This is a genomic window from Lysinibacillus sp. DFXJR4, assembly GCF_057196045.1.
Genome location: NZ_JBXUNW010000001.1, coordinates 1358001 through 1415671, shown reverse-complemented (window position 1 = coordinate 1415671; position 57671 = coordinate 1358001). Strand labels below are relative to the sequence as shown.

The window sequence follows — 57671 nt, the reverse complement described above, 5'->3', positions numbered from 1 at the left end:
GTCCACCAGCTAAGCCCAGCCTGTGCCCCCTCTAGGCATAGCATCTCGAATAAATGCTGGTCATCATAGACGGGAACACCCCATTCCTTGTCATGATAATCTACGTATAGTGGCTCCTCTAGCTTTACCCATTCACATCTTTTCATTTATAGTACCCCCATTTTCCTATGTATCATTTCATGCCTATTATACAAAGACATCCTTTGCGCGCATTTTGGATAATTTGAATCTTTTGAAACCCTACACTTTCGAATAGCTGCTCAATTTCTGATGTTGTTTTATAGGCTTTCATATGATAATTAATTTTATAGAGCTCTGACATAATAATAAATTTTCCACCATGCTTCAATACTCTAAATACTTCTTTCACGTCATTTGCTAGATCTGGCCAAAAATAATGTGTTTGGAAGGCTGTAATTGTATCGAAAAACTGATCTGTGTACGGAATGTTTGAAACACTCGCTTGCTTGACAATGACCTTACCATTTGCCACATCCATTTTATTTGTTTTTATGGAATCCTTGATAGCCTGCTCAGAAAAATCTATACCGTAGATTTTACCACCTGGATTCATCTTCGATAAAGTTTGAAGTGTTTTTCCACCACCACAGCCAATATCTAATACAATATCACCATCACATACTTCACTATGTTTAATAAGCCATGTATTCATACCACTATGTGCAACATTCATAATGCGTAACATTACTGACCCTACAAATCCGTTTGGCTTCTTAGCTTGTTCAATTAAACGCTGTAAAAGTGCCATTTTCAATCTCCTCTCCCTCTAAAATTTGATGTGATGTGCAGATTAAGACCTCTTTTTTTGCTAACTTCATTAAGGCTGCTGCTTTGCTTTTATCGCTTACTCCCCCAACTGCATCATTAACAACTATCACTTTAAAACTCCTTGTTAAAGCTCCATAAACCGTTGCACTCACACAGCCTTCAACAAACACACCCGTGACGATTAATTCATTAATATTTTGCTGGGAGAGAAAAGTTGCTAAATCTGGATTACTAAATGCATCCGCTTTATTTTTTGAAAAATATTTTCCTTTCACTATGACTAATCGTTCATCAAATTCAGCCCCTTTCGTTCCTTTAATCGCAGTGAATTTTCGGAAAAGGTTCGAGATTTGTGTTCGTTCAAATTCATTTCTAATATAGACAATTGGAACCTCTTGCTCTTTTGCTTTTCCGATGAGATTATTGATACTTTTTATGGTAGATTCCATTTGCTGCTTTGCTATAGGCAGTCTAGCTTGATCACTCATGTAATCGTTTTGAATATCTAATATAAGTAAGGCTTTTCTCAAATTCTATCCCCCTATCGTTTTAAAACGCTTACTATCTTTACGTTTTATGAAAATAATTAGTTTCATTATTTACCATTTCAATATCACGGCAAATGAGCGGTATCAGGTCTTACAAAGGGTAATTTGCATTATTTTGCTTTACAAAAAAATAAGGTCACCTACTAAAGAAATGACCTTATTTTTGAGGTTAATATTTATCTGTGATTACTCCAATTAAGGATGCCTTTATAAAATCAAGGTCTTTCAGACTCGCTAATGTCTTCGTATTACCAGTGACAACTGCCCCATAGATAACAAGGTCATTCACAGACAGCCCATCTTCACCACCAATTTCTTTTTCCAATCGTTTATATTCATCTTTTAAACTTGATGATTGTCTTGCCCCGCTTGATATAGCTTGGACAAATAGCTCTGCTGGATTCTCTGCTACATCACCGTTCGCGTTTAAAAGAGAGAAACCATATACATCTTGTTCTGAACGAAACACATTGTAGCTATCTATAACCTTTCCATTTTGTTTAATGTTGCCAGTATGGTCGTCTGCTTCATTCACATCTTTAACCCATAGCCAAGTAGTATTCACCTCTTTCGGCAGTTTCGTAAGGGCTTCCTGCATTGAATAACCTTTATCAAAAGATAAAGCGATTTCCATTACTTTATGATCATCAATTTCGGGCAACAACGCTAAATCATTTGGCGTCTTTTGATAATTTATAAATGGATAGAAAAACAACATTTCACGCTGTCCAAATTCATTATAACGTTGAGAATTTAAATCTTGTTCACTGTTACTCATTCCAAATGTTAGATTAGAAATAGCGCCTTCATATAACTCCTCGTTTCGTAAAAAACCATAGCCCAATGCATCATCTCCAGTGAGAACAACCTTTCCTTCAATGTATTTAATTGTTTTATAATGCATTTCACCGCCTAAAATCCCAGGGTAATTTCTGATTGATCCAATAAATTCATTTGCACCTTTTACTTGATGTAAGGTATAAAAGGTATTTTGAGCGTGACTTTGTAAAAATCTAGTAATTGCGTCATTAGCTATTTTTCCACCAAACAATGTCACAACCATTACGACAAACGTGATGATAATCGTTTTCCAGGTTGCGCAGCGCTGGGCTTTTTTCATTGTTTTTTTCATCTGTTCTGTATCAAAAAGGTTGTCCATCTTCTAACATCTCCCACTGTTTTTTAAATGCTTTACGTGCTCGCTGTAAATAAGTTTTTACATGCGATTCACTCACCGCTAGAATCGCAGCAATTTCTTTATAGGACAATTCCATATCGTATTTCATTAGAAGTAATTGCTGAAATGCTGGCTGTAGCCCCTGCAAGGCTTCATTAATCTTTGCATGTTGCTCTTTTTGTAAATAATGTTGCTCTGCATCATCCAATGCAATTTTTAATTTTTCGATTTCATTGTCACCGATTAATGTTGCGCGCTTTTGCTTGTTATACAACGTATAGTAGCGATTAAGGGCGACCTTGAATAACCAAGCTCGTAAATTATCATGTCGAATTGTAGACAAACACTCAATTGTTTTAATAATTGCCTCTTGTACAACGTCCTCTGCATCTTCTTTTGTAGCCCCTATTTTTATCAAATATTTGAAAACGACTTCTGCATGCGCAAGCAATAGACGCTCCCACTCTTTATTCATACTTCACCAACTTTTTGGATATCCATTTCGTAGTTAACTCATCTATATAACCATTCAACCCCTAAAATGTATACAGCTAATTGGAAACAAAAGAAAAAAATCACAAGTGCTTGTCAAAAACACTTGTGATTGTTTAAGTTGAAAGACTATTTAAATTCAATATGTTAATTCCAATCAATAAATCAAGCCGAAGTCAAATTTCTCGTACCTTCGACATTTTTTAATTTAGATATGTATTGTTTGAAATATTTCGTTCACGCTCATCTATGACTAGATGGATAATAAATGCTAGTTGTTGCTCAATTCGCATATTGTTAAGCTGTAGAATTTCAGCAATTGCACTTTTTTGATTCTCTTCTAATTCTGCCTTCTCTAGCATTAACATAATTTCTTCCTTCGAAAGCCCAAACATGCTCTTTCACCCCTAATTTACACATAAATTTATTATTCCAAAATCATTTTTATCTCTGTAAATACAATGTTTAATGAACCGTTTTTACTAATTATAGGCTAAAACATGGAAATTAATCAATCCAAAATCTACATTTTCTTAATAATATTATTACTTTCTTCAAAAAATATTATTATTTTTTAAAAAAACTTTCCCTTCAGGAATTGTAATGATTCTTTGCCTCGATTAATTCTCTTACACTACTAATTATAAAAATAATAAACCTTTTTGTCGAATTTTGTGAATTTGCGTCAATTGAATACCTAAGAAACCGTTTACAAGACTATCTTTTTTATCCCTATTAATTATTTATATTTAAACGGGCTGCCGACAATTTTTTAAATAACAGGAAAGATACTTAATTTTACCCTCTTTATTACTCGTCAAAACCAAACAGTGATTTTCAAGTTCACCTCTGTATTTTTACCATTTTGTTTCGTGTCATAAAAAAAGTAATTTCAACAAAAGTGAAACTACTTATCCTACTCATTTATTCGGTTATTACATTGTTTTTTTAATATTACTTTTCTGAAGAATTGCAGTTACTTGTTGCAATACATCAATTGGTATTTGTAGCTTTTCATTAAGAATATGCAAATTTATTGATTCAGCTTGATTGATTTGGTTCACCATATGCTTCATTTGATCATTAACATTTGGAGATATAGCAATAATTTTGGATGTGGCATCACTTTTCCACATAGTTCCATTAGTCGTCCCTTGAATAAATAATTGACTCTTCTCCTGCACAATTGCTGGTATCTTTACTGCTGTCAGATCAATATTTTCCATCTCCAGCATTGATTGATTAGACAACGCTAAAAAAGCACGATCCATTTCATCAATCGAACAATGCTTAATGCGCCCCATCGAGTTATCTGACCAAATAAGTGCATAGGGACTTTGCTTCCCGTTGTTTTTAAATGCACTATTGGCAACCTCGAAAATAGCCTTCATACAAGTGATAGCGTGACCAATAATAGCGTCAAATGTACATTTATCTACGAATAAACGAGCATTATTTATATAAAGATGATGTCCCTCAAGCTCACGAATGGTCGTATGATGAAGCATTATTTTCGCATGATCATTACCAAAAATACCACCTGCCTGCCCATCTTGAAGAACAGACCGATTCAGCTTTAGAAAACTAGCATCGACGATAAAATGAAATTGCTGATGGTCTTGAATCATACATTCTGACATAGAGACATTTGCTTCATTTACAATCGTGATACCGGTCGACTGTCCCTTCATCACACTACATTTACAAATCTCTACCTTACTATTTTCAATGATTAGCTGGGATTTATAATGTCCATGGACCTTACAATCATACAATTTTGCGGTAGCGTGTTCTGCAATATAAATACCATGACCCTGTCCATCAGAAAAGATAGAATCTGTAAGCCAAACCTCACTGCCATGAACAACCAAATTTGTATCCAGATGCCGCTTAATTTCACAGCCATCCATTGTTAATGTCGATTGATCAAGGAGCTGAATCCCTAAACCCTGCCCCTGATGAATAAGTGTATTAGTCATCGTCATGGAACTAGCGGCTGCAACAATTTGTGTTTGCTGATGACCATGAATTTCACAATCCACAATATCAATTTTTACATTGCGAATCGCAAAAATACCATTTGTTTGACCCTCCAATAGCATACAATTGGTTAAAGCAATTTCACTATTTTGCACCATAATTTGAGCCTTTGTATGGTGCTGGATTGTCGTGTCCACAAGAATAACACTTGAGCCATTATCAATTTGCAAACCAGACTGATTAACAGGGCTAGCTAGAATATCAACATTTTTCATCATTAGACTTCCAAAGCTAACCGTCACCTGTGTTTGTACCAATTGCTGTTCAATCACACAGTTTTCCAGCTGTAAATCCCCTTTGACATAAATACCCTGCCCTTGTGTAAAGCGTAAATTACGCATATTGGCATGTGTATTATAGCGGATAAATACACCACCTTTAATCGTCACATTTCCAACTCCATAAAGAGTCAGCCTTTTGGAAATTTCAAAGCTTTCCTCATAGATACCATCCCGAATTTCAATTAAATCCCCTGGTGCAGCATCTCGAATCGCATCTTCAATACGCTGGTAACGATGCATAATACTCCTCTTTACAACAAGTGTCGCCATCTCCACACTCCTCTGCCTCAAATCAAACCACGATACTTATTTGCCAGACCAAATCGTTCTCATGTTTTATTATATTTATATACCCATTGAACTTCCTATTATTCAATTTTGTGCAAATAAATTAGAAGTAATTTTTCTGAGGCAGGTGATTGCTAATAATTTTGAGAGTATTAAAGCAATATGGTGGTTAAAAAACCCACTATTAATTTTTAAGGCGCAGAGAAAACTCTTGACATGTTTTTAAAGTGGAGATGATGATGTATTTCAATCTATACTCTTCATGTAGAAAGTTAGTGACCGATAGTGAAGGTAGAGCTTAAAGGATTTCAATCCCAGGTAGAGAGTGAACCAAGCAGGGTGTTTCTGTCTAATTACTGTGATTTCAATCCACATTCTCATACAAAGAGTGACATATGCCAAAGCTTCTGTTTGAGGATGTTCACCATTTCAATCCATCACTCTCCATACAGAGAGTGACAACTCGCTATTTACTTGTACTGCACCCAGCGTTTATTTCAATCCACACTCTCCATACAGAGAGTGACACGAACAACCAGGTGGGCATTATTTTTGGTACTGATTTCAATCCACACTCTCCATACAGAGAGTGACAGAAGCTTCAAAGTGGGACCATCTAAAGTTATTAAATTTCAATCCACACTCTCCATACAGAGAGTGACTGCAAAAAATGATTAAAAACCAGATATTTTAATCGAATTTTGATAAAAATTATTTTTTTCTACTTCTTATATATCAAATGAAACCTTTTTTTCTTAATTAAATACGCAAAATTTTGGTGCGGATCTCTTAAGGATTTTATGATTGCTTCGCATCCGCACCAAAATGATTATAAAATAATTGTGTCCTCCACATCCAAAGTTTCTTTTGCACCAATATGGATGACCTTAGATTTGTAGTTATTGCCAAGTTGATAGAATCGTAGGCTATCCTCTTCCATGTCAATAATTTCTTGAAGTGCAAGTTGAAGTTGTTTGAACTGAGTGGCGTCGACTATACATTCGAAGACGGAATTTTGTACGCGCATTCCATAGTTTTCGCAAACTTTAGCCACTTTGCGTAACCGTTTTTGACCCAGAGTTGTTTTTGTAACAACATCATATGTGACTAGTACTAACATGAAAAATCCTCACTTCCATAAGAATGGTGGGTATTCTTCTAAATCACCTCGTATATGACGTCTAGCAGCATAGCTTGTGCGTGAGGTACAAGACCCCAATTAATTTTTTCATTCAAATATGGATGTGTTAGACTTTCTTGTTTTCTTTCCTGCCATGATTTGATAAATTTCCTTCGTCCATCTTCTGTTAATAGAACTGCACCATTTTCCTTTTGAACAAAGTCTGAAGTTTGCATTATTTTTTTATTTATCATTTTCAGAACAAAGCGATCTGCCATGACCCCACGAAGCTCCTCCATCACATCCAGTGCTAGTGAAGCTCGTCCAGGTCGATCACGATGCAAAAAACCAACATAGGCATCTAATCCTACTGTTTCCAATGCAGCTGTGACATCTGAAGCAAGTAATGTATAGGCTAGTGACAATAATGCATTTACTTTATCTGTTGGTGGACGACGATTTCTGTTTGTTCTAGAAGAATACATAATGTATTCTATAAAAATCCTGATTATATACATTATCTTTTACTAAGTTTAAAATAAGCATTCTCTCCGTTTAAAGATAGACCCAATCATGTAATCTGTGATTAGTTTTGTACGTCATACCAGCCCTTTTATTTCAATCCACACTCTCTATACAGAGAGAGACCAAGACTGTTTTTACATCACGAGAACTAGATGTTGATTTCAATCTACTCTCTCTATACAGAGAGACATGGCATCTGATTCGAGGTCTTCCCATTTTACGCCATTTCAATCCACTCTCCCTATACAGAGAGAGGCCTAACTCTACCTTCTTGAGCGCACCATACACATTCATTTCAATCCACTCTCTCTATACAGAGAGAGACAACAAAAGAGGAGTTAATGCAGCAGACTTGGAGAATTTCAATCCACTCTCTCTATACAGAGAGAGACTTTTCTTTAGAGTGATTGAGGTACCATCCACTAAATTTCAATCCACTCTCTATACAGAGAGAGACCGCTAGTAAATACTGCTCTTGATTGGGCTATCAAATTTCAATCCACTCTCTCTATACAGAGAGAGACACAATGAGGAAATGCAGCAATGGGCAAAGGATGATTTCAATCCACTCTCTATACAGAGAGAGACGTCAATTATACATGTAAATGTAGGTATACATGGATTTCAATCCACTCTCTCTATACAGAGAGAGACTAAGTGCAGTCGCAGGGTTATTGTCAAGCTTCAAAATTTCAATCCACTCTCTCTATACAGAGAGAGACTTTTAGTTGACATCTTTTACACCTCCTCAAATTAAATTTCAATCCACTCTCTATACAGAGAGAGACCGTCGAGCGAGCATCCTCTTGCATGTTGTTATTATTTCAATCCACTCTCTCTATACAAAGAGAGACTAGCGTAGATAACAAACTTCTTAAAATCCTTTTATTTCAATCCACTCTCTCTATACAGAGAGAGACAAGACCGAGCTAATTCAGCGACTCGTATTACATACATTTCAATCCACTCTCTCTATACAGAGAGAGACTGGTTTGTCAGATACTCTAAAATTCAGTGGAGATATTTTAATCCACTCTCTCTATACAGAGAGAGACGATTATGTGTTACTACACTGGAAAGACCGTATATGATTTCAATCCACTCTCTCTATACAGAGAGAGACGCAAATACTAGGTGCATTCATTGCTAATATTAACGATTTCAATCCACTCTCTCTATACAGAGAGAGACGTGGTCCAATCGCAATTTCCGGTTGTGTCGTAAAGATTTCAATCCACACTCTCTATACAGAGAGAGACTATGAGCCGAAAAATGTCGCCATTGCTTTTCCTATTTCAATCCACTCTCTCTATACAGAGAGAGACAATGACAAATTGTTAACTAAGATTAAGTCAGATATTATTTCAATCCACTCTCTCTATACAGAGAGAGACTAGCAGGTGTAAATTTTGATTCAGTTAAAGGGATATTTCAATCCACTCTCTCTATACAGAGAGAGACAATTTCTGGTCTTCTGTCAAGAAAGTGGACATGAAAAAGTGAGAGCTTTAAAGCTACCGCACTACGTTTGGTGGGCAATGGAAACGGTTTTGAGATTAACTTGCGTGTTTCTGTAACGTCAAGCGTTCAAATTGGTTCGGTGAACGATAGCCAAGGGTTGAATGTCTTCTACGTTCATTATAAAAATTTGAAATATAGCCATTTGTCGCTTTGAAGGCTGCTTTCTTTGTTTGGAATTTTTGGCGATAAATCATTTCTTTTTTTATGGTCGCATGAAACGATTCAATGCAGGCATTGTCATACGGGTCACCTTTTTTACTCATACTAATTTGGCAACCATGCTTTTTTAAAAGTTCGATATATTCCGTTGAACAGTATTGCGCCCCACGGTCTGAATGATGAATGAGTCCTTTTTTTGGTCGGCGTATGAAGAACGCTTTTTTCAAAGCTATTAACACTAAATCTACTTTCATATGATCGGCCATTTCCCACGCTACAATTTTACGAGAATACAAATCCATAATACTCGCTAAATACACCCATCCCTCCAGCGTTCGGATATAGGTAATATCAGCGACCCATACTTGATCTGGTTCTTCCACATAAAACATGCGTTTCAGTATATTCGGATACACCAGTGCATCATGATTTGAATCTGTTGTCGTCACATAGCTTCTCGGCTGTGTTGCGCACAGTTCCAGTCCTCGCATGATATTTGCCACTGTTTTTTGTGAAAGCGGATAACCCCATTCCAACAGATCTTTATGTACTCGCGGGCTGCCATACGTACCATAGCTTTCATGAAACGATTGTTTAATTTTTTGTGTGACTTTCATTTTATATTCTTCTTTTTCTGTTATCGGTGCTGCCTGTTTTGCCAACCATTTATAATAGCCACTCGTTGATACTTTTAGAACACGGCACATCTTTACAATCGAAAACTCCCGTTTATGCGCTTCAATAAATTCAAACACTACTGCGGGTTTTTGGCAAAGATGTGCATCGCCTTTTTTAGAATGGCATTCTCCTCTTCTAAGTCACGAAGTTTCTTTTCATAAGTCGCTTCTAACTTCTTTAGCTCCGAAGGGGTTATATATTTCACGTCGCCATTTTCTTGCTTTTTTCCATCACGATATTTTTTTACCCAGCGATGAATGGAAGATTCCCCAATCCCTAATTCATACGATAATTCTGTTACTTTTCGATTTTCTTCTACTACTAATTTCACAACATAATCACGATATTCTTGGGTTATTTTTTTAGTCATTCGGTACACGTCCTTTAAAATAGTTATTTCTATCATAGCTACTCTCAGTTTTCCGTGTCCACTTTTTATACTAACCTCATTTTTGTGTTCCAAGCAACTTTTACGAGGTTTATTTCAATCCACTCTCTCTATACAGAGAGAGACTGGAAGCCAGCCATTTCACTAGAAAAGTTATTTTGATTTCAATCCACTCTCTCTATACAGAGAGAGACCCTACTTTTCCTTTGTAGTCAGCTCGGTTACCGCCATTTCAATCCACTCTCTCTATACAGAGAGAGACATCTTCAATGCGAGTAATTCACAAATAAACGAAGTATTTCAATCCACTCTCTCTATACAGAGAGAGACGGCAAAGGTCGATACTACTTAATTTGTCCATCTATTTCAATCCACTCTCTCTATACAGAGAGAGACTCGGAGATAAATTTTTATGTTCCGGACTCGTCAATTTCAATCCACTCTCTCTATACAGAGAGAGACACGATTTTAAAGTATTGGGATGTGGACCAAGCAATTTCAATCCACTCTCTCTATACAGAGAGAGACAATGCTGTAAAGCACTTTGTAAGATTGGTGAATAATTTCAATCCACTCTCTCTATACAGAGAGAGACAAGCCATTAGATTTTTCAAAGCTACAACTAACTAATTTCAATCCACTCTCTCTATACAGAGAGAGACGCTAAACCAAAGTGGTGGTGGCGATTTTTAAGAATTTCAATCCACTCTCTCTATACAGAGAGAGACGTGCAACACAGACTCAAGGTGGCGTTCAATCAGATTTCAATCCACTCTCTCTATACAGAGAGAGACGTTATCTTGCATATGGTACAACTATTGATTCAGATTTCAATCCACCCTCTCTATACAGAGAGAGACCTTTTCAACGACTCCTTCAAAACGTTGCTTACTAATTTCAATCCACTCTCTCTATACAGAGAGAGACTATTTTAGTAAGCTTTAATTCTCTATCATGTGGCTATTTCAATCCACTCTCTCTATACAGAGAGAGACCTGCACACCATGATGGAGACGAATGGACTGAAGAAATTTCAATCCACTCTCTCTATACAGAGAGAGACGAAGAAAGTAAATGGTTTTTATTTATTCTGTTAATTTCAATCCACTCTCTCTATACAGAGAGAGACGTTTAAAGTGACATCTATTAACTTCTCTTTGTTATTTCAATCCACTCTCTCTATACAGAGAGAGACTAAATCGCGCTTTTCTTTTGGTAGCTGCAAGTTATTTCAATCCACTCTCTCTATACAGAGAGAGACTGAAATGTGGGGCCTTAAACCAGGTACGGTAAAATTTCAATCCACTCTCTCTATACAGAGAGAGACATTTATAGATGTTTCAAGATCATCTTCTGTCACTATTTCAATCCACTCTCTCTATACAGAGAGAGACTGAAATGTGGGGCCTTAAACCAGGTACGGTAAAATTTCAATCCACTCTCTCTATACAGAGAGAGACATTTATAGATGTTTCAAGATCATCTTCTGTCACTATTTCAATCCACTCTCTCTATACAGAGAGAGACGGTTACATTGCAATCCCTGCTAATGTTAAAGTTATTTCAATCCACTCTCTCTATACAGAGAGAGACTCTTACAGTGCAAAAAAGACACTACTATATCAAATTTCAATCCACTCTCTCTATACAGAGAGAGACTTTATTGATTGGAGAGCTAAAAATAGGTTAGGTATTTCAATCCACTCTCTCTATACAGAGAGAGACCCTGGAGTTGACCCCGGAAAAGACCCGGGAAAAATTTCAATCCACTCTCTCTATACAGAGAGAGACTTCTACTTTAATTAAATTTTCTCGATCCATTTTAATTTCAATCCACTCTCTCTATACAGAGAGAGACGTAAACAAGATAGAGCGTCCTTTAAATACAAGTATTTCAATCCACTCTCTCTATACAGAGAGAGACCCATCTGAAAGTACATTAAACGCTTTAACTGATATTTCAATCCACTCTCTCTATACAGAGAGAGACATTTCCATTTGATGGAGTATTTATTGATTCCCCTGATTTCAATCCACTCTCTCTATACAGAGAGAGACGATAATATCAGTGTCAGTACTAGCACCCTGGAACGATTTCAATCCACTCTCTCTATACAGAGAGAGACACACACCGACATGGGTTGACTATAGCGGTATTTATATTTCAATCCACTCTCTCTATACAGAGAGAGACGGTTACAAATTATTTAGTTCGGACGCCACACAATGATTTCAATCCACTCTCTCTATACAGAGAGAGACATGGGCATTGGAAAGGGCAACAAGAGGATGTAAAATTTCAATCCACTCTCTCTATACAGAGAGAGACATTTGTCCTATTTCATTGTCTTTAAAAACTCTAAATTTCAATCCACTCTCTCTATACAGAGAGAGACTTTATTTTTTTCAAACGATTAATTACTCTTAAAATTTCAATCCACTCTCTCTATACAGAGAGAGACACACAGAACAAATGGTTCAATCCAACAGTCATTATTTCAATCCACTCTCTCTATACAGAGAGAGACATTTGTTGTTGAAAAGTTGCTGCTGTATTCAGTATTTCAATCCACTCTCTCTATACAGAGAGAGACTATCATTGATACTCATATATTCACCTCACTTACTATTTCAATCCACTCTCTCTATACAGAGAGAGACAAGTCACAATGATGACTTGGCCATCATCATCAATTTCAATCCACTCTCTCTATACAGAGAGAGACTATATCGAAATGTTTATGACAGTAGATGGATGTATTTCAATCCACTCTCTCTATACAGAGAGAGACTCAGTGACATTATATATCACCAAACTTTTTCTCATTTCAATCCACTCTCTCTATACAGAGAGAGACGTTGGATGAGCTTAAAGCACAAGTGTTGGAGTTATTTCAATCCACTCTCTCTATACAGAGAGAGACAGGGGATGTAGGAAAAAAAGGGTTAGAAATAGGATTTCAATCCACTCTCTCTATACAGAGAGAGACCGCAATATATAGACAAAAATAATCAGTAACGATCTATATATAGCTGGTAATAAAATTACAAACATCAACCTAAGGAAATAATTCCCTTAAATCAAACTAGATTTATAAATTTCTTGCGCGAACCTCCTAGTATTTTTATGGGCACTTATGGTTCGCTAAATTAAAAAATAAGCGGAGCCTCTACATCAAGCGCTTCTTTAGCACCTATATGAATAACCTTAGAATGGTGTTTATTTCCTAAATTATAAAATCTAAGACTGTCATACTTTGGGTCTATAATTTCTTCAAGTGCGAGTTGAAGTTGTTTATATTGTGTTGCATCTACTCGACATTCAAACACAGAGTTTTGTACTCGAACACCGTATTCTTGACATTTTTTAGCGACTTTACGCAAACGTTTTGCTCCACTGCTTTTTGTTGTCTGTACATCATAAGTTACTAAAACGAGCAAATTAATCACCTACCTTATTAAAAAAGGTGGATACGCATCTAAATCACCACGTAAAAAACGCGCTAATAATAATGCTTGTGCATGAGGCACTAATCCCCATTGTATTTTTTCCTTTAAATAAGGATGTGTCACAATATCCTGCTTTGCTAACTGCCATAGCTTAAAGAAATTTTTTCTAGCATTGTCCTTCAAGAAAACCGCTCCATCTTCCTTAATAACAAAGTCATTTGCCTGTATTTGTTTACGATTAATAATCTTTAATACAAAACGCTCTGCTATAACAGGTCGTAATTCTTCCATAACATCGAGTGCAAGAGATGTTCTACCTGGACGGTCACGATGCAAAAAGCCGACATACGCATCTAACCCAACACCCTCTAATGCCGCTGCAGTTTCAGTAGCTAGAAGTGAATAAGCTAACGATAATAAAGCATTCACACGATCTAATGGTGGTCGTTTACTCCGCCCTTTATAAAAGAAATCTTCTTTTTGTTGCAAAATGCATTCATCAAATACACTAAAATAGGCACTTGCTGCATTTCCTTCTATACCACGCAATTCATCCAAATTGATTGTCGCAATTGCTAATTTTCTTGATTTCTTTAACCGTTCCACTATTTGTTCTAATCGTTCTACATCTACACGGAGATAATGATCACGTAAGAAGCGCTTTATATTTTGCTCTGCATTATATATTTTACCTACAATCATATGGCGCGAAATGAGTGCACTTTCATCTTCACTTGTCGATATTTCATACTGCTTTTTACGTAATATTACATTGCCATTGATGGCGCCTGTTAATCGTCCTCTAAAGCGCCCACTGCTAGAGAAAAATGTCAAATTAATATTCTTTTCCAAACATGTAGCCATGAGTGCTGGACTTACTCCTTTATAGCCAAAAGTACAAATGCTTTCAATATTTAACATTGGCACTTTTCCTAATTCTTCTCCATCTCTCATTAAAACGATATTATTCCCATTTAATGAGAGATAGATATCTGGATCAGACACATATATTACATTTAATAGACGCTTCATTCTCGCATCATCCTATCCATATAAGCTGACACTGTCTCTTTATTTAATAACTCTGGCAAACATTTATGACGTAAAGAACAACTATTACAATGCTTCCCTGTTTTGACTCGTGGTGTATGACTACGTGAATAGTAATGATGCATTTCCTTTGCCATCGCTATCACTTTTCCACGCCATTCGTTTGTAATTTCAATCGTTTCACGACGTTTAACTTCATTATAATATAGGGCTGCTTTTTCAATCCTTGTTTGTAACATCTCTTCTAAACAAATAACCTGAGCTACTAATTGAACAATATCTGCATCATGTTTTTTCGGTTTTCCTCTTTTATATTCAATCGGTTTGACAATAAATTGTCCATCTTCATTTGGGAGTGTAATCCCATTTTCCGCTTTTGTAAATTCTACCATATCACAAATTCCATTAATGCCCAATTCGAATGAATGAACAGGTAAAGCACGTACATAAATGATATTACCACGCTTTTCACGCACAAATGGATTGTCTGCTTTTTGATGTAAAGCATTACCCTCAACAGTTAGCACATTTTCCTCCCATTGTTGCTCAATATGAATTAACGCCCACTGTCTACGACAAAAAACAAAATGCTGCAAGCCTGATAACATTAAGAATTGCTCTTCATTATAGTCCATCATATTCATCTACAACTAAGTTTTCTAAGGGCTCAATTGTAATTTTATAATCGCCTATCGAAGGCTTTGCTGTATGTTGTATGTGCTCTATATTCACAGTTCGGTGCACACGAGCAGAAGAATATTGACCTAATTTTGAATGATGCTCCCACCAAAATAACTTATGAACTTCCATACTCCCCTCTGGACGAGCAGAAGATGCATCATTAACGAATAAAGTGCGTAATGCCTCTTTTAGCTTTTGTGCATCCTCATATGTAAAGCCTGTACGCTCTGCTAATTGTGGATTAATGCTGCCATAAAATACATATAAACCAAAATCAACACGGTGCTTCATTCCCATAGTATCAGACGTTTTTACATTTGGGTTTTTTTCATTTGTAACAGAATTGACGCTTTTGGTAATTTGCATGCTTGTAATATCTATAGGGTCAACGCTTGTTGCTGTATGAATAGATACAGGTCCACGAATCCCTAACGAAATTTTGTCCTTTTTACTTTTAAAGGCAAATACTTGTCCAAATGCACGCACATCGTACCATTGTTCACACGCCAGTTCTTCAGCCGATGCTTCTTCTTCACCCGTTCCCTTACCTTTTGTTAAAATTGTATCCAGTTCTTTTACACTTCCTACACGGTCACGAATACTACGAAATTCGTCTGTTCGGCGTTCATCTGACTGCACTAATATAGATTCTCCTTCATCCTGCAAACGATTACGTAATTTTCGTTTAATCGCAACATCTGATACCTCGCCATAGCCATTAAAATCTAATCGAGGATGATTTCCATTTAAAGGATCACCATTCGGATTCGCTTTATGAACTGTAAAAATCACCGCAAAATCAATTTTCTTGTCAAGCGTTGTCATGTACTGTTTCCTCCTTTTTTTTATACATATCTTGAATTTGACTACTATAGCCAATTAGAAACACAGGGTCCAAGGGTTCATTATTCATTTTCTCTAATGTAATTTGTTGCTCAATTGTTTGCATTAATTCCGCGTAGACATTCCCATTTGCACCCAGACGCATAAAATACGGCTGTAATTGACGACGGATCACTAACCAAGTGCGTGCTGGTCGCTGAGAAAAAGCATTAAAATAACGTGTTGCATTAGTTGCTCGCTTTTCTTCACGCTCGTTTAACATTCTACGCTCCATTACCTCTGCTACCCCTAACAATCGACCGAATAAGTAATCACGTTTTTGCTTATCCTCTTGTAATGCCACCTTGTATCCCTCCTTTGTATATTGTTTCAAAACTAAAGCACATGCTATATTAAGGGTCCCTTCCCACGACTCCATTAACCCTTTAAAACTTTCTGGATTTTTCACACGATTAAAAATAAGCCTTACTATATCTTTAGGAATTGGTTTTCGTTCAACAATACAAGGTAATAGTCTTGTATAAAGTTGCTTTTTTATTTTTGCATCTGCCTTACTACCATAAACTGCTTCAACAATACGATAAGTAGACGGTGTACCGATAAAACGTTTCATCTTATAAGAACTTTCATCTTTTTCAAATTGCCACCAACGACAAGTTTGAAACCAATGGCTAATATTCTCTAAAAATAAATCTACGTGAAAGGATTGATAATAAACAATTGCTAGCCTTCCACCTATACCAGTTGTTGTTGAGTCTAGGGCCATCACAATTATATTTTTTACTTCTTTTTCATTTAAATAAATTTTATAGCCCTGAACTGCATTCCTAATTTCAGCGGCCCTAAACTCCTCTGTATTAGCTTTTTTCACCTCATCATCCACATCTTCGGGGAATAATTCATTTGAACTATTAATTAGATTCAACAATTCAGTGTTTTCTACACCGAAAGCAACGAAATAACGAGAACCTATATTAGTACCTTGTCTTTGAATGAGCCAGCTGAGTGCATGATGTGCCTTTTGGGAAGTCTTGTAGCCAATTTGTACAGCCTCAGTAGATGTGGCAAAACGCCCACGGAATGTATAACCATCTTTATCATTTGCTGAAATCAATTTTGCCATATCCCCTGCATTTCTAATACGTGAACCATGCTGCATTGTTAACGACTGTGATTGCCCACTTACATAACACATACCTATATTCCCATCATATTGCTGTCCAAAATAAGCAATAAAGGCTTCAAAAAGAGATTTATCTTCCCATACAACTGGCTCCTTTGGTGTTGTGTGAAGGACGTCAAATCGCACAAAAGCATCTAGTACATCTCCTGTTACTACTTGATAAATCAAAGGCTTATCCTTATCATTCCATTTATTTATCACCCGCTGTTGCTCATCGATATACAATACGCTCTCTTTTACTAAATCCGAAATCAAAGTTCCCTTACTAACATATTGATAGATAGCTTGAACACGTTGAGGAACTTCTTTATCTTCCATCCATTTTTCCATTTGCTTTATATAATCTACATAATATGAAGCACGTTTTTCATTGCCACCAAAAGGAATATAGTCACCTGCTACATAACATAACTTATCATGTAAATAATGAGGAGCACTTGCACTTGTACGGTTTGCCGAGGCAAGTGTTACAGGAACAATAGTTCGTGCATACTCCTTTTCAACAGCTTTTGCTGTTATAAATTCTCCCTCAGGGCTAATTAGTACTTCAATTTGGGCACTTTGCATGACATGTGAAATAGGAAGTAATGTAGTACGCTGATTGTTCTTTTCTTCAAAATCACCAACCAAATTACTATTATTGTTATATACTTTCTCCAATTGTTGCATCCAACTCACCTGTCCACCTCCTTAAATATGATTTCATATTCATCCTCAACACTTTTAAAATTGATGCCTTCTTTAAATGTTTTCATTGTTCCCTTTTTTATTGTACGAATAATCTCACATTCTTCTGGTTTTTTAAACTTGATGATTCCATTTTTCATCGTAGGTGTCCAAATTCGTGCCTGCAATTCACCTGATGCATTTTCATCTGGATAAGTGAAACCATGAAACATTGGACCAAAGCTAATTTCATCGTAACGATTATAAAAGCTGTGTCCACTTCCAAACTCACATGCTTCAACATAGCCTTGACACTCACGCGTACCCAAATAAATATCACGTCTACCACCCCGCTCAACAGCCCTTTTCGCGATGTTATGATGCTTAAAATCATTGTAATCTGGCAATAAATCTGGACGTTGTGGATTCGCAATAAAATGTGCCCGTACTTGATACTCTGGCTTTCGTAAGTAAGTATAGTAAGCTAAATCATTAGAAGAATCTTGATATTTAATGGGGCGCATGCCTTTAACTTCTGTTTGAATCGGGTTTATCACACGAATTTCATCTATTATCCACAGAATCGTCGGCTTCCAATAAATTGACTCTACAATCCCCTTAAGCGCTTGGTAAGTTGGAATTTGATAGGTAAATTTTTCACCGCCAATACGTGTGACTGGGTCTGTAAATAATGCATATTTTCCGTATACCTTAAACTCTATTTGATTGCGCATTTTCTCACCTCCTTAGTATCCTGAATAATCTGGGAGCGCCTCTTCTCCTTGCAAAGATACGCCATATTGTTTACTGTAAGCACTATTCTGTAAATAGACAAGCTCGCCATTAAATAGTGGTGCTAGTAATCCTTGTTTAATTAATTCCTGATACAAATTTTCATAGACATTAACACTATACTGTTGAGCCTGCTTTAGTAAGCTGTTAAGGATTTTGATATCATACTGAGGCTCATTTAAAGCTGTAATAATATTTTGACCTTCCTCATATGGTACCAATATTGCCCGAGTCGGTGAATCAATCGCCTCAAAATGTTGTTCGGCTGTTTTAAATAATGCAAAGGATTGCGTCTGTTTTTGATTATTAATACTGCCATTTAATAATTGAATTATTTCATAGTCAAAATTGTGAGGTGTAAATTTAATTCGTGATTTTACATGTTGGTCAAAGTGTCTAAAATAATGATGGATTGCCTTAGGGCTTAATATATCCAATGCATAAGTCTCATCACGTAAAATATAATTTTTTGTTACTTCGCTACCAACTGCAATTTCAGGAAGTTTACTCAAATATTCATCTTTTGCGCGAACGATATAAACATCACCTTTATCTTGCTCTTTATTACGATTACAACGCCCCGCAGCTTGAGCAATAGAATCAAGACCAGCAAGTGATCGCACTACCGCTTCAAAACTAATATCAACACCTGCTTCAATTAACTGCGTGCTGATACAAATAATCCGCTCTTTTCCTAATTTATCATTTACGTTCTGTAAGATATCTTTCCTGTGGGCTGGACACATTAGTGTACTTAAATGATATACTTGGCAATCTACTGCTATAGACAATACCTCATATAACTTTCGCACAGCCGTTTTCGTATTTAAAATAACTAATACCGATTGCTTTTCTTCTATTAAGTTTTGCACAAATGCACTTAACTCATTTGCATCAAAGCCCTCCGTCGATACATAATTGTGAATATTGACTCGTTCAAATACCTTTGCAATATTTGGCAAATCTGATACCATTTCAGCATTTTCTTTTAATTCAATTGGATATTGCATATGTGCGACTGCCGGCTGTGTAGCTGTACATAAAAGCAAACTACTATTACCAATGAGATGTAAAAAGTTTAATGCTGTATTAAATAAATTAAAATGCTTATAGGGTACAGACTGTACTTCATCAAATATGATAATTGCATTCGTCAAATTATGTAGTCGTCTCGACTTTTTCGTTCCTTTTTGGAAAAAAGCATCTAAAAACTGTACCATTGTAGTGAAAATAATCGGATAATCCCAATTGTCACGCCCCAACTGTAATTTTTTATGGTGTGCTACTCGATAATAATCGCATTCTTGATCAAGCTCAGTATCATCTACAACATTAGCATGGTGCTCTAGCACAGCATCATGCTGCTGAATAATGTTTCTGACAGCTTGTGCATTTTGTTCTAAAATTGTTGTATATGGCACTACATAAATTATGTGTGATTTACCATATGTTTTGGTATGTTTTAATGCATAGCGTAAACTTGCATAGGTTTTCCCACCGCCCGTAGGAATTGAAAGCGTATAAATCGCAGACGGATTTTCCGCTAAAAGATCGCAATTCTCAGACATTTCTGTACGTAATTGATTAATCGAATCCTTATTACGCTTCCATTCATTTACTTGTCGCATAAGTACTTCATAGCTATTTTTAAAAACTTCAGTATAATCAGCAATTGACGATTCTTCATTCTCCTCAAAACAACGAGTATTTGTACGATCTGCATCAATTAAACAACTAAACACTAATTTTTGCATATAACTCGCATAAAGTTTTTGATGCTTTCTTCCTTGAATTCGTTGAAAAAAAAACCGAAATTCTGCTGTAGCCTCTTCAACTAATTGACTAACTCGCTCTTTATTACCATCAATCGCCTCAAAATTTCGCACAACTTCATCATAGTTTTGTAATTTGTCTTTTGTAACACGTCTAATATAATCTGAAGGTTTAGAATCTAATTGAATAAAATTTTGCAAGCCTGAATGATGTGACAATATGGCCATTCCTACAGTTTCAATCACAAAATCTTGATGAGCGTTTTGACCATAGTAATTTTCATACAAATATTTAGCTCCTGCCGTGGAATGGTCAATTTTTTCACTGGCTACTTGTTTATGAATAACAGCATTTGTTAAATACTCGATGAATTTCACTGTAAATTTTCCCATATCGTGTAAAAACCCTGCTAATTCAGCATGTGCACCAACACCTGCCTTTTCTCCATACGCTCTTGCAAGTATAGCCACTTCGTTTAAATGAGTTTGCACCGTCTGTTCTCCAAAATCTGTTTCTCGGATATGTGCTAGAAACATACGTTCCACCTCTTTCTTTTCAAAATAGCATAATATTACCTATTTTTCAATATTTCATATAAAAATAAATGTATAAATACACAGTTTAATGTAGTAAATCCTATTTAGTGTTATTGTTCTTCTTTGTATCTTTAAGGTTCTTCACCAAAACTCGTGGTTGATTTTTTATTAATTCAATAATTTTACATTTCCTTATAGAAGAAAAGCGAAAACTCATGTAGTGGTTGTGAAATGCTTTGGAAATTGGTCTTCTACTTTTTTTAAAAGAGGAATCGCAGCTTTACTATCTGACAAATTGGCAGATGTCATGAGGCTTCCAATGATATATTGACTCTTGGTTGTCACAGCGAGATCCCCTTTAAAGCCAAACCAAAAAGTATTTTTGCCGTCACTGTTCTTTTTGATGCCCCAATTCGATTCGATGGGTGCATCTTGCCACAATGTCACCATTGGCATATCGACTGATGCCTGATTTCTTTTTCATAATTTCATAAGTCGGCTGATTGGCTTCGATTTCTACTTGTTTCGCAAGCCAATCCTCCCGTTCTTCTTTTGATTTTCGTCCACGTTTTTTGTGTGGTGCAGGCTCTTTTTTTCTCAGTAGGTTTCGCCGCATCGCGTGATTCGAAATGTGTGGCACGTCAAGAAATCCTTCTCTAAAAGCTATTTGTATTAATGTATCTTGCATCACATTAAGTACATCAGATTGACTAATGACATCAATCATATTCGAAAGACGCTTCAGAAGGCACAACATCAGAAACAAAAAAACCACAATCCAAACAGAATAAAGGATCGTTGACCAAACGTTTAATTAAATCCTTGATCGTTAGAATACGCTCTACTATACGGATAATTAGGGATTGAATCATCGCACCATAGTTTAATTCACGTGGGGCACCACGTAATGTCCTCTTCAAAAACAACTGAAAAATAGGTTGTACGTCGAAAGTGGCAAAAATCGCATCAAAACGACGGGAACTTTCCATTTTCAATAATTCTTGAATGTCAAGTAGACTCATTTGTTTTACAATAGTCATAGGGCATTCACCTCATTCAGTATGGTTTAGTTTGGTCGCTACCACTATACCGAATTTGGGGAGGTGCCCGTTTTTTATTGGTTTAGAACCCTTGGGCCTTAAGGGATTAGAATTATGAAATTAACTTATTCAAGAAAAAGAAAACAAAAAATTTTGTACTTCTTATATGAAAGCATGCAAAATATAAAAGAAATTTCAAATCCTATAATAACAACGTAATTTATTATTTGATTTCTTTATTACAACCATTCAATTAAACAAACTGATATGTAGATAAAAATGCCTTTTTATAACTGTTTAACCCATTTTAAAAAAATAAAACCAGCAATAACCGATTATTTCGATGTTGCTGGTTTTATTTCCGATTATTATTTTTTCCGTTTCACAAACAAAAAGCCAAGAATAACAGCTGCTAGTACAAGTAAGGCTACAATCCAAACCGTGTTTGATGAAGTTTCATTTGTCTCTTTTGTAGACTGCTGTTGGTCAATAGGTGTAGCGTTTTCTGTTTGTATCTGTGTCTTATTGGTTGCTTGTGCTGGCGAACTTATTTGAATGTATTGAAGGGTAGGTTTGTCGGCAGACTGTCCTTCATGATGATCACCGCTTTGGTCATGACCATGTTGATGACTGCCCCCTGTAGTGAAAATCGATTTTTCTACAGTTTGGCCTACCCAGCTTTTTGCGTCAGTTGAATCTGCGAAAATACGTGGATGTCCTGAAAGCATGTAGGTTGTGCCGTTGATGATCACTCCTGTCTCGTCACCTGTCACAACATCCTCTATTGTTCCAGTTGGCCCTTCAGAGAAGCCGCCCATTTGAATTAAGGAGTGTCCACCCATATCAACATCGAGATGATCTGTTAAAAAAGAAATATACTCTTCTTTCGTTAAAGTAGCATCTGGTTTTTCAAGCTCTAGTTTATGATGAAATAAGGCTGTATTTATTTCTTTGTACGTAATGTCACCCTCCAAGGAAGATACATAGTCCTCATTTTTGGCTGCTTGTGCTAGCTCATCAACAGTAGCGCCTTTAAGACCAAAGAAACCGCCTACCCAGCCTGCAAAATCTTGACGTGATAAATTTTCTGTCGGATTTAAATTCACATCTTTTCCATTATAACCCAGTAATCCGATGCTATGGAGTACCATGATTTCCTTTATCGTTGGTGCAGTTTCTGGAACATCTGCATAGAGCGTACTTTTATCCATAGTATGGGCGTAGGCTACTGGAGCCATAAACAATGTGCTCATTAGTATTAATAGTAAATATTTTCTCAAAATGATTCCACCTTCCAATGCAATAGTATACAAGCTAATTGTGTTGAAAGTATGAAATTCCGATAGATTTAATACTAATTTGATAATTTAAATTTTTGAATAATTTCATTTAAATTCTCTGCCATCTTCGCTAAATTAGCTGAACTATATTGAATTTCATCCATGGAGCTAGCTGCCTGTTCAATTGTGGCGGATGTTTCTTGTATTCCTGCTGCAGATTGTTCAGAAACAGCGGCAATTTCATCCACTGATTTATGAATGCTAGCCGTATTTTGGACTACCTCTTCTAGCTTCGTGGACATGCTGTCTATGTTGATGGTCATGGAGGAAACTGCCTCAGTAATTTGATTAAATGTTACATTCGTTGATGCAATTTGTGTTGTACCTTTTTCAACCTCACCATAGCCATTCTCCAGTGAAGCAGTAACTGTCTGAGCGTCTAATTGAACCTTTTGAACAATTTCTGTAATATCATCAACTGAAACGGCTACTTGTTCCGCAAGCTTACGTACCTCATCAGCAACGACTGCGAAGCCTTTTCCATGCTCACCTGCTCGTGCCGCTTCAATAGCAGCATTTAGCGCCAATAAGTTCGTTTGTGCAGCGATATCCTGTATGACAGCTACAAGTTTAGATATATTCTGCGTTTGTTTACTTAATCCATCCACCTTTTGAACAGCATTTTTCACAATAACATGGATAGAAGTCATCTGCTCTGTAGATGCGTTCATTAAGTCCTTGCCCACTTTTGTTAAAGCCATGACATCCTGTGAATACTGATAAACATACTTACTGCTATTATTGACATCTGTCATCTTCGTATTAAATTCCATCATATTCGTGGCTACATCCGATGCATTGCTAGCCTGCAATTCTGTACCGCCTGCAATTTCAGTGACGGTAGAGACAATTTGCTGTGTACCTGTCTTGACCTCTGTTGCTGATTTCATAAGCTCCTCACTATGCGCAGCTACATCATTCGATACTCGTTGGATATGTCCTAAAAAACGATTCAAAATATCTGACATTGTATTGGTCGCTTCTGTTAGCTTCCCTACTTCATCATTTGATTTCACCACTAGTGCAGGCTCACTTAGATCCCCGTCTGTAATACGTTGCATACGATTCGTTACTGTAATAATAGGTCTTGAAATAACGCGTGCACTAATGAAGGCAATTCCAATTGAAACTACAACAAGGATGATTCCAACGATAATACCGGTAATCTGCTTATTATCACCTGCAGTAATAATGTCTGTGCCTACTGTCGTTATGGACTGCTTACGATTTTCTGCTAAGCCTTCATAGCCTTCTCTTATTTCAGTAGCCTTTGTATCCATAGCAGCTAAGTTTTTAGTCGCCATTTCAATATTGCCCTGATCATAAACATCAAAGACATCTTTTTCAACATAGCTACTCCATTCCTTGGCCATTGTTGCAAAGTTGTTAAACTCTGCTGATTCTGATAGGGCTAAACGAATTTTTTCATTTTTTAATGCACGCTTAACATTATCATCAAAAATTTGCTTATATTTTTCATCACCCGAAAGCACATAACCTCTCGCCGCCGCAATTCTTAGGCTAATTGTTGATGCGAGTTCATAGTCGGTAATTAAAAGGTGTAAGTCCTCTTCAATAATTTGCTCCGTTGCACTATTGCTAAGTTTAACTGAATAAAAATTGTATCCTATGTACAAAATCACTATTGCTACTACAATGCTAAAGGAAAAAACAATTCTTTTACTAATTGACCTAAATTTCATGTTTAAATTCTCCTTATTTGTTGAATGAGGACCTTTGTTATTACTATTAGTAATCTATCATTATTAAAATAAACATGGTTGATTTAATAATTCTTTCTATATTTAAAGAAATAACTAGTCAATTTTTAAGTAATTTTCAGCATTTTTCGGTTTTATTTTACAAATCCAAATGCACTAATGAATTTTCAAAACAGGGATTTTTGAACTAAAAAGAACAGCCCTAAAAATTGGCTGCTCCTGTTATTTTTTCTCGATTTGATAATCAATTTGTAAAAAGGGTAATCCAAAAATGTGCATTTTATGAACAGCTGTTAGTATTTCATTTCTTGCAGTTATCACAAAATGCTCCTGTAAGGGCAACTGAAATAAAAATCGATGGATGGCTAAATAAATGCCAGCATCTCCATCATGAGCACTAGTCAAGTGTAAACACCCATTTTCCTCATATAAATACAATACCCCTATCATCGTTGAAAATGGTAATGGCAGTGCAATATTCATATAGGTGGTTTGGTCTGTAGTATGCTTTGAATAAATGGCTACAAAGGTTGTTTGTTTGTCAATTGCGCGAATCCAGGCACGAGGAGCAGGACGTCCATCTTGCTGTTCGTCGATTTTTATAATCCTACCTGTCATCTCTATTTGCTGGCTGGACAGGGGTAAATTTAGCTGTTGTATGTAACGACTAAAGCCTTGATAAATCAAAGCAAACGGTTTAAACCAGGCCTTCCATTTGACGGATGCCTTTAAACGATACTGTTCTGTTTGCTCATAAAAATGTGGGATTGCAGGAGATAACGCTGTAGTATCAACAAAATCATGAAGTGCATCAACTAATCCCGGATGAGAATCATTTTGCTCACGTAGTTTCCCGCGAATTTGACTAACTGGAAATTGTACTGGTTGATGAGTTCTTTTAGGAACGGCGATAGCCCACGCTAATACACCTACTGCCCCAAAGAAAACTCCATTGATAACACCATGAAACTTTAGCATTTCTGGTATCCCAACAAAAGAATGTCCAAACAAATTACTCAATGCATACATGATCGACCATAGGATTGTGATACATAAAGAACCATAGGATATACGTAATAGCAGCCCCTGAATTGCAGGAAATTTAGTTTTTAGTGCAAGTATAAATAAACCGTAAATAGCTATGATGTATAAGCCCACAGAAAAAACTTCTAGTATTTTAGAGAATGTTATTCCTAAGGCAACAAGAAACGGTCCGCACCATATAACAACAAGAATCGCATTAAACAATCTGCTTTGATGAATACGTCCAAAGAGACCAAGTGATATGACCAAGAGGCAGGCTGAGTAATGAAAATGGATAGCTGTTAACCATGTAATTAATGGTGGGAAACCTGTATCGATTTTTGCAATAAAAGCAAAAAACCATAGTCCTCCAATAAATAAGTACATAAGTCCAATATCAATCGAAATTTCCGCTATATTTGTAAAGCCACGTTGCAAAAAACGATTTACCCCCAGGCTCGCTATTAATACTGTATAGACAACATAGATAAGTGCTAGAACAATGGCTAGCCACCCTTCAGTCCACCAATGAAGCATTGTAACTGCTATCATCATTACAGCAATAATGGCATCTCCGCCTCTTGGAAGATCCACCACCATTTTGATCATTGCAGGTATAAAAATTAGCTGTGCAATAGTAAGTAACAACATAAAGGTAGGCTGCTCGCTAAAGCCAAAACAAATAGCCGCCAGTATAAATCCGAATAATAGAACAGGCTTACCTAGATTGTTGCGTAAATTCACCAGCATACATCATCAGCCTCCCTATCAACGGATTATGGATGGACACATGAATCGTAAATACATTTCTGGTGTCATCAAAGCCCTCCTCCACCACAACATGCCCCTGCAAAAATTTAGGAAGCGCACATTCAATTTTGGACAAAACCAAGCGTTGAAAACCTGAACGAATAACCAATCTTCCTTCACGCGTCACAGCAAAGTGCAAATCAGAATAAAAAAGAGCTGGTTCACCTAAATAATCCTTCACTATTTTATGAACTAAATCCACTGTCATTCTTGCATTAAAATATCTAGTTCTTTTTGGAAAGTGGAAGGCACGTTCCCATAAGACTTCCAACTCTCCACTTGGCAACGTTCGACAAGTGTTACAAATCGAAAACGGTATATTCTCACCTGACTCAGGGAACAGGAATTTTGTTTTAGTCGCTACGGTATAAAAGGGACGCAGCCACTTTGCTCCCGATTCAATTTTATGCATAACGCCTATCGCATAAAATGGTTGGTCTACTGGCAATGTATAGCGTTCTTGAAGTTTTGGATGCAGTTTTGTAAATTCCTCACCTAATATGGTTTGATAAATGGTCATGTTGTCTCCTCTCGCTTCCGTATGCAGCGTCTGGCACTTGGAATATCTTTACTAATTATAAATCCGATTATAGACAATACCCATAATGCTAAATTAAAAGTCACTGGATTAAAGGGTGCAGTAGCAATCGTTATATCTGCTAGCAAGGCCCCTATTGTTAAAAATGGAAATACAATAATTTGCGCTCCAAACAATAAGCGCTTTCCTCGTGGTAACAGCCAGCAAAGCCCGAACAAAATCTCTGCTATACCAATCCAGATGACTATTTTGTTAGCATTATTCCAAGAAAGGGCGTCTTCGTTTGGCTTTGCTGTTGTTTTGCTCAGATTCAACTTGATTTTGCTCGACTCCCCCTCTGTTTCGCTCGACCTGCTCCTGAATTCGCTCGGTCCTTCCTCAGTTCCGCTCTGCTCCGAATTAATTTCGCTCGGCCCCAACCCAGTTTCGCTCGGCTTCTTCTCAATTCCGCTCGGCCACAACTCTGTTTCGCTCGGCTCCTTCCCAATTCCGCTCGGCCCCAACCCAGTTTCGCTCGGCTCCTTCCCAATTCCGCTCGGCCTCACATCAGTTTCGCTCGGCTCCTTCTTAATTCCGCTCAACCCCAACTCTGTTTCGCTCGGCTCCTTCCCAATTCCGCTCAACCCCAACTCTGTTTCGCTCGGCTCCTTCCTAATTCCGCTCGACCTCACCCTATATCCGCTCTGCTCCAACTCTGTTTCGCTCGGCCCCACACCAACTCCGCTCTGCTCCACCCTATATCCGCTAGGCCCCAGTTCAGATTGTAAGTCTTTCTCTAGTATGTTCTCCACGAGCACAACCTCTGTGGGATGTTGCACAATAATTTTGGGAACTAGCCCGTGATATACCCATATAATGCAAAAAAGAATGCTTATGAAAATTGTTAAAAAGAAACGTCGATACTGGGAAGCAGGGTTTTCTCCCTTTTCAAGCCATCTCTTTAAAACGTCAAAGCTTAGCGCTGTTGCCCAGCCCATAATTGGACGAAACATAACGTCCAATAGCTTACCAAGTTTTCCATAGCGAACATCATAGTCATACTGTGTTAAAAATGTCAGCCCCCTATCATGAGGGATATACTGCCAATAGCCCCTTCCCTCCGCAATCGGAGATATTTTTTGTGGTGTTCCAAAATGCAATGAGGATGTTTTAGTCCCATCCTTTTTTTGGTGCTCTCCCTTACTTTCACCCCAGCCACGAACTACCACACCTGGCATTACCTTTGTTTCATAGGTAAATCGCTGAGGTTCTTCAACAGATTTTTTTTCAATGTATGTAATGGAGGTAAAACGTAAATCCCACTGCTCATGAAGCTTCGGATTTTGGGTGTAGGTCCATGCCTCCTCAATAGGTGCAAGTATATCCACCTCCACATAAATGGGCTTTTTCTTCATGCCTCACTCCTCCTTACTTATTAGCCCTTTTCAAATATATTGACAGTTGCCTGTGCATTTCTAATACCCTCTGCTATTTTCACTTGAGGGCTTCCACACATCTATCGGTAAATGATCGTTTAGAATCGATGTTACCTTGTATTCTATTTCTTCTTTTTAAGATAGTTATTATTCTGGTCATCTTAAGATAGCCAATGTTTGTTCACAAATAAATTTGTCCTTCACACTTTTGGGATTGTTCTTTATGTAGATGCTTATAATAATTTTTTCATTATCGTCAAGACTATCCTCCATTTAAAAATCGATTTATACTACTAATAATATTATAGCAGTAAATTGATTTACCACCATAAACTTCAAATTTATTATTTTTAAAAAAACTTGAATCGAAATGGACGTTGGCGAAGTCTAATGGATGGAAGGAGGCGATTTTCATTACTACACACCATGTTTCACTAGTACAGTTAGCTCAACATGGGGATGAACAGGCATTTTATCAGCTGATTGAACAGGAGCAGCATAAACTTTATCGCATGGCTTATGTCTATGTACAAAATGAAAATGACGCCGTAGAGGTTTTTCAGCAAACCATTATTCGTGCCTATGAGGGACTTCCTCAGTTAAAGGAGCCACACTATTTTTCAACCTGGCTAACGCGCATTATTATTAATGTTTGTAAAACCTATATAGCAAAGAAAAATACAGTACAGCTTGTCGAACCACATACTTTAGAGGATTTTACTAGTACAACACCTACATATATCGAAGAGGAGCTAGATCTTTGGCATTCTCTCTGTAAGCTTGAGGAAAAATATAAAACTGTTCTGCTACTCCGTTTTTACCAGGACTACTCAGTAAAAGATATTGCCGCAATTTTACAATACCCTGAGGGCACTGTGAAAACAAATATACGACGAGGTTTACAGGCTTTACGACAACAATTAAAGGGGGCATATATAGATGAATGGGTTCAATCCGTTGAAAGAGGTCATTGATGCGATTCCAATACCTAAAGGAAAATTAACAGAGGTGTTACGTGTTGAAGGGATGTCCAAAGTCTTCCAGCAAAAGCATCATACAGTACAAGCATTGAAAAATATCCATTGTACCATTTACCAAGGCGAAATGGTTGCTATTATGGGAACAAGCGGGTCTGGTAAAAGTACATTGTTAAATATGATTAGTGCCATCGATGAGCCAACTGAAGGCGCACTCTTTTTATTTGGCGAGGAAGCCCATGATATTTATCAGGAGCCAAATGCATCCAAATTCCGTAAAGAAAATATCGGCTTTATTTTTCAATCCTTTCATCTGTTAAAAGATTTATCAGTTGAAGATAATATCGCACTTCCACTTATCCTCAATGACTTGCCAAGCAAAGACATAAAAGTGCGTGTCCAGCACATGATGGAAAAACTTAATATTGCTGCATGGGCAAAGCATCGACCAAGTGAGCTGTCCGGGGGGCAAAAGCAACGAGTCGCTATAGCTCGTGCTGTTATAGCAAATCCCCCTATCCTGCTGGCAGATGAGCCGACTGGAGCACTGGATGTAAATACAACAGATGAAATTTTGGAACTTTTAGTAGACTTACAAAAAAATATGAATCAAACGATTTTACTTGTCACACATGATCCTTATGTCGCTACCTATGCGAATCGTGTATTATTCTTCCATGATGGGGCTATTGTGGATTCCTATCAGAATCAGCAAACGGCAGAGGATTTGGATTGTATTTTAGCGAAGTTCAAGCTAATTACTAGAGGTGATCTATAATGTTTACGATGCGTAGCATTGCTGTGAAGCTATTTCGAGCAGCTTGGTCAAATGTATTAACAAGTATTAGTATTATCACAATTTCTATTTGTCTTGTGATGACAATGAGCGTTTATATATATAATGCCAACACACAAATGAAGGAAGAAATACAAGCGCTTATTGGTGAGATGGATTTGATGGTCGGCTATAATCCTGAGCAAAATAAGCTATTAACAAAGAGCCAAATTGCAAGTTTCGAAGAAATCTATGGTGTGTCAAAAGTGTCAAGTGTGTCACTAGCTCATACATTCGTTGAAAATGAAAAAAGCACAAGTTTTTATACGGTGGGCGTTGAAAATGATGACTTAGTGAAAAGCCGCTATCATTTTACTGGTAATCTTGGTCCGAAAGATGTTGTCATTACTGAAAATGTGGCACGTCTCTTTAAGAAAAAGGTTGGCGATACACTAAACATTACTTTCAATAAAACAATCGGAGATGAAATTGAAGCAGATATAGACAACTTTACGATACAAGAAATTCTTCCTGCTTTGAAAGGCACAGATAGTCCTAATATGATTCTTCTGCAAAATGATGTCCTAAAAACATGGATGGATTTTAGTGACGATAAAACTGCTGGCATGTTTGCCTTATTTAGTACGGAAAATAATATGGCAACCTCTGTTGGTATGGAATTAAAACTGCTTGATGAAACTTTACGCGTTGATATTATGAGTGACTATGATGAATTTAAGAAAAATTTCCAGGCTCTAATGATTTTTATGATTGTGCTGTCATTTTTTATACTACTCATTTCAAGTGTCCTATTGCTGTCAACGTTCCAGCTGTTATTTTATAAAATTAAAGAACAATTAATGGTATTAAGAGCACTCGGTGCCTCCACAAAACAAATACGAACTATTGTACAATTACAGCTATCTTCCATTGTCATTTTTGGTGTATTGCTTGGCATTACCGTCAGCTTGCTCGTTATTAAAAGTTGGTTACCACAATTGATTGACCTAATGAAATTACCAAGTGCACGAACAGATTTACCAATTGTTTTTGTGCTTATCATAGGCGTGTCTAGTTTTTTAATTCTACAATTCATTACACAGTGGCAAGTCAGAAAAAGTGCGAGTTTATTGCCTTTACAAATTGCGACAGAGAATGAAACCTTAAGTTTGCGCTGGACAAAATGGAAAACAATCATCGTGAGTAGCTTTATAGTCATATCCCTATTTTTATTTTTAAATGCGAAATTCACAGATAAAGAGAGCGGTAAAAGTGCCTTATTATTTTTACTAGCGACACTACTACTTTGTGGGATATTGCTGTTTATCATGCCATACCTGTTTACAGCTTTGTTAAACATTTCATTAAAGCCAATACGTTCAATCTTTGGCAAAGAAGCTTACTTAGCCTGTCAGCAACTTATGCCACAAGTAAGGAAAAATATGCCAATTGTCCTGAGTATTATTGGATTAATGGTTATTTTGGTATTTGGCAGCTCATTATTTAAATCGGTACAACAAACTTCTTATCAATATATTAATTCTCAATATGAAGCTTCCATTAAAATTGATAATGAGTTATATGATCCAACATTTAAATCTGATTTGGTTAAAGAAATTGAATCATTGCCAAGCGTGTCCTATGCCTTTGCTAAGAGTGATAATTCTTTTATTGCACTGCAGCTCGAAAATGAATGGATACCAGAAAACTATACAACCGTTGATTTCGAAAAATATATTCAATTGGGGAAGCTTAATAAAATTAGCGGTCATTATAAAGATGGGGTACTAATAGCTGAGAAATTTGCTAAACAACACCATCTATCTGTAGGTGACAGTGTAACAATAGGTAATTTTGATTATACACTGCAGCAATATATCACTTCAGGTCAATTGCAAATTATCGGTATTATTGATTCAACGATTCAGAATGCCAATTTAGTAATGGATTGGTCATCTACTTTGATAGAGATTGAAAAACCTGTAGTGACCACTATTTTGGTAGAAGCCGATAATACAGAACAAGCTCTAGCTGATCTTACCTATTTACAAGAACGTTGGCCTGCCTTGAAATTAACGGATAAAGAGTCTATTATTCAGCAGAATGATGAAATGACTTACCAACGTTGGAGTCTGTTTGTGGGTGTCTTTATGATTTTAATTGCTGCTACTTGTCTTGGTGTATTACAAACATTGCTGCATTCCATTTATGCCAAACGTAGTGACTATGCCATTCAACGACTTATTGGTCTTTCTCCAAATGGTTTGATAAAGCTGATTTTGACACAAGTGCTGTCATATGTATTCTATGGACTGGCAGTTGGTACCATTCTTGGCCTAGTGTTGACGAGATTGCTGGGCTTTATTGATGAGGGCTCAACGGTGTATTATGATTTCTTTACTTTAGGTATGACAAGTCTCGTCTTTTTAGGAGCAACACTCATTGTCTTTACTTTACAAGGCTACTGGATTAGTCGAAGAAAATTAGCGAATGAAATGATTGAAATGTAAAACGAAAGCAGGCCCAACTGTTTTGAAGGGCCTTTTTTCATTTATCACGCTTATTTTTCTGTTTATCGCCCTATTATTTAGAATTATCGACCAACTTTTTGATTTTATCGACATTTTAAGCGCCAACAAACAACACAGCCTGTCCAATTGCTATAAAAAAGGCTTCATGCTGAATCGGGCTGCTGCCTTCAATATGAAGTGTAATGTCAAAATGTGTTTCATGAAAAATTGCCTGCCAGCGTGCAATCGTTTGATCTTCAAGAGAAAATACAGACCAGTCTTCCATTTCTTTGTTGAGCTTAATCTTTTGGGAGCCATCTGTAATGATTAAATCAGGAATCATGATTTGCCAGCCTTCATAGGCAATCATATATTCTTTGCCTGTAACGAAATCCTTTCCTTGAAAATGCACGCGCCCACGTCGGGATACCTTTTTACATGTAAAAAGAGGCTGACCAGCGACATCATTGACATCAAACCGCACAAAATAGCGATAATCCATTGTACGGTCAAATGCTTTTTTCAATCCATTGGAATAAACACGTTGAACAGTAGACGATACTTCACCCGCTTCATTTAATATTGCTACTGACTCAGTTGATTCAATCGCCGCTGGTTGTTTGTATGTATAAATCTTCAATAATATTCGCTCCTTCATTACTATTGCTCTCTTTAAGCTATCACAAAATAAGCGTCAAATACAAAAGGTTGTATTTGACGCTTGAATGTTTATTTAGTTTGCTTAGGTACATCTACTGTGAATGATTGGAAGTTCACTTCTTTTAGTGCTGACCTATCAAATGGTATTTTTGTTTCCACACCTTGTACACCACCTTCGCCTGAGGGAAGTGCTAAATAAGGGGTAATCGTTAATTGTTGAACATCATCTGAAATCGGGTGAAAGGATTTAATGCTGCTATAATTCCATACATCATTATCGAAATGACCTTCTCCCCCACCTGAATGCGATGTAATTTCTTTGCCATTCTGATCGGTAATACGGAACTCTATAAACGATGCACCTACTTGTGGATTATCAATTGTACCCTTTTCAGTAGCTTTATAGTCAAGTGCTATACCTGACGGGCTTAATGAAATTTTAGACACATCGAGTTGAATGCCTTCTGCTTGTTGCTGATAATTAACTGGAACATAAATAGTATTCGTAATCTTTTTAACAGGAACGGTAAATTCCCATTTCTCTCCTTCTTTACCTTCTAACATTAAGCCCATTTTAAAGGAATCCGGCATTTGCTCCTTTACATCAAATCTTGCAATAACTGTTTGAACTGTTGGACCTACAACTTTTTTACCAAAGCTTGCAGAATTCGCTACAGGGTTTGCACCATTAATAGTAAGTTCCAGTCCTGCTCCGAAGTATTCAATACTTAATTCCTTTTCAGAATCAATTGTATATCCAACCGTAATATTGGATTCGTCATAAAGGACTTCGTCTATCGTTACAGATATACCATTGATTGTATGCTTTTCTCCAATAAGGCTTGTTAAACCTTGTTCACTAACTTGTTTTAGCCCAAGAAATTCATAGTTACTGAATACCGATCCAACGATTGGTAGCTGCGATAATGTACTTGCGAAAGTGGGTGATACATATGCGGCAGACCCTACCATAATACTAAATGCGGCTGCGACACTTGCTACATATAATAATGGTTTACTTTTTCTTTTCATTTGTAATGGTGATTGTCTCCTATTCGCTTGCTCCTCTGCTTGTTGTATACCCTTTGCAATCGCTGTTCGTACCTCTTCTCTAGGGAATTCAGCCGCATCAAATGACTTTTTCATTAAACGTGACACTCCTTTCTAATTCTCGCTTCAATTGTTTTTTTCCACGATGTAGATACGTTTTAATGGTGCTAACAGGCTTTTCCATTACCTCTGAAATATCTTTCATCGGCAAATCGTAATAATAGAATAAAATAATGGCCATTTGCTGAGAATGGTTTAATTGCTTTATGGCTTCTGATAGGTCGATTGGATTCACCACGACATTTTCTTCTTGCTGTAAACGATTTAATAATTCACGTTCTTCATAAGGAATCATTTTTTGTCCCTTTTTTAGTAAACGGTAGCATTCATGGATTAAAATGCGAAAAAGCCATGTGGAGAAAAATTCCGGTTGCTTTAATTGACCAACACTTAAATAGGCTTTACATGCTGCCTCTTGAATTGCATCCAAAGCATCTTCCTTTTTGCCAACATAAGAAAGCGCGGTATAAAATAGCTTTTCTTCCTCTAAAATAAGTAGCTGCTCAAATGCTTCCTTATCCCCTGCAATAGCCTGTTGGACGATAGAAATATCATGTTCCATGCTGCTTCCCTCCTTTCAATACTTAGAGTCATTCACTAACGTAAAAGGTTTCACTTTCATTAATTTCTTTTTTCTATCTGGCAGTTTGGTTCTTCTATCCTTCACTTTGATGCTTTCATCCATCAGTTTGGCTCATCTATCCTTCGCTTTTCTCGACAATCAAAAAGTAGACTACTTCACCTAAAGTAGTCTACTAAACTCTATTTATCTAATTTAAAGGTTACATCACCAACACCAATTTCAGAGTTGACCTCTAATACAACATTAGCTTTTTCATAGGCTTCATTGACATAGACACCCTTACCTTTTGAAATCAAGCCTTCTATGCTCGAAGAACCTATCCCCTCTTCTGTTGTTAGTTTTACCCCAACCGTTGATGGTAAAATGACAGTAGCTGCACCAACACCTGTTTCAATGTTCGTTTCGAAGCTTTTTTTCCAATCACCACTTAAATCCACAAGTAAATCACCTACACCCGTTTCAATATCTAATTTTTCAAGCTGTAGGCCTCGTAAATTAAGCTCTGCTGTTGAGGCACCTGTTTCAATAGAGAGATCCATTGGAATATCCTCATTTAGTTCGATATCCCATGTATTTTTCATTTTTCCAAGACGGATGTTCGTTGAGCCTTTATGTTCGACCTCTACAGTTCCTGTCTTACCCTTAAGATCATAATGTACCTGTGGCGCCAATTTTTTAATATTATATTGAGCGGTGCCTTCAATCCAATCCTTGGCGCCCTTTTTTACAATTAATTCTCCTACACCAAGATTGATATCAACCTCTAACTTTTCTGCTTTATCCTTTTCCACAAGGAGCGTTTCATCTCTGGTCTTTTCGGGGAAAACTGAATAGCACCCCGATAAAAGCAATAAGGAAGCACCCATCATGACGCCAATTCCAATTATTTTTTTCAATTTTATTTCCTCCCACTATATAATTTACCAATAAATTCATTATATAGGAATACAAAATAATAAAAACGACCCTCCGCTTTAAATTCGTCTAAGACCTGAGACGTAGATAAGACTCATTCAATACGAGAAAATATCTGAAGATTTGTAAGGAGAAAATTGATTTCCATCATGATCAAAAGCATCGATTATTAGCTGTGAAGGAGTTACGGTCGCCTCTAATTCCACTGGCACTAATTGCGCACCATTCGAATCAATGGCTATCTCCATACGCTTTGAGCCAGTGTTTATTACTAATTTTTCGATATGATGATTTGCCAATAAAGGTATAACAATAAAGTGGTTTTCTCGAAAATAAAGGATGTTCATATAATCCAATTCACTTTGTATATTATACTCTAATGCATATCCTTTTCCATCATGCTTGAAAATTGAAATTCCCTTTATATTATCCCTTGAAAAATAGCCTATTCTATAAGGAGGGATCGTTAATGTATCATGCATTATCATGGTATTAGGTTGGAAAGGACCCCAGTGTATTGCCTGTTGAATTTCCGCTTCATTTTGTACATAAACACGATCTCCAATTCGTTCAGACATATTCCCCAAAATGGCAATAATGATAATGATACATAGTAGTAATCGCCAATACCATTTTTTCTTGATTGCCCATAAAGCATAGATAAATAATACGATGCTCGAAATTAATCCAACTACCATCCAAGGTCGTTGTAATGCCGTATAATCTTTCACCACACCAGACTTTTCTGGATAAATAACCGCTGAGGCGGACTGTATTACATTATCATGCTGTTCAAGCATTGTCTTCAAACCGAACAACAGACATCCAGTAATGAGGATGGTAAGAATAAGAGGCATAAACGACCTTCTAGTATTTTTTTCATTGATTTTTTGAAAGGTTTTCAGCTGTTGCTCCTGAGAAAACGTAGCATCCTTATACAAATTATTCATGGCACTATGAATCTGATCCATATTCAAATCCCTCCTCCATAAGCGTTAGTCCTACCATTTGACGCGCTCGCCTTAATCTTGACTTAACAGTATTTTCGGGTAGCTTTAACAGATGCGCAATTTCCTTTAATGAAAACTCAGCAAAATGAAATAATAGTAGGACATCTTTATATTTGATTGGCAATTCCTCGATGGATGCGACAAGCATTGCCTCCGCTTCATTATCAAGTACTTCCTTCTCAGGATTATTGGAAAGGCTTATGAATTTGCCCCAAAAATCAATGACTTGAATTTTTTTATAGCGCCAGCTTGAAAGATAACTATGGCAATTATTAATGGTTATACGATATAAATAGGTTTTAACAGAAGCTTCCTCACGAAATTGTTCCATTTTTTCGTAATATTTCACAAATGTATCTTGCACTAAATCCTCTGCCACAGTCCAATTTTTCACATATGTATAACATATGCGCAATAAATAATCGCCATAAGTTGTCATAGCACGAGATAGATGAGCATCCTTTTCCTCTTTTATCACCTTTATCATCCCCCTCGCTTCACTTTCTTGAGAAGCATTTATAGTTAGACCCTCGACTAACGAAAAAGTTTCATGAAAAATAAAATTTCATGAAACTTGCTTAATCTACTATTTAATTTCCTTCCACTAAGGCTTTTAAATTGGCGAGTGATGCCTCATAGCCACTCATATTTATCACAACAGTAGTGCCCTTTTGTGCTTCCTCTAATAATATGGCAATCAAGGTTTCTTCTACATCTAAGAAAAACGAAAATTCCTGATTCTGTATGACATTTTTGATTGTTAATATCATCGGTAATTTTTCAGTTAGTCCATTATGAGCATTTGGCATTAATGTGAAGATTATTTTTTCACCAGCCACCAATGATGGAATCTGCCATGTAGAGCCTGGAGCATACCATTGTGACAACTGCTGTTCATCCGTTATAGCTTGCCAAATCTTATCAATACCTGCATCAATCCAAATCGAACTATTTTCTTTCATTCATGACACCTCCATTTACAGAACATTCCTCTTTCCACTATTTTATCCTATTAATGGAATGGATAACAGCTTTCCGTTATCTCTGTTGATATCAAATCCCAATTAATCACAAGCTTTGTTGGTAGACCTATATAAATTCAATGCACCGAGTGCAACGATTCCTGCTATACTGTCCATTGCTAGCTGATGACTTGATAAAATAGTAACCATAAAGCCATATAAGGATGGAGCAATCACAATAAATAGTTGATTGATGGTTAAAGCTGCACTTACAGTTAAGCCGACATAATGTGGATTGGATCTCTCTGTCACACATGTGATGAACAAAGAATACCAACCAAGTGCTATAAACCCGAATAAAAAGCAATAAATAATCATAAAGTTTTTGAAATGTAGAATGAGTGGTAAACTAATAGCAAATATTACCGTACTTAACATCACTATGATTAATAATGGTTCACGCTTTTGTGCAAATTGGTCACTGATCCACGCAAGGCCTACTCTCCCTATCATCCCACCAAGCAAAATAAGGCTTAAATAGAAACCTGCCTCTGTTAATGAATAATCCCCTTCCTCATGTAAGTATCCCATGAAGTGGGCAATAAGAATCATTTGTAAGGTCATCATTACAATTCCTACTATATAAATAGGATATAGGTCTTTATTATTTTTTATGGCCTTGATCTTATCACTAAATGTAAAAGTTGAGCCTGCTACCTCTATATGATTTTTAGGTTCTTGATATATCAGTAAAAAAAGGAGGCCACCAGCTATTGCTACAATACCTTGCATAAGGTGAACCGAGGATAGATAAAAATGATTGTACATATACGTTAGAACAGTCGATGCTAGGGCACCACCAATTGGGATGCCTGTTTGACGAATGCCAATTGCTAGCCCTCTATGCTTGTCTGGAAACCATTTCACAATGGCCGTACTCCCCCCAGTTTGTGCACTACCATACCAGATTCCGACAACTACTAATACAAGAAGTAATGTCGTATAATTGTTGACGGAGACAAGTAGTAATGCTGACAGCCCTAATAATATGGAGCCCCAACCAATAATTTGCTTTTCTCCTTTTTTATCCATCAAGTAGCCAAAAATGAGCATCGAGAAAATTGGACCTATATTGACGGCTGAAACAATCAGCCCTGTTTCGAAAGATGATAAATGCCATTCAATTTGATAAAACGTGGCAATTGGCCCCATTCCATATGTGACAAACGTTGCCGCTGTTTGTGAAAGCGTAGCCACTAGTAAGATAACCCATTTAAAATATGTTTGCATAAAACCCTCCAAAAGCATTACACTACTTTATTTGTGCGTATAATTTTATTTACCTAGAGTTTACGCCCGTTACTCATATGCGTAAAATGGAGGAAAATGATAGGGTCTATCAAAATATTTAATAGGTGTGTGACAATAGATATGAATAGAGAAGAAATTGCCTTAAAAATTGAGCTATTGGAGAGGCAGAATTTAAGTAAATCCGCTGAAATAACGAATTACACACAATCAGCATTAACATCAAAAGTGAAGAAAATGGAGGCAGAAATTGGGCAAGAGGTTTTTAAACGAACAACACAAGGCTTAAAAATTACCGATGTAGGTATTCAATATTTACATTTTTTAAAGTTAGTTGCACAAGAGTATGAGGCCTTTTTACAAGCTATTGGACCAGCTCAAACAACCATCCACTTCGGCACTTCTCATACGACAATCAAAATTTATGGTGCACCCATTATGAACGCACTCCAGACCAATAATAGCCTTATCGATGTAGATTTCACAGTTGAATCCAGTACATCATTAAATCAAAAAGTACACAATTCCGAGATGGATTGTGCACTGACAAGTAATCCGATTACACATTATCCTGACTTAAACTATGACCTGATTGCTACAGAAACATTTGAAGTGATTTCGAATAATCAGCAGCTGATTGATTTTAAGCGGCGTACACCTGTAACATTGCTTGTGCTAAGTAAAGGCTGCATGTATTCACGGGCTATGGTGGAATGGCTAAAAAATGAGAACATCCCTTTTACTATCAAAGAAATTAAATCCGTCAGCAGTATTCTCGATTTTCTACAAATAGACAATACAATTGCTGTGTTAAATACAAAATTAATTCACCTTTATAATTATTCAAACATTCACTTTTACGATTTAAAAGGGCTTAATAAAATTATCGAAACGGTCTTTATTTATAAAAAGAATATTCAGCAAAACTCACCCATTCTTCAATTAAAAAAGATTATTGAGTCTTTACTTGAAGCCAGTTGAAAATTGCAAGGGCAAACCTTAACATGGCTATGCTCTTGCAAATGTTTTACCTCATGGAACTAGCCATCTTTTTAATGCAGCTACGAAAACCATTTGAACCAAATGCCAAAAAGAGCTTGGTTTTGACCAAGCTCTTCTTTAGTCCTGATTATCTTCGTTCCGCCTGTATTCTAAAATATCCCCTGGCTGACATTGTAAAGCTTCACAAATCGCCTCTAAAGTTGAAAATCGAATCGCCTTTGCTTTACCATTTTTCAAGATAGATAGATTCGCCATCGTGATGCCAACCTTTTCTGAAAGTTCTGTTACGCTCATTTTCCGTTTAGCTAGCATTACATCAATATTAATGATCATCGCCATAGTATTCACCTCAAACCGTTAAATCATTTTCTGATTTGATATCGATGGCATTTTTTAAGAGCTTTTGAAGCACAGCAGCAAAGACTGCCACGATAAAGGAAGCAAGAATAATGACCATACCGATGATAATAAGCCCAGGAGCATCATCTACTTCCGCAACATAGTATATCATTGGCATGGCTACCACGTATAGACTACTAATAATGATTGCACAGTATTTGATAGTAATTAAAGCTTTGACGGATCGTTCTGAAAAAGCAATATTTTGATCAATATAGCTTAAAAGTTTTATAGTCGTATACAGGGCGATAAAATAAGCGATTGCCGTTGCATAGACAACAATGACAGCGAATAAAGTTGTTTTTGGAAAATGCTGTGCTGCTTTTATTGCCACTCGAGGCACCACTAAAATACATAAGGAAAGAACGGGCAATCCCATTAAAAAAACAGCGATCTTTAAAAAGAGTGTTTCACGTTTCAACAAATACACCTCATCACGGATTTATTGTAAGTTTGATTGTAGCACCACTTTTATCGATTTACAATAAATCATTATCGATTTAGAGCTTATTTTTATTGTTTTTTTCTAAACATTTTATTACTCCATCTTTGAGGTAAAGCAAAATGATGTACCTGCTTTGCTTGATTCCAGTGTGTAGTGTAGCTGAAGAACCATAGCGATATCCTCGATAATCTGTAACCCTAATCCGCAATGTTTGTGGTTTTTTTCAAAGCCAATCCCATTATCTATCATCTTAATCATTCCATTATCAATTATAACCATAAGCTTTGTGGCTTTGGAATGTTTTAAGGTATTTTGAAACACATTATCAAATAAACGCTGTAACCATAATTCATTACTCATCCACAATAATTCTGATACATTTAGTTGAAAGCTTAATTCGATTGAATGAATGGTAAATAAATAGCGCCATTTGTCTATCATTGTCTCCAATAATTTCGGCAGACTCACTTCCTCTTTTATAATATAAGAGCTTTCCACTGTATCAATGGATTGAAACGATAATTCATTTGTTAAGTTGGCAATATAGTGAATCTGCTCATTTAATGACTCTACCAAATCTGGCTGGTCCTTTAGGGAATCTTCTACATAAAATAATTGTAATCGAATCGCTGTGAGTGGTGTATTGATATCGTGTCTTAGCTTTTGAAGAAGCTCCTTTTGCAATCGTTGTTGTTGCTCCAATTCTAGTTCCCGATAGGTAGTTCGTTCAATTAAAATATTGACAGATTGGATAAGCTGTCCAATTTCATCCTCACTGCTAACTTCTAATGTATGGGGTGTTCTTTCATCACTTGCTAAGTCACGAATTACTTGATGGAGCATGTTAATTTTCGTAAGCAATGAATTAATTGATTTTGTGTCCTGATTTTTCGATTTAAAGGCAAACTCATAGAGAATGGACATCAATACACTTATTCCTAATAATACAATTGGAACACTGATAATAGCAGAAAATAATAGAAAGCGATATTTTGTTTTTAATGTCATTGTCGTATATAGGTATTTAAACGATACCCTTCCCCGTAAATATTTTGAAGAATAGTACCTGTAGGATCATCCATTTTTGTTCTAATTTTTTTAATATGGACATTGATGATATTATGATTTCGATCCTCCAGCGGCCATAGGTAGTCAAAAAAATGATCCTTCGATAACACTCTATCTCGGTTGTCAAACAAATAAAAGAAGATTTTACGCTCTATAGCAGTCAAAACAATTTCTTCATGAATATTATGCTTAAATACCTTTCGCTGCTCTGTACTAATCAAGAGGTGCTGAATTTGTATCAAAGAGCCATAATGCTGCTTGAGCATTTTTTGCATTCGTAAAAGAAGCTCTCTCGGTTCAAAGGGCTTTGTCATATAATCTTCTCCAACTGTTAACCCCTCTAGCTTACTCTCAATGTCATTTCGAGCTGACAGAAAGATAATAGGAATAGGTAAGCCTAAGCCTTTAATAAACGTTGTCAGCTGATAGCCATCCTCTCCTGGTAGCATAATATCCATGATTACTAAATCAATTTGATGGATAATATGTACAATATCCTTACCGCTTGTTTTCCATACTACCTCATAGCCTTCACGTTGGATTATTTTTTGCAGTAAATGACCAATCGTTTGATCATCCTCTACTATTAAAATGGTAAAACCCTTCATTTTATCGACCTTTCTTTGCTGTCTACTTTCTCTTCCATAAATGCCATAGCAAGTTGATAAATCTCATCTGGTTTATATAAATAAATGCTATGGGAACCTCTTACTTCTTTCACATCTGCCAAATTTATTTGCTCAGCAAAATTTCTGTAATCCTTGCGCTTTTGTTTTGTATATTTATTTTCCTCTGCAATGGCATCAATAAATAATATCGGTGTATTCTGAGGTTTTGGCAACTTTTCTGATTGTAAACTATTTTCGTAGACTTGTAATAGTTCATTCTTCATATTATTATTAAAAAATTGTTTATAGGACAACGCTTGATAAATAGCTTTTTCTTCCTTTGTTAAAAAGGATTGCCTCATTACTTGTGGGTTATAAACTTTCGAGGGTGTTAGACGATGCAAGCCTATTTTCGTTAATAGATTGATCCCCTTTATCATCCATGTATCCATTTGGCCCATTTTATGTTTCACATATTGACCCGGCAAACCAATATCAAGTCCAATGATACCCTTAATTTCTTCAGGGTGTTTTTGTGCCCAATAGATAGCTTCAACACCCGAGATTGAATGTGGAACTAAAACATAAGGGGGCTTATTGCCACTTTGTAGAAGAGCTGCTCTCGTTTGCTCTAATATAGTATCAATATCTCGGTTATCATCTGTAATATCACTAAATCCATAGCCTGCTCTTTCGATAACAGCAATTTTATGCTCCTGTGAGAATTTGCTATAAAGCCCTTTCATCTCATACATAGGAGCAGCAATGCCAGAGCCTGCCATAAAGACATAGGTATCATCACCATGCCCCTCCGTATAGACATTGATTTTTTGATGTTCAACCTCAACCAATGTACCCTTATTCTTTAAAATAACCGCTTCTCTATATAGCTGAATTTGATGATACACACAAATAGCGACTATACCAAGCAAAAAAAATGCTCCTACATACACTAGAATTTTCTTAATTTTTTTCATATAATTCTCCTTTCAATTGTTATTTGAAAGGATACACGGTAAAAATAAATTTCTGATTAATTTTTATAGAAAAAGCTGCCTAAAATTTTTTAGACAGCTCCTACTTATGATTCTGGATAGATCGATTGAATGATTTATACTTCTTGCTCAAGTGAAAGCTTTTGTTGGAGGTTATGATAGATCCCTTGACGTTGCATTAACTGCTGATGATTGCCCTGCTCGACAATTTCCCCCTGTTGAATAACGAGAATTTGATCGGCACTCTCAATCGTTTTTAAACGGTGTGCAATGACAAAGCTAGTGCGCCCCTGCATCAAATGCTGTAAGCCCTTTTGAATATCGACCTCTGTTTGCGTATCGACACTTGATGTCGCTTCATCCAAAATTAAAATATCTGCATTTTCCAAAATTGCCCGGGCAATAGCAAGTAATTGTCGTTGTCCCTGACTTAAATTTCCGCCTCCTGCATGTACTGGCGTATCATACTGGGCTGGTAAGTATTTAATAAAATTATGAGCATTGGCTATTTTCGCTGCTTCCTCTACCTCTGCGTCTGTCGCATCTAGCTTACCAAAACGAATATTTTCCCGAATAGTCCCAGAAAATAAATACGTATCCTGCAATACGACTCCTACTCTTTGACGGATTGTAGCCATTTTGTAGTTCTCAATGTTTTGGCCATCAATCAAAATTTCACCTGCATCCACATCATAAAAACGTGTAAGCAAATTGATAATAGTCGTTTTTCCTGATCCCGTTGGTCCAACAAGTGCTATAGTGTCACCAGCTTTAGCATGAAAGCTTATATTTTTCAGGACTGGCTTCTCTGGTAAATAACTAAAGGACACATGTTGAAATCTCACATCTCCTTTTAAAGATTGGATATCAATAGCCTGTGGTTTATCCGTCACCTCTGATGATTCATCTAAAATTTCAAAAACACGCTCTGCTCCTGCGATTGCTGACTGGAAGGTATTTAATAGATTGGATAGCTGATTTAGCGGACGGAAAAATTGACGTGTATACGTGACAAATGCCGCAATGACACCGATAGAAACAAACCCTTGCACTGATAAAAATGCCCCTGTTCCAATAACAACGGCTAGACCTAGGTTATTCATAAAGTTATTAATTGGACCAAGAAGGCCTGATGTAATTTCTGCTCGCTGTGCCGAGTTGCGTAAATTTTCATTTTGTTGATAGAATGTGGCAATTGTTTGCTGTTCCTTTCCAAAAAGTGTGACAACTTCCGCTCCTGTAATCATTTCCTCAATATAGCCATTAAGTTTGCCTAAATCACGTTGTCGTGCTGCATAGTTTTTACTGCTACGTTTCACAATTTGCTTTGTCGCGAAAACAATAAGCGGAATAATAATTAATGTGACAATGGCTAACTGCCAGCTAAGAGAAAACATCGCAATGCTAACACCAATCACTGTTAAAATGGATGAAACAATTTGGGTCACACTTTGTGCAAGGGCTGTATTTAAATTATCAATATCATTTGTGACACGGCTCATTAAATCACCAAGTGCACGCTGATCAAAAAATTTTAGGGTGAGCGTTTGAAGTTTTTTAAATAATTCGAGTCGCAGTGTGCGAATGGTTTTCATCGCTACATGAATCATGACGTATGTTTGCAGCCAGGTAAAAATAGAGGCGATTGTAAAAATGACGGCTAAGACAATCCCGAGACGAATCGTTCCAGCAATGTCCTTTTTCATAATATAGTCATCAACGATATGTCCAATCATATAGGGGCCTGCTAAGCTTAAAAATGTTGAGGCGATGACAAAAAATATAGAGAAATAAAGCCCTATTTTTTGTAGCTTCACATACTGCCATACACGGTATATTGTGACCTTTTGATTTTTAGCCTTTTCAGTTGGACCACTCATACGAGGTCCACGTCCAAAATTCATTTGCTTTGGTTGATTTTGATTCATGATTGTTCACCAGCCTTTTGCTGTGAAGCAAAGATTGCTTGATAGGATTTATTATTCTGTAATAATTCTTGATGAGTGCCCTGACCAACAATTTCGCCATCCTCTAATACAAGAATGATATCTGCCTGCTGAATCGAAGCGATTTTTGAGGCGACGATAAATGTTGTGGTATTTTGATATTGTTCATGAATAGCTTGTTGCACATGTTTTTCAGAGGCACTATCCAATGCTGATGTAGTATCATCCAGCACTAATATAGCTGGCTGCCTGATTAGTGCACGGCTTAAGGCCAGTCGTTGCTTTTGTCCACCAGAAAGATTCGTTGCTCCCTGTGATAATTCATGTGCGATGCCTTTATCAAGTCGTTCTACAAATTCTGTAGCACATGCGGCATCCAATGCTTTTTGTAGTTCTTCAGTTGTTGCATTTTCCTTACCTACACGAATATTTTTCTCAATCTCACCTGAGAATAGTAGTGCTTTCTGAGAGGTAAAGCCAATATGCTCACGTAAAGTTGACAATGCATACGACTTTATTGGCTTTCCATCCAAGTGTATTTCACCACTAGTAGGGTCGAATAAGCGAGGTAAAAGTTTTACCAGCGTGGATTTTCCACTCCCCGTTTTGCCAATGAGACCAATTGTTTGTCCTGTCTTCACGGAAAAGGTAATGTTTTTGAGGACATCCTCTGCCGTTTCATAATAACGATAGCTGACATTTTGAAAATCAATTGCACCATGGATTGGAGTAGCAAGTGCATTTTCTGCTTCTTTCACTGTCACCTCTTTATTTAAAACATCTATGATGCGTTCACCAGAAGGGATTGCACGGGCAATTTGCATTAGCACCATGCTTGAAGACATCAAGCCATTCAAGATGATTGTTAAATAATTGATAAAAGCGAGTATGACGCCTACCTGTAATGTTCCTGCCTCCACTTTAATTGCCCCAAGCCAAAGTGCTGCAACAATGCCCAAGTTGACCACAAACATAGTAAAGGGTACAAGCACACCAACAATTTGCTCGGCTGTAATAAAACGCTTTGTCAGTGCATCATTATGTTTACTAAATTGTTCAATTTGCTGTGTTTCACGACGAAAGGCTTTGATCACACGAATCCCTGCTAAATTTTCCTGTAGCTTTGTATTCACTCCATCAATGGCCTCTTGTACTCTGCGATATAGCACACCTGAATACTTCGTAAAAAAGTACATAGCTATGATTAACATTGGTACAATAATCAGGAGTATGGAAAATAGTTCTCGAGCAGTGACAAAGACAATTATAACTGCACCAATAAAGAGCAGTGGCCCACGTACAAAAATACGCAACGTCATCATAAACGCGCGTTGAATACTCTCCACATCACTTGTTAATATCGTAATAAGCTTTCCTGTTGTGAAATTATCACGTTCCTTTGCTGAATACGTCATCATTTTCTCATACAATGACTGGCGAACATCAGAAGCAAAATGAATCGCTGCCTTGGAACTATAATATGAACAACCAATTCCACCAAAAAGTCCAAGCACCGCACTTACTAACATCCATATGAACATTTTCAGCACATATGGATTATCACCATTAACAATGCCTGTATCAATCATATGCTGCATAATTGTGGGCTGAAGTAAATCCATCGTTACCTCTAGCACCATCAGCAGCGGTGCAATCAATGTAAAAAATTTATAGGGTCCTAAATAGCGCCCTAATTGTTTAATTGCCTGCATTCCTTCGACTCCGTTCCTGTTAAATCATTCGTTTCTCATTATAACTGAAAATCATTCCCAATTGCGAAGAAGTTTTTCGAGTCTCGTAATATTTTGCTAGATTATGTCTTTGTAGACTCTTGAATACTATGGAATCATAAGCCTTCTCTCCCATTTGACAGCCACTACTATGCTCTGTCAATAACCACCACTCTACATTCAATTTGCAGACTATCGAAAACCTCTCTACAGCATACAATTGTATACAAAAGTATACAAACCGTCAATATCAACCTAATTGCCAGCTAAAAAAACCACGAAAGCTTTTGCTCACGTGGGTTCTCCTTTTGCATTTATCAAAGTTGTTATCTTCTACTTGTGATACATTGATCGAAATCCGTTTTGCATAAGCCCATAACTTCATAGTCTTTAAATCCTTATACGAACAATCAAGGCCAAACTAATTACCGTTATCCATTTTTGTGTCTAGAGTTGCAATAAGGATTTTGCCCCTTGCAATTTTTAATTATTTTTTCTGGAAGCAAGATAAGGTAGTTTTACAAAGCCTTTTAAAATTTCTAGAAAAAATCTTTTGTGCTAGTTGCTCTTTTGCTGGATGAATCCCAAGTAATAGTACAGTACAAGGCCCAGCACTTTTCTCAGTATTTAAGACACTTTCAACCTGTAATTCACCAAAAAGTCGGGTAAACTCTGCTTGTAGCCCCTTTGAACCGACAGGCCAAACTTGCTGAACAATTTCCTCTTTCCATGCATGATAAATAGCTTGAAGCTGTGCAACATCCTCGGGCTGCGCAAGGACTTCATTGCCTACAAGTGGCAGTCCATACGTATACCAACGAAGGTGCTCAAGCTCATAGGATGAACGTTTTTGCAGCTCACCAAGCATTGTAACCGCTAAAGCAGATTGTAAAGTTGGCATATTGGATTCTGTACTACCATCTATCTGCGGGCATATTAGACCAGCCTCCACAAAAACCTGCTGTATGCCTGCTACATAACGAGACCAAGCAGCATCCCCTGAAAAATTTGCTAGTATAATATGCGTAGGTAATGCATTTGCTGCAAGCTGCTCTAAAAATGTCACACGCGCTGTAAAGTAAGCCGTGAGCTTATCTGAAGCTGACACAATATCTTGTGGCTTTTCACCAATTGCTGCAGTATTATCTGTAGTCGCAATAAGCCCGCCTATTTTCACTGCATTTCTCAATGTACTCGCCCACCCTTACGAACAAACACCTTAGAAAGTATCGGCATGACAACGGCTACAATAACCAAATTAATAAACGTTGCTAACGGAAGACTAGTCAGCGATGCCCAGTAGAATGCTGGACTTATGATAAAATAAAATGGTAATGGTGCTACCACACCATTTAAAAAAAGTGCCACAGGCCATTTCCAGAAATGCAGGCCTTTTTTATGCATTATTCCAAATATCCAAACGACGATAACCATTTCTACTGCGATGATAATATGTAATGGTCCAAATGGGAATCCAGTCGTTAAAGCTGTAATAAAATGCCCAATGCCTCCTGCAACTCCTGCTAATACTGGCGATAAAAATACAACACTTAAAAATGCAGGGGCGGAGTCCAATGCAGCAGTCGATATAATTGCTGGAATTTTAATCACCGCTCCAACAGCACAGATAGCGGCTACCATTGCAGTGAGCGTCAATTTCGTCAATCTTTGTCGATTCATTCCATTCCCTCTTTTCTGTCTTATTTAATTTGCTCTGCGATACCATACCATATGCGTATGACACGTTCTGCTTCAGCAAACAAAGCTTGATACAATCGCCCACAAGTATCACGTAGTAATCGTGCCTGCTTTTCCATCGGCACAACCCCGCGCCCCATATCAGTAACTATGATATACAATGTCCTATTTTCCTCTAGAGCCTGTAGTCTTGTTAACATGGCTTTGACAAGAGCCTCATCCTCCTCAAGATTTTGTGTGACAAGCCACTTTTCAAGGCCTTTGATAACTAATACATCACATTCAGGAATAGATTCAGGTAAATAACCATCAACTAATACAGCCTCTTGATCTTCAAGCAATGTCATAACATAGTCGGTTTTTCCATTATAGGCTCCTCCAATAAAGACATGCATCTATTTCCCTCCTCCCAAGCTTTCCTTGAAAATGTTAAAGTAAACATTTTATCATGTGGCACATTATACGTCCAAAAGGGCTGCTCCACTGGGGCAAATTCTACAAGTAATGCTCGAATAACGCCACCATGTGCAACCACATAATAGTTATCTTCATCCCTTGGTAGCGCAGAAAAACCATCTTTCACACGCTGACAAAATGCAGCAAAGCCTTCCCCATTTGGTGGTGGAGACAAAACAGGGTTGTCTAACCATGCACAATACCTGTGGTCAGATTTTAACTCCTCATATGTTTTTCCTTCAAACTCCCCAAAGTTGGACTCTCGAAGTCGCCAATCAGTTATGTAAGTAGCATTCGGAAAATAATGAGCAGCAGTTTCCCTACATCGTCGCAAATCACTGCCATATACTTTCATAACATTTTTATCTACAATCGATAGTTTAGATATATCAGCTAATGATGCGTCCGTCCAGCCAAGATAACGCTTTTCCAAATTCTCTTTTGTTGGTGCATGCCTCATTAAGCGCACAATAACAATGTTATCCACAATACTACCTCCATTCCCTCAATGGAAGCGCCTAGTAAATCACCAGAAACGCCACCAAAGTTGCGCATTGTAAATTGTCGGAAAACCACAAGGGCAATAGCTAAAACCACTAGAAGCACAATTGGGACAAATGTAAAGCCTGCAATAAGGAAGACGATTGTATATGCGACAATTAATGTAATAAGCATGAAACTAATTAGTACATATTGCTTAATATGAGATTTAAAAAAGTAGGCAAGCCCTTTTTCTTTTGAACATTTTAGTGACATAAAATAAAAGCTCATACCTACTCTCGTTAATAAAGGGATAAAAATAAGCATCCAAAGTGCGAACTTATGCTGTACCAGTAATTCATGCAGTATGACAAATTTTCCAAGCACTAAAAATAACACAGAGAGCACACCAAATGCGCCGACACGCGGATCATCCAAAATTTCTAATCGCTTCTCACCATCCCGATACGAAAAATAAGCATCTCCCATATCAATAAATCCGTCTAAATGTAAACCTCCAGTGAATAAAGCAAATAGCCCAATAATCACAAAGGACAGTAATATTTCACTGCTTGCCGTCCATTCCGTTAAGCTATAGATCACTGCCGCCGTTGCCGTACCCATTAATGCACCTACCCATGGCAAAAAGGCGAACATCCCTGTAACAGTTCCTTTTGTTAATGATAGTTCTTTATGTACCGGCAAAACTGTAAAAAACTGTAATGCGAGTAATAGGCTCTGCCAGAAATTTTTCATCGTCTTGCCTTCCTTCATTTTAGATTCAAGGACATCATTTCCATTTTTTTACGATACTATAATTTACTTCATAGGCTTCCGCTGCCATCGAAACAATCCACTGATGGAAATTCCCTAGCATTTGTCGGTATAATTCTACCTCTTCATTAAGATACGGAGGCTCATCAAATAATTCATTGGATACAACTATTAGCATGATCTTTTTGCTAAGTAATGATTGTACAGCTATTTTTAAATCGCTTAGCTTCCTCTCTAAGCAGCCCGGTTGCGCTACACATGGCGTTCCTTTATCAAAGCCCTCATAAAAAGCATTTGTTAGCCATGTTGTGACGCAATCCCATAAAACGACATCACCATCTCTTAGACTTTGGAGCGAATCTGCCATCTTATACGGGGCTTCAATCGTTAGCCATTGGATTCCTTGAGATTGCCTATCAGCCTGATGACGCTGTATTCGTTTCTCCATTTCATGATCCAGCGCAATTCCTGACGCAATATAAACAAGATGCTGTGCTTGCATCGATTCCGTATAATAATGCGCAATCGCCATTTTTTCTGCAAAATGGGATTTACCACTGCGTACTCCACCAGTTATGAAAATCAATGGCAATGTAAACACCTCCTATTGCAGATGATAAATCGTTCCTATCTCTTTCACATGCCATTGCTGTTCAAGATGTTCCACTTTCGTAACGCTTGTCCCGTTGATAAATGGCTCTGCCCATAGCTGATCTATACTACGATCTAAAATAGCATTAATCATGCATTTAATTGTGACAGCATGAGAAACAATTAAAACATTGTCTTGCGGGTATTTTTCTGCAATTTTCTTCAGCGTAAACATTGCCCGTTCTGTCACTGCACCAAAGCTTTCGGTATGAGTAGCAACAAATTGAGCGGGATAATTCATGTATAATTCATACTCTGAGCAGTGTGTTTTTTGAATTTCCTCCATCGTCTTCCCTTGCCAGTCTCCTAAATAAATTTCTCGTAAATCATTTTCATAAAAAATTGGGAGCTGGCGATCACCAACAAGAATATGAAGCGTCTCCATTGCCCGACCACTTGAACTACTAAATGCTGCAGCAAAGGATATATTCTTTAAATATTCTTGTAGCTTTTTTGCATGTAAAACTCCCACTTCGGTTAATGGTGAATCTAACCACCCCTGTAAACGATACTCCTTATTCCACATCGTTTCACCATGTCTTACTAGATAAAATGTTGTCACTCTTCTCACTCCTAATTTGCTTTAAACCAAGTCTGCAAACAGTTATGTAAATAAGTCATAGCCGTAATATCTTTTATACCAATACGGAACCATTCGCCATTTAATCCTAAAAAGTTATGAGTATGGCGCAGCACGACACCCTTCGATAAACAATACGTAAAAAAGGCATCTGCTGACTGATTTTTGGGTAATGCAAAGCATATATAATTGGTTACACTATTCGTCACCTGACAACCGTTTTCTTGTAAGTAACTTTGTAATGTGTCTCGCTGGTTTCTCGCATAGGTAATAGCTCGCTGACAATAATATTGTTCATCTAAGCACCCCGCGCCTATAACAAGTGCAAAGGCATTTAAATTCCAATGAGCAAGCATGCCCTTTAGCTCTCCTACAACTACTGGGTTTGCAACTAAATAGCCCAATCGCAACCCTGGAATAGCATACATTTTTGTCATCGAACGTACAACAAGCACATGAGGGTTTTTCGCTACATGTCCGATTAAAGAGTACCCTTCATCCACCCAGTCAATAAAGGCTTCATCAATAACAAGCTCACAATTTACGCTTGCTCCATGAATCATTAACTGTTCCAGCTCTACTTTTTGAGGTAGCACACCTGTCGGATTATTGGGCGTACAAATATAAAGAGCATCTGCATTTACCATTTCTCGCTTTAATTGTTCCATCGGTAATGCATATTGGACAATATCCTCTACGATAATCGGTACAATATTTGCGCCAACAGCTTGCAATGTTCGTTCATATTCAGAGAAAGTTGGATGAACGATAATAACACGCTTACAAGCATAGCGTCTAGCCAATACAGCAAAAAGTTCAGATGCCCCATTTCCAAGTAAAATAGAATCTTTTATCACATGATGAAAAGCTGCAACCTTTGTAAGGAATGGCTCACCATCTGGATCAGGATATCGTTGAATAAGCGGATAAAATGTTCGCCAGCGTGCCTCCACAAACGGAGGCGGCCCTGCTGAATTAACATTTTCGCTAAAATCATAGACATCTTCTGGCATAACAAGCCCTAACTGCCGATAGACATTTTGTGGATTCGCTCCATGATTAGGTAATTGCAAATATTAACACCTCCACTGCTAACATAACAAGTGTAAAGAGCAATGTCGCTATTCTCATATGTATAACGGATGTAGCGATATGCTCCTTTGTTAAGGGTACTAATTTTTCCCCCATAATTGCTCGGTGTGAGACAACCCCATGGTAGGAGTTTCTACCACCTAGCTCTACCCCTAGCTGCACAGCTGTTGCTGCCTCTAAATAGCCACTGTTAGGACTAGGGTGCTTCTTGGCATCCTGTGCCCAGCGTTTTAAACGTTTTCTAAGGGATACATCTGTTTCATTTTTTGTACCCAATACAATGAGTAGACCTGTGATACGACTCGGAATAAAATTAAGAACATCATCAAGCTTCGCTGAGAACATGCCAAAGTCTTTATATTGATCATTTTTGTAGCCAACCATCGAATCTAAGGTGTTAACAGCCTTATAGCCCCATAAACCAATGGCACCAAATAAAAAAGCATAGAATAACGGGGCTGTTACACCATCACTTGTATTTTCTGATACTGTTTCCACGACACCACGCACAATCTCATCCTCACCTAGATTATCAGTGTCTCGTCCAACAATCCAAGATAGCTTTACACGTGCTTCGGCAAAATCACCCTTAACAAGCGGTTCATATACTGCCATTGCAGCCTCCTTTAAGCTTCGCTGAGCCAGTCCAATACCAATAAGAAGCCCTTCCACCACAATGCCCAATAGCAAGCTAATTTGGTAGCTTATTAGCAGAATAGCCGTAACTACAAACATGGTCGTGCCCACAACAGCGAGTGCCATGACCATGCCGCGGAATTTTCTCATTTTCCCTTTATTCCATAATTCCGTTTGAGCTTGAATAAGCTTTCCAATCCAACGAACTGGATGAGGCAGTTTAGGAGGATCACCTACTAGTAAATCAAAAACAAGCCCGATGATACAGGCAATGACCAATGCCAACATCACAAATTCCCCTCTTTATCTTTTTTATATTTTTGAATCGCCTCTCGCATTGTCACATATACACCATGACCTATCACTTTTCCTAGCATTGTAATCGGGCCCGCATATTGATGGTACTCCCCTTCTTCTGTCGAGGCAATAAGCAAACTATCTGTTGATGTTCCAGTAGCAGGCGTACCAGTTGTAGGGTCGATAATACCCTCATCAATAATAGCCTTAACCTTTGCCTCTGTTGTAGAGATCATCGCCTGAAATAAAGCTTCATCTGATAGCTTTCCATTAATCATGACCCAAGTATTAATGGTGCCCGCATAATATTGCTCCTGCCGATGATAGGCACGCGTAATATCTACGGCATTGCCGAGTCCAGCCGTTATCATAACAACTAGGTGGATGCCTTCAACGGTAAATTCCCGAATTGTTGCAAATTTAGCATAGACAGCCGTCATCATTGCCACTGTGCTATCAATTGGAAAACCCTCTTTATGTAAAAATTGTTGTAATTCCAGATGTGGCTTCCGTTCGTCATACGTCTTCGGCACTGATCGATTCATGAAGTGTGTATAATAGCCAAAGCCTGGATTGTGCATAGCTGAGGATACAACCTTCATCGGCGAAGCTGTTTGCAGAGCAACATAATGTTCGAAAATATGAATATCTTCCTTACGAAGTACGGGCATTTCATAAAGCCTCCTACTAAAATTAGAACCATTCTTTATGACGATTACAGCCATAAAAAAACAAATTCTTACAAAGAAGAATTTGTACTGTCCAATTTTTAAATTAATAATAAACTTCAAATTTGAAACTTCTGAATTTTTGTACAGCATTACAACTTCATACTACTCAAATTATTTATTTTCTTTGAAATTGTATCATAAATTTATGTTTTATAACAATTTAATTTCTTGATACACTTATTGTCTTTGTTTTAAATTTTTAAAACGAATTACAGACCCGGCAATGATAAATACCCAGCCAATTCCGATATAGACAAATTTCATAGTTTTTGTCGAGGATGGTAAAACATCCATGATTGTTAGACAAACAAATAGTATCCCAACCACTGATAACAGCATACCAATTGATAAATTTTTCAATAGAAAGCCCTCCTATCTATGTACGTCCTCGATTTTACCGTATTCTAGCTAAAAAGAAAACACTAATCCAGGTAAGGATTAGTGTTTATTTCCTTATGCTTGCACATGTGCAAAAAATTCTCCATAAAGTGCTTGTAAAATTTTGTTTTCAAATTCTTGGAGCACACCAAATACTAGACTTACTTCTGATGAACCCTGATTAATCATCTCAATGTTTGCACCTGTTTTGGAAATCGCAGTAGCAGCACGTGCCGCTAGACCTGTATTGTTCCGCATACCTTCGCCAACGATAACAATCATTGAAAAACCATGACGCATTTGCACATCATCTGCCTGCAATTCATTTTTCACGCGTGTCAAAATGCGTGCTTCATTTTCTGGTGTCAATTGATTTGAACGCATTATAACAGAAATATCGTCTAAACCAGACGGTGTGTGTTCATATGAAATATTTTCATCCTCTAAAATTTGTAACAGCTTACGGCCAAAGCCTACTTCACGATTCATTAAATATTTAGAGACATATAAAGTTGAAAAGCCACTGTCTGCCGAAATACCTGTAACCGGACGACCTGTTGCAGGACGGCTTGGTACGATACGAGTACCTGGGGCTAAAGGATTATTTGTATTTTTTATGTTAACTGGCACCCCAATCTTATAGACAGGCATCAGCGCTTCATCATGGAACACGGAAAAGCCTGCATAGGATAATTCACGCATTTCGCGATACGTAATTTCTTTAATTTCCACTGGATCATTCACGACTTTCGGATTCGCAGAGAACACACAATCCACATCCGTAAAGTTTTCATAAAGCTCTGCCTCCACAGCTGCTGCGAGAATAGAGCCTGTAATATCGGAGCCACCACGGTCAAATGTACGCAATACGCCCGCTTTAGTGTAACCGAAGAAACCTGGGAACACAATAATTTCTTTTGTGTTTTTGAGTGGTGCTAAATTGATATAAGCCTCGGGTAATGCAAAAGTGCGTTCTGGTAAATCATTGACCACCAATCCCTCTTTTGGACTTACATATCGTGCTGGCATACCAATCGAATTGAAATATGCTGCGATAAGCTTAGCATTATTGTCTTCACCTGCAGCTTTAATGCTATCAATAAATAATTCCTCATTGGATTTATCGCCCTGTACACGCTCACGTAGATCCTCCGCAATCACGTCACAAATGGCATAATCTAATGCCAAACCATCTGCAATTGCCTTAAAACGGTTGACAACAGTTTGGATTTTCTCTTCAGTATCTTCATTTTTTACGGCTGCCATTGCTAAATGAATTAATAAATCAGTTACTTTTATATCATCCCCAGAGCGTTTCCCTGGCGCTGAAACGGCAACAATTTTACGTGCCGGATTAGATTTTACAATGTTTGCTACTTTTTGAATTTGTTCTGCACTTGCTACAGATGTTCCACCAAATTTACATACGATCATATCTATCAAATCCTAACTTTTTGAAATAATTGTATTCCTCCAAAAAACAATTGAATGTACACAGTGTACAAATTATCGTTCCCCACGTCAATACAATTTAAAAAATTCACGCAATTTACCGATAGAAAATGGACAATTTTCGCACTGTTTGATTTATTATACGGATTTCATACGAAATAGTTAAGGTTTTTACAAATATTTTTTGTGAAATTCATATAATCGTACAATTCTTCGTCTGAATCAGCTTAAATCATCGAATTTCCGGAAATTATCGTCATTAGGACATGTGTTGGCTTTACAAAAGTAGTTGCAAGATTCTTCCCCTGATTTTGTTCCCATTTTGACAGAGTGTTATGGGTTTCTTCTATATAAATAAAAGAAAACGCTTACCTTATTATGATATGCTGAGAAAATAGTGATGTTTGTGCTATTTTAAACAACATTCGCAATTGGAGCCGAGCAATTCTTTGATCTTCCTGAGCGGCTTTCCCGGGGACCTGAGCGATTCTTTGGCCTACCCGAGCGACTTTCTCTGGGACCTGAGCGATTCTTTGGCCTTCCCGAGCGATTTTCTTGCGGACCTGAGCTGTTCTT

At 37.2% G+C, this 57671-nt stretch carries 56 protein-coding genes, 1 pseudogene and 1 CRISPR repeat array (1 of these 58 only partly in view); of the genes and pseudogenes, 4 read left to right on the top strand and 53 right to left on the bottom strand.

All coding sequences use genetic code 11. The features are described 5' to 3' along the window. From AC2CGN_RS07140 to AC2CGN_RS07015, 26 genes and pseudogenes are all read right to left on the bottom strand, one after another. Positions 1 to 146 carry the 5' portion of a DNA-3-methyladenine glycosylase I gene (locus AC2CGN_RS07140; protein ID WP_429985203.1) on the bottom strand. It extends 430 nt beyond the left edge of the window, so 146 of the gene's 576 nt are visible here — the first part of the coding sequence; it begins with the start codon at positions 144 to 146; its stop codon lies off the left edge, out of view. Between the two features lie 26 nt (positions 147 to 172). Further along, positions 173 to 769 carry a class I SAM-dependent methyltransferase gene (locus tag AC2CGN_RS07135; protein WP_429987191.1) on the bottom strand — a complete coding sequence of 199 codons (597 nt, stop codon included), beginning with the start codon at positions 767 to 769 and terminating at the stop codon, positions 173 to 175. Then, on the bottom strand, positions 744 to 1319 hold the full coding sequence (locus AC2CGN_RS07130) for a cysteine hydrolase family protein (protein WP_429987189.1): 576 nt from the start codon (positions 1317 to 1319) through the stop codon (positions 744 to 746). The genes AC2CGN_RS07135 and AC2CGN_RS07130 overlap by 26 nt, the downstream gene beginning before the upstream one ends. 187 nt (positions 1320 to 1506) lie before the next feature. Beyond that, a complete protein-coding gene (locus tag AC2CGN_RS07125; RefSeq protein WP_484512934.1) occupies positions 1507 to 2496 on the bottom strand; it encodes an anti sigma factor C-terminal domain-containing protein in 990 nt (329 codons plus the stop codon). Further along, on the bottom strand, positions 2480 to 2989 hold the full coding sequence (locus AC2CGN_RS07120) for an RNA polymerase sigma factor (RefSeq protein ID WP_369595584.1): 510 nt from the start codon (positions 2987 to 2989) through the stop codon (positions 2480 to 2482). The genes AC2CGN_RS07125 and AC2CGN_RS07120 overlap by 17 nt, the downstream gene beginning before the upstream one ends. Before the next feature lie 220 nt (positions 2990 to 3209). Continuing rightward, positions 3210 to 3401, bottom strand: a complete 192-nt coding sequence (locus AC2CGN_RS07115; protein ID WP_283872256.1) for a hypothetical protein — start codon at positions 3399 to 3401, stop codon at positions 3210 to 3212. A gap of 540 nt (positions 3402 to 3941) precedes the next feature. Continuing rightward, complete coding sequence (locus tag AC2CGN_RS07110; RefSeq protein WP_484512933.1) at positions 3942 to 5597, bottom strand: right-handed parallel beta-helix repeat-containing protein; 1656 nt, start codon at positions 5595 to 5597, stop codon at positions 3942 to 3944. A gap of 847 nt (positions 5598 to 6444) precedes the next feature. Beyond that, positions 6445 to 6735: a CRISPR-associated endonuclease Cas2 gene (gene cas2 / locus AC2CGN_RS07105; RefSeq protein ID WP_429981556.1), complete on the bottom strand. Its 291-nt coding sequence runs from the start codon at positions 6733 to 6735 to the stop codon at positions 6445 to 6447. Positions 6736 to 6744: 9 nt separating this feature from the next. Beyond that, positions 6745 to 7199 (bottom strand): annotated as a pseudogene (gene cas1, locus AC2CGN_RS07100) (CRISPR-associated endonuclease Cas1); the annotation flags it as partial. Between the two features lie 1617 nt (positions 7200 to 8816). Beyond that, on the bottom strand, positions 8817 to 9695 hold the full coding sequence (locus AC2CGN_RS07095; RefSeq protein WP_484512930.1) for an IS3 family transposase: 879 nt from the start codon (positions 9693 to 9695) through the stop codon (positions 8817 to 8819). Further along, positions 9695 to 9988, bottom strand: coding sequence for a transposase (locus AC2CGN_RS07090; protein WP_427505128.1), 294 nt, complete (start codon positions 9986 to 9988; stop codon positions 9695 to 9697). Before AC2CGN_RS07090 ends, AC2CGN_RS07095 begins: the two co-directional genes overlap by 1 nt. Before the next feature lie 110 nt (positions 9989 to 10098). After that, positions 10099 to 12996: direct repeats of the CRISPR family, unit length 33 nt; unit sequence ATTTCAATCCACTCTCTCTATACAGAGAGAGAC. A 160-nt stretch (positions 12997 to 13156) separates the two neighbouring features. Continuing rightward, the gene (gene cas2 / locus AC2CGN_RS07085; protein WP_484512929.1) at positions 13157 to 13447 is read right to left on the bottom strand and encodes a CRISPR-associated endonuclease Cas2; all 291 of its coding nucleotides are present in this window, start codon (positions 13445 to 13447) and stop codon (positions 13157 to 13159) included. Positions 13448 to 13456: 9 nt separating this feature from the next. After that, positions 13457 to 14488 carry a type I-C CRISPR-associated endonuclease Cas1c gene (gene cas1c, locus AC2CGN_RS07080; protein ID WP_484512927.1) on the bottom strand — a complete coding sequence of 344 codons (1032 nt, stop codon included), beginning with the start codon at positions 14486 to 14488 and terminating at the stop codon, positions 13457 to 13459. Continuing rightward, positions 14485 to 15141 (bottom strand): CRISPR-associated protein Cas4, encoded by a 657-nt coding sequence (cas4, locus tag AC2CGN_RS07075; RefSeq protein ID WP_484512925.1) that lies wholly within the window; start codon positions 15139 to 15141, stop codon positions 14485 to 14487. Before cas4 ends, cas1c begins: the two co-directional genes overlap by 4 nt. Beyond that, a complete protein-coding gene (cas7c, locus tag AC2CGN_RS07070) occupies positions 15131 to 16012 on the bottom strand; it encodes a type I-C CRISPR-associated protein Cas7/Csd2 (protein WP_484512923.1) in 882 nt (293 codons plus the stop codon). The genes cas4 and cas7c overlap by 11 nt, the downstream gene beginning before the upstream one ends. After that, positions 15999 to 17882 carry a type I-C CRISPR-associated protein Cas8c/Csd1 gene (cas8c, locus tag AC2CGN_RS07065; RefSeq protein ID WP_484513183.1) on the bottom strand — a complete coding sequence of 628 codons (1884 nt, stop codon included), beginning with the start codon at positions 17880 to 17882 and terminating at the stop codon, positions 15999 to 16001. Before cas8c ends, cas7c begins: the two co-directional genes overlap by 14 nt. A gap of 5 nt (positions 17883 to 17887) precedes the next feature. Further along, entirely contained in the window at positions 17888 to 18613 is a 726-nt protein-coding gene (gene cas5c / locus AC2CGN_RS07060) for a type I-C CRISPR-associated protein Cas5c (RefSeq protein ID WP_484512921.1), read from the bottom strand. 12 nt (positions 18614 to 18625) lie between these two features. After that, on the bottom strand, positions 18626 to 20980 hold the full coding sequence (gene cas3 / locus AC2CGN_RS07055; RefSeq protein WP_484512919.1) for a CRISPR-associated helicase Cas3': 2355 nt from the start codon (positions 20978 to 20980) through the stop codon (positions 18626 to 18628). Between the two features lie 213 nt (positions 20981 to 21193). Then, a complete protein-coding gene (locus tag AC2CGN_RS07050; RefSeq protein WP_484512917.1) occupies positions 21194 to 21430 on the bottom strand; it encodes a transposase in 237 nt (78 codons plus the stop codon). Beyond that, positions 21369 to 21737, bottom strand: coding sequence for a hypothetical protein (locus AC2CGN_RS07045; protein ID WP_484512915.1), 369 nt, complete (start codon positions 21735 to 21737; stop codon positions 21369 to 21371). Before AC2CGN_RS07045 ends, AC2CGN_RS07050 begins: the two co-directional genes overlap by 62 nt. Continuing rightward, the gene (locus AC2CGN_RS07040; protein WP_484512913.1) at positions 21700 to 22020 is read right to left on the bottom strand and encodes a transposase; all 321 of its coding nucleotides are present in this window, start codon (positions 22018 to 22020) and stop codon (positions 21700 to 21702) included. The genes AC2CGN_RS07045 and AC2CGN_RS07040 overlap by 38 nt, the downstream gene beginning before the upstream one ends. A gap of 368 nt (positions 22021 to 22388) precedes the next feature. Beyond that, the gene (locus AC2CGN_RS07035) at positions 22389 to 23300 is read right to left on the bottom strand and encodes a hypothetical protein (protein ID WP_484512911.1); all 912 of its coding nucleotides are present in this window, start codon (positions 23298 to 23300) and stop codon (positions 22389 to 22391) included. Between the two features lie 74 nt (positions 23301 to 23374). Beyond that, positions 23375 to 25063 carry a methyl-accepting chemotaxis protein gene (locus AC2CGN_RS07030; RefSeq protein WP_484512909.1) on the bottom strand — a complete coding sequence of 563 codons (1689 nt, stop codon included), beginning with the start codon at positions 25061 to 25063 and terminating at the stop codon, positions 23375 to 23377. A 240-nt stretch (positions 25064 to 25303) separates the two neighbouring features. Continuing rightward, positions 25304 to 26854, bottom strand: a complete 1551-nt coding sequence (locus tag AC2CGN_RS07025) for a YndJ family protein (protein ID WP_484512907.1) — start codon at positions 26852 to 26854, stop codon at positions 25304 to 25306. Then, entirely contained in the window at positions 26823 to 27434 is a 612-nt protein-coding gene (locus AC2CGN_RS07020) for a DUF4166 domain-containing protein (protein ID WP_484512905.1), read from the bottom strand. Before AC2CGN_RS07020 ends, AC2CGN_RS07025 begins: the two co-directional genes overlap by 32 nt. Next, on the bottom strand, positions 27431 to 28846 hold the full coding sequence (locus AC2CGN_RS07015; protein WP_484512903.1) for a DoxX-like family protein: 1416 nt from the start codon (positions 28844 to 28846) through the stop codon (positions 27431 to 27433). Before AC2CGN_RS07015 ends, AC2CGN_RS07020 begins: the two co-directional genes overlap by 4 nt. Positions 28847 to 29244: 398 nt before the next feature. Here AC2CGN_RS07015 and AC2CGN_RS07010 point away from each other — a divergent pair, with 398 nt between their 5' ends. Genes AC2CGN_RS07010 through AC2CGN_RS07000 form a run of 3 tightly spaced genes read left to right on the top strand, consistent with a single transcriptional unit; the run spans position 29245 to position 33129 of the window. Continuing rightward, positions 29245 to 29841, top strand: a complete 597-nt coding sequence (locus tag AC2CGN_RS07010) for a sigma-70 family RNA polymerase sigma factor (protein ID WP_484512902.1) — start codon at positions 29245 to 29247, stop codon at positions 29839 to 29841. A gap of 52 nt (positions 29842 to 29893) precedes the next feature. After that, positions 29894 to 30622 (top strand): ABC transporter ATP-binding protein, encoded by a 729-nt coding sequence (locus AC2CGN_RS07005; protein ID WP_376781206.1) that lies wholly within the window; start codon positions 29894 to 29896, stop codon positions 30620 to 30622. Further along, the gene (locus AC2CGN_RS07000) at positions 30622 to 33129 is read left to right on the top strand and encodes an ABC transporter permease (protein ID WP_484512900.1); all 2508 of its coding nucleotides are present in this window, start codon (positions 30622 to 30624) and stop codon (positions 33127 to 33129) included. The genes AC2CGN_RS07005 and AC2CGN_RS07000 overlap by 1 nt, the downstream gene beginning before the upstream one ends. A gap of 115 nt (positions 33130 to 33244) precedes the next feature. Here AC2CGN_RS07000 and AC2CGN_RS06995 read toward each other — a convergent pair whose 3' ends face one another. The 8 genes from AC2CGN_RS06995 to AC2CGN_RS06960 form a co-directional block, all read right to left on the bottom strand. After that, a complete protein-coding gene (locus tag AC2CGN_RS06995; protein WP_484512899.1) occupies positions 33245 to 33769 on the bottom strand; it encodes a tubby C-terminal domain-like protein in 525 nt (174 codons plus the stop codon). Between the two features lie 89 nt (positions 33770 to 33858). Next, the gene (locus AC2CGN_RS06990) at positions 33859 to 34935 is read right to left on the bottom strand and encodes a DUF4179 domain-containing protein (protein WP_484512897.1); all 1077 of its coding nucleotides are present in this window, start codon (positions 34933 to 34935) and stop codon (positions 33859 to 33861) included. Further along, entirely contained in the window at positions 34919 to 35461 is a 543-nt protein-coding gene (locus AC2CGN_RS06985; protein WP_484512896.1) for a sigma-70 family RNA polymerase sigma factor, read from the bottom strand. The genes AC2CGN_RS06990 and AC2CGN_RS06985 overlap by 17 nt, the downstream gene beginning before the upstream one ends. A 200-nt stretch (positions 35462 to 35661) precedes the next feature. Continuing rightward, positions 35662 to 36378 (bottom strand): toast rack family protein, encoded by a 717-nt coding sequence (locus AC2CGN_RS06980; RefSeq protein ID WP_484512894.1) that lies wholly within the window; start codon positions 36376 to 36378, stop codon positions 35662 to 35664. A gap of 117 nt (positions 36379 to 36495) precedes the next feature. Beyond that, positions 36496 to 37368, bottom strand: a complete 873-nt coding sequence (locus AC2CGN_RS06975) for a hypothetical protein (RefSeq protein ID WP_484512893.1) — start codon at positions 37366 to 37368, stop codon at positions 36496 to 36498. Then, positions 37352 to 37885 (bottom strand): sigma-70 family RNA polymerase sigma factor, encoded by a 534-nt coding sequence (locus AC2CGN_RS06970; protein ID WP_484512891.1) that lies wholly within the window; start codon positions 37883 to 37885, stop codon positions 37352 to 37354. Before AC2CGN_RS06970 ends, AC2CGN_RS06975 begins: the two co-directional genes overlap by 17 nt. Before the next feature lie 112 nt (positions 37886 to 37997). After that, a complete protein-coding gene (locus AC2CGN_RS06965) occupies positions 37998 to 38369 on the bottom strand; it encodes an SRPBCC family protein (RefSeq protein ID WP_484512889.1) in 372 nt (123 codons plus the stop codon). Positions 38370 to 38471: 102 nt separating this feature from the next. After that, on the bottom strand, positions 38472 to 39659 hold the full coding sequence (locus tag AC2CGN_RS06960) for an MFS transporter (RefSeq protein WP_484512887.1): 1188 nt from the start codon (positions 39657 to 39659) through the stop codon (positions 38472 to 38474). 129 nt (positions 39660 to 39788) lie between these two features. Between AC2CGN_RS06960 and AC2CGN_RS06955 the strand changes: the two genes are divergently transcribed. Beyond that, positions 39789 to 40658: a LysR family transcriptional regulator gene (locus tag AC2CGN_RS06955; RefSeq protein WP_484512885.1), complete on the top strand. Its 870-nt coding sequence runs from the start codon at positions 39789 to 39791 to the stop codon at positions 40656 to 40658. A gap of 138 nt (positions 40659 to 40796) precedes the next feature. Here the strand turns inward: AC2CGN_RS06955 and AC2CGN_RS06950 are convergent, their stop codons facing one another. From AC2CGN_RS06950 to AC2CGN_RS06860, 19 genes are all read right to left on the bottom strand, one after another. After that, on the bottom strand, positions 40797 to 41018 hold the full coding sequence (locus AC2CGN_RS06950; protein ID WP_054771737.1) for a helix-turn-helix domain-containing protein: 222 nt from the start codon (positions 41016 to 41018) through the stop codon (positions 40797 to 40799). A 10-nt stretch (positions 41019 to 41028) separates the two neighbouring features. Continuing rightward, entirely contained in the window at positions 41029 to 41499 is a 471-nt protein-coding gene (locus AC2CGN_RS06945; RefSeq protein ID WP_484512883.1) for a DUF2975 domain-containing protein, read from the bottom strand. A gap of 117 nt (positions 41500 to 41616) precedes the next feature. Next, a complete protein-coding gene (locus AC2CGN_RS06940; RefSeq protein ID WP_484512881.1) occupies positions 41617 to 42531 on the bottom strand; it encodes a sensor histidine kinase in 915 nt (304 codons plus the stop codon). Further along, a complete protein-coding gene (locus AC2CGN_RS06935; protein ID WP_484512880.1) occupies positions 42528 to 43199 on the bottom strand; it encodes a response regulator transcription factor in 672 nt (223 codons plus the stop codon). The genes AC2CGN_RS06940 and AC2CGN_RS06935 overlap by 4 nt, the downstream gene beginning before the upstream one ends. Continuing rightward, positions 43196 to 44176: an alpha/beta hydrolase gene (locus AC2CGN_RS06930; protein WP_484512878.1), complete on the bottom strand. Its 981-nt coding sequence runs from the start codon at positions 44174 to 44176 to the stop codon at positions 43196 to 43198. Before AC2CGN_RS06930 ends, AC2CGN_RS06935 begins: the two co-directional genes overlap by 4 nt. Positions 44177 to 44310: 134 nt before the next feature. Continuing rightward, positions 44311 to 46122 (bottom strand): ABC transporter ATP-binding protein, encoded by a 1812-nt coding sequence (locus AC2CGN_RS06925; RefSeq protein WP_484512876.1) that lies wholly within the window; start codon positions 46120 to 46122, stop codon positions 44311 to 44313. Continuing rightward, a complete protein-coding gene (locus tag AC2CGN_RS06920) occupies positions 46119 to 47852 on the bottom strand; it encodes an ABC transporter ATP-binding protein (protein WP_484512874.1) in 1734 nt (577 codons plus the stop codon). Before AC2CGN_RS06920 ends, AC2CGN_RS06925 begins: the two co-directional genes overlap by 4 nt. Before the next feature lie 505 nt (positions 47853 to 48357). Then, the gene (locus AC2CGN_RS06915) at positions 48358 to 49059 is read right to left on the bottom strand and encodes a hypothetical protein (protein WP_484512873.1); all 702 of its coding nucleotides are present in this window, start codon (positions 49057 to 49059) and stop codon (positions 48358 to 48360) included. Beyond that, a complete protein-coding gene (locus AC2CGN_RS06910; protein ID WP_484512871.1) occupies positions 49056 to 49550 on the bottom strand; it encodes an ECF transporter S component in 495 nt (164 codons plus the stop codon). Before AC2CGN_RS06910 ends, AC2CGN_RS06915 begins: the two co-directional genes overlap by 4 nt. Before the next feature lie 20 nt (positions 49551 to 49570). After that, a complete protein-coding gene (locus tag AC2CGN_RS06905) occupies positions 49571 to 49963 on the bottom strand; it encodes a bifunctional adenosylcobinamide kinase/adenosylcobinamide-phosphate guanylyltransferase (protein WP_484512869.1) in 393 nt (130 codons plus the stop codon). Beyond that, positions 49912 to 50511 (bottom strand): histidine phosphatase family protein, encoded by a 600-nt coding sequence (locus AC2CGN_RS06900; protein ID WP_429981526.1) that lies wholly within the window; start codon positions 50509 to 50511, stop codon positions 49912 to 49914. Before AC2CGN_RS06900 ends, AC2CGN_RS06905 begins: the two co-directional genes overlap by 52 nt. Then, complete coding sequence (cobS, locus tag AC2CGN_RS06895; protein ID WP_484512867.1) at positions 50484 to 51260, bottom strand: adenosylcobinamide-GDP ribazoletransferase; 777 nt, start codon at positions 51258 to 51260, stop codon at positions 50484 to 50486. The genes AC2CGN_RS06900 and cobS overlap by 28 nt, the downstream gene beginning before the upstream one ends. A 34-nt stretch (positions 51261 to 51294) precedes the next feature. Continuing rightward, positions 51295 to 51879 carry a bifunctional adenosylcobinamide kinase/adenosylcobinamide-phosphate guanylyltransferase gene (locus tag AC2CGN_RS06890; RefSeq protein ID WP_484512865.1) on the bottom strand — a complete coding sequence of 195 codons (585 nt, stop codon included), beginning with the start codon at positions 51877 to 51879 and terminating at the stop codon, positions 51295 to 51297. A gap of 3 nt (positions 51880 to 51882) precedes the next feature. Then, positions 51883 to 52491, bottom strand: a complete 609-nt coding sequence (locus AC2CGN_RS06885; RefSeq protein ID WP_429981523.1) for a histidine phosphatase family protein — start codon at positions 52489 to 52491, stop codon at positions 51883 to 51885. Positions 52492 to 52502: 11 nt separating this feature from the next. Beyond that, complete coding sequence (locus tag AC2CGN_RS06880) at positions 52503 to 53582, bottom strand: pyridoxal phosphate-dependent aminotransferase (protein ID WP_429981522.1); 1080 nt, start codon at positions 53580 to 53582, stop codon at positions 52503 to 52505. Next, positions 53569 to 54525, bottom strand: a complete 957-nt coding sequence (gene cbiB / locus AC2CGN_RS06875; protein ID WP_286923103.1) for an adenosylcobinamide-phosphate synthase CbiB — start codon at positions 54523 to 54525, stop codon at positions 53569 to 53571. The genes AC2CGN_RS06880 and cbiB overlap by 14 nt, the downstream gene beginning before the upstream one ends. Then, the gene (locus AC2CGN_RS06870) at positions 54525 to 55205 is read right to left on the bottom strand and encodes an adenosylcobinamide amidohydrolase (protein ID WP_429981521.1); all 681 of its coding nucleotides are present in this window, start codon (positions 55203 to 55205) and stop codon (positions 54525 to 54527) included. The genes cbiB and AC2CGN_RS06870 overlap by 1 nt, the downstream gene beginning before the upstream one ends. A gap of 237 nt (positions 55206 to 55442) precedes the next feature. Further along, entirely contained in the window at positions 55443 to 55625 is a 183-nt protein-coding gene (locus AC2CGN_RS06865; protein ID WP_054771733.1) for a hypothetical protein, read from the bottom strand. 93 nt (positions 55626 to 55718) lie between these two features. Continuing rightward, positions 55719 to 57077 (bottom strand): aspartate kinase, encoded by a 1359-nt coding sequence (locus tag AC2CGN_RS06860; RefSeq protein WP_484512862.1) that lies wholly within the window; start codon positions 57075 to 57077, stop codon positions 55719 to 55721. Between the last annotated feature and the right edge of the window lie 594 nt (positions 57078 to 57671).

Bases quoted from the DNA above. Each gene is read 5' to 3' on its own strand.
- cas7c (WP_484512923.1), bottom strand. From the start codon at position 16,012: ATGACAACGCTTGACAAGAAAATTGATTTTGCGGTGATTTTTACAGTT.
- AC2CGN_RS06925 (WP_484512876.1), bottom strand. From the start codon at position 46,122: ATGAATCAAAATCAACCAAAGCAAATGAATTTTGGACGTGGACCTCGT.
- AC2CGN_RS06870 (WP_429981521.1), bottom strand. From the start codon at position 55,205: ATGCCCGTACTTCGTAAGGAAGATATTCATATTTTCGAACATTATGTT.
- AC2CGN_RS07120 (WP_369595584.1), bottom strand. From the start codon at position 2,989: ATGAATAAAGAGTGGGAGCGTCTATTGCTTGCGCATGCAGAAGTCGTT.
- AC2CGN_RS06920 (WP_484512874.1), bottom strand. From the start codon at position 47,852: ATGCAGGCAATTAAACAATTAGGGCGCTATTTAGGACCCTATAAATTT.
- AC2CGN_RS07030 (WP_484512909.1), bottom strand. From the start codon at position 25,063: ATGAAATTTAGGTCAATTAGTAAAAGAATTGTTTTTTCCTTTAGCATT.
- cas2 (WP_429981556.1), bottom strand. From the start codon at position 6,735: ATGTTAGTACTAGTCACATATGATGTTGTTACAAAAACAACTCTGGGT.
- cas5c (WP_484512921.1), bottom strand. From the start codon at position 18,613: ATGCGCAATCAAATAGAGTTTAAGGTATACGGAAAATATGCATTATTT.
- AC2CGN_RS06935 (WP_484512880.1), bottom strand. From the start codon at position 43,199: ATGAAGGGTTTTACCATTTTAATAGTAGAGGATGATCAAACGATTGGT.
- AC2CGN_RS07050 (WP_484512917.1), bottom strand. From the start codon at position 21,430: ATGGTGACATTGTGGCAAGATGCACCCATCGAATCGAATTGGGGCATC.
- AC2CGN_RS07090 (WP_427505128.1), bottom strand. From the start codon at position 9,988: ATGACTAAAAAAATAACCCAAGAATATCGTGATTATGTTGTGAAATTA.
- AC2CGN_RS07000 (WP_484512900.1), top strand. From the start codon at position 30,622: ATGTTTACGATGCGTAGCATTGCTGTGAAGCTATTTCGAGCAGCTTGG.
- AC2CGN_RS06930 (WP_484512878.1), bottom strand. From the start codon at position 44,176: ATGAAAAAAATTAAGAAAATTCTAGTGTATGTAGGAGCATTTTTTTTG.
- AC2CGN_RS06940 (WP_484512881.1), bottom strand. From the start codon at position 42,531: ATGACATTAAAAACAAAATATCGCTTTCTATTATTTTCTGCTATTATC.
- AC2CGN_RS06965 (WP_484512889.1), bottom strand. From the start codon at position 38,369: ATGAAAGAAAATAGTTCGATTTGGATTGATGCAGGTATTGATAAGATT.
- cas4 (WP_484512925.1), bottom strand. From the start codon at position 15,141: ATGGACTATAATGAAGAGCAATTCTTAATGTTATCAGGCTTGCAGCAT.
- AC2CGN_RS06860 (WP_484512862.1), bottom strand. From the start codon at position 57,077: ATGATCGTATGTAAATTTGGTGGAACATCTGTAGCAAGTGCAGAACAA.
- cas8c (WP_484513183.1), bottom strand. From the start codon at position 17,882: ATGCAACAATTGGAGAAAGTATATAACAATAATAGTAATTTGGTTGGT.
- cas1c (WP_484512927.1), bottom strand. From the start codon at position 14,488: ATGAAGCGTCTATTAAATGTAATATATGTGTCTGATCCAGATATCTAT.
- AC2CGN_RS06950 (WP_054771737.1), bottom strand. From the start codon at position 41,018: ATGGCGATGATCATTAATATTGATGTAATGCTAGCTAAACGGAAAATG.
- AC2CGN_RS07020 (WP_484512905.1), bottom strand. From the start codon at position 27,434: ATGACCATTTATCAAACCATATTAGGTGAGGAATTTACAAAACTGCAT.
- AC2CGN_RS07040 (WP_484512913.1), bottom strand. From the start codon at position 22,020: ATGACTATTGTAAAACAAATGAGTCTACTTGACATTCAAGAATTATTG.
- cas3 (WP_484512919.1), bottom strand. From the start codon at position 20,980: ATGTTTCTAGCACATATCCGAGAAACAGATTTTGGAGAACAGACGGTG.
- AC2CGN_RS06905 (WP_484512869.1), bottom strand. From the start codon at position 49,963: ATGCATGTCTTTATTGGAGGAGCCTATAATGGAAAAACCGACTATGTT.
- AC2CGN_RS07045 (WP_484512915.1), bottom strand. From the start codon at position 21,737: ATGTTGTGCCTTCTGAAGCGTCTTTCGAATATGATTGATGTCATTAGT.
- AC2CGN_RS07025 (WP_484512907.1), bottom strand. From the start codon at position 26,854: ATGCTGGTGAATTTACGCAACAATCTAGGTAAGCCTGTTCTATTATTC.
- AC2CGN_RS07125 (WP_484512934.1), bottom strand. From the start codon at position 2,496: ATGGACAACCTTTTTGATACAGAACAGATGAAAAAAACAATGAAAAAA.
- AC2CGN_RS07110 (WP_484512933.1), bottom strand. From the start codon at position 5,597: ATGGCGACACTTGTTGTAAAGAGGAGTATTATGCATCGTTACCAGCGT.
- AC2CGN_RS06975 (WP_484512893.1), bottom strand. From the start codon at position 37,368: ATGGATCAGATTCATAGTGCCATGAATAATTTGTATAAGGATGCTACG.
- AC2CGN_RS07135 (WP_429987191.1), bottom strand. From the start codon at position 769: ATGGCACTTTTACAGCGTTTAATTGAACAAGCTAAGAAGCCAAACGGA.
- AC2CGN_RS07005 (WP_376781206.1), top strand. From the start codon at position 29,894: ATGTCCAAAGTCTTCCAGCAAAAGCATCATACAGTACAAGCATTGAAA.
- AC2CGN_RS06990 (WP_484512897.1), bottom strand. From the start codon at position 34,935: ATGAAAAAGTCATTTGATGCGGCTGAATTCCCTAGAGAAGAGGTACGA.
- cbiB (WP_286923103.1), bottom strand. From the start codon at position 54,525: ATGTTGGCATTGGTCATTGCCTGTATCATCGGGCTTGTTTTTGATTTA.
- AC2CGN_RS06960 (WP_484512887.1), bottom strand. From the start codon at position 39,659: ATGCAAACATATTTTAAATGGGTTATCTTACTAGTGGCTACGCTTTCA.
- AC2CGN_RS07115 (WP_283872256.1), bottom strand. From the start codon at position 3,401: ATGTTTGGGCTTTCGAAGGAAGAAATTATGTTAATGCTAGAGAAGGCA.
- AC2CGN_RS07015 (WP_484512903.1), bottom strand. From the start codon at position 28,846: ATGAAGAAAAAGCCCATTTATGTGGAGGTGGATATACTTGCACCTATT.
- AC2CGN_RS06910 (WP_484512871.1), bottom strand. From the start codon at position 49,550: ATGAATCGACAAAGATTGACGAAATTGACGCTCACTGCAATGGTAGCC.
- cobS (WP_484512867.1), bottom strand. From the start codon at position 51,260: ATGAAAAATTTCTGGCAGAGCCTATTACTCGCATTACAGTTTTTTACA.
- AC2CGN_RS06985 (WP_484512896.1), bottom strand. From the start codon at position 35,461: ATGGAACATGATATTTCTATCGTCCAACAGGCTATTGCAGGGGATAAG.